The sequence below is a fragment of the Streptomyces sp. NBC_01497 genome (assembly GCF_036250695.1).
In the GTDB taxonomy this organism is placed as follows: domain Bacteria; phylum Actinomycetota; class Actinomycetes; order Streptomycetales; family Streptomycetaceae; genus Streptomyces.
Genome location: NZ_CP109427.1, coordinates 4,720,529 through 4,778,199 on the forward strand (window position 1 = coordinate 4,720,529; position 57,671 = coordinate 4,778,199).

43 protein-coding genes, 2 pseudogenes and 1 riboswitch (1 of these 46 cut by a window edge) are annotated in these 57,671 nt (G+C 73.3%); of the genes and pseudogenes, 21 read left to right on the top strand and 24 right to left on the bottom strand.

Features of this window, described 5'->3' with window-relative positions; genetic code table 11:
* Positions 1-474: the 3' portion of a trehalose-phosphatase gene (gene otsB, locus OG310_RS19970; protein WP_329457238.1), read on the top strand. Its footprint begins 381 nt before the window's first position; only the last 474 of its 855 coding nucleotides appear in the window; its start codon lies off the left edge, out of view; its stop codon occupies positions 472-474.
* A gap of 106 nt (positions 475-580) precedes the next feature.
* Here otsB and OG310_RS19975 read toward each other — a convergent pair whose 3' ends face one another.
* A complete protein-coding gene (locus OG310_RS19975) occupies positions 581-2,014 on the bottom strand; it encodes an alpha,alpha-trehalose-phosphate synthase (UDP-forming) (RefSeq protein ID WP_329457239.1) in 1,434 nt (477 codons plus the stop codon).
* A gap of 359 nt (positions 2,015-2,373) precedes the next feature.
* Positions 2,374-3,360 carry a glucosyl-3-phosphoglycerate synthase gene (locus tag OG310_RS19980; RefSeq protein ID WP_329457240.1) on the bottom strand — a complete coding sequence of 329 codons (987 nt, stop codon included), beginning with the start codon at positions 3,358-3,360 and terminating at the stop codon, positions 2,374-2,376.
* A gap of 167 nt (positions 3,361-3,527) precedes the next feature.
* Positions 3,528-3,655, top strand: a riboswitch (SAM riboswitch).
* Between the two features lie 15 nt (positions 3,656-3,670).
* On the opposite strand from OG310_RS19980, the gene thrC reads away from it, so the two are divergent.
* The 4 genes from thrC to groL all read left to right on the top strand — a co-directional run bounded on the left by thrC (position 3,671) and on the right by groL (position 8,122).
* Positions 3,671-4,969 carry a threonine synthase gene (gene thrC / locus OG310_RS19985; protein WP_329457241.1) on the top strand — a complete coding sequence of 433 codons (1,299 nt, stop codon included), beginning with the start codon at positions 3,671-3,673 and terminating at the stop codon, positions 4,967-4,969.
* 83 nt (positions 4,970-5,052) lie between these two features.
* Positions 5,053-5,331 (top strand): ubiquitin-like small modifier protein 1, encoded by a 279-nt coding sequence (locus OG310_RS19990; protein ID WP_329457242.1) that lies wholly within the window; start codon positions 5,053-5,055, stop codon positions 5,329-5,331.
* Positions 5,332-5,714: 383 nt separating this feature from the next.
* Entirely contained in the window at positions 5,715-5,918 is a 204-nt protein-coding gene (locus tag OG310_RS19995) for a cold-shock protein (RefSeq protein ID WP_005315736.1), read from the top strand.
* 578 nt (positions 5,919-6,496) lie between these two features.
* Positions 6,497-8,122: a chaperonin GroEL gene (gene groL / locus OG310_RS20000; protein WP_329457243.1), complete on the top strand. Its 1,626-nt coding sequence runs from the start codon at positions 6,497-6,499 to the stop codon at positions 8,120-8,122.
* Between the two features lie 48 nt (positions 8,123-8,170).
* On the opposite strand, the gene OG310_RS20005 is transcribed toward groL, so the two are convergent.
* Complete coding sequence (locus OG310_RS20005; protein WP_329457244.1) at positions 8,171-9,871, bottom strand: metallophosphoesterase family protein; 1,701 nt, start codon at positions 9,869-9,871, stop codon at positions 8,171-8,173.
* A gap of 635 nt (positions 9,872-10,506) precedes the next feature.
* On the opposite strand from OG310_RS20005, the gene OG310_RS20010 reads away from it, so the two are divergent.
* Positions 10,507-11,508 carry a lysylphosphatidylglycerol synthase transmembrane domain-containing protein gene (locus OG310_RS20010; RefSeq protein WP_443078871.1) on the top strand — a complete coding sequence of 334 codons (1,002 nt, stop codon included), beginning with the start codon at positions 10,507-10,509 and terminating at the stop codon, positions 11,506-11,508.
* A gap of 114 nt (positions 11,509-11,622) precedes the next feature.
* Here the strand turns inward: OG310_RS20010 and OG310_RS20015 are convergent, their stop codons facing one another.
* From OG310_RS20015 to OG310_RS20025, 3 genes are all read right to left on the bottom strand, one after another.
* Positions 11,623-13,200, bottom strand: a complete 1,578-nt coding sequence (locus tag OG310_RS20015; protein WP_329457245.1) for a PTS transporter subunit EIIC — start codon at positions 13,198-13,200, stop codon at positions 11,623-11,625.
* A gap of 43 nt (positions 13,201-13,243) precedes the next feature.
* Positions 13,244-14,197 carry an N-acetylmuramic acid 6-phosphate etherase gene (gene murQ / locus OG310_RS20020; RefSeq protein ID WP_329457246.1) on the bottom strand — a complete coding sequence of 318 codons (954 nt, stop codon included), beginning with the start codon at positions 14,195-14,197 and terminating at the stop codon, positions 13,244-13,246.
* 238 nt (positions 14,198-14,435) lie between these two features.
* Positions 14,436-15,356 carry a MurR/RpiR family transcriptional regulator gene (locus OG310_RS20025; RefSeq protein ID WP_329460269.1) on the bottom strand — a complete coding sequence of 307 codons (921 nt, stop codon included), beginning with the start codon at positions 15,354-15,356 and terminating at the stop codon, positions 14,436-14,438.
* Between the two features lie 104 nt (positions 15,357-15,460).
* Here OG310_RS20025 and OG310_RS20030 point away from each other — a divergent pair, with 104 nt between their 5' ends.
* Complete coding sequence (locus OG310_RS20030; RefSeq protein ID WP_329457247.1) at positions 15,461-15,826, top strand: hypothetical protein; 366 nt, start codon at positions 15,461-15,463, stop codon at positions 15,824-15,826.
* On the top strand, positions 15,823-16,092 hold the full coding sequence (locus tag OG310_RS20035; protein ID WP_329457248.1) for a DUF4031 domain-containing protein: 270 nt from the start codon (positions 15,823-15,825) through the stop codon (positions 16,090-16,092). The genes OG310_RS20030 and OG310_RS20035 overlap by 4 nt, the downstream gene beginning before the upstream one ends.
* 16 nt (positions 16,093-16,108) lie before the next feature.
* On the opposite strand, the gene OG310_RS20040 is transcribed toward OG310_RS20035, so the two are convergent.
* The 3 genes from OG310_RS20040 to OG310_RS20050 all read right to left on the bottom strand — a co-directional run bounded on the left by OG310_RS20040 (position 16,109) and on the right by OG310_RS20050 (position 20,502).
* Positions 16,109-17,338, bottom strand: coding sequence for a Cmx/CmrA family chloramphenicol efflux MFS transporter (locus OG310_RS20040; protein ID WP_329457249.1), 1,230 nt, complete (start codon positions 17,336-17,338; stop codon positions 16,109-16,111).
* Between the two features lie 83 nt (positions 17,339-17,421).
* Positions 17,422-18,114, bottom strand: coding sequence for an HD domain-containing protein (locus tag OG310_RS20045; protein WP_329457250.1), 693 nt, complete (start codon positions 18,112-18,114; stop codon positions 17,422-17,424).
* 90 nt (positions 18,115-18,204) lie between these two features.
* A complete protein-coding gene (locus OG310_RS20050; protein WP_329457251.1) occupies positions 18,205-20,502 on the bottom strand; it encodes a heavy metal translocating P-type ATPase in 2,298 nt (765 codons plus the stop codon).
* Positions 20,503-20,694: 192 nt separating this feature from the next.
* On the opposite strand from OG310_RS20050, the gene OG310_RS20055 reads away from it, so the two are divergent.
* Positions 20,695-21,399, top strand: a complete 705-nt coding sequence (locus tag OG310_RS20055; protein WP_329457252.1) for a copper homeostasis protein CutC — start codon at positions 20,695-20,697, stop codon at positions 21,397-21,399.
* A 201-nt stretch (positions 21,400-21,600) separates the two neighbouring features.
* On the opposite strand, the gene OG310_RS20060 is transcribed toward OG310_RS20055, so the two are convergent.
* Positions 21,601-23,691: a HelD family protein gene (locus OG310_RS20060; RefSeq protein ID WP_443078872.1), complete on the bottom strand. Its 2,091-nt coding sequence runs from the start codon at positions 23,689-23,691 to the stop codon at positions 21,601-21,603.
* A 678-nt stretch (positions 23,692-24,369) separates the two neighbouring features.
* Between OG310_RS20060 and OG310_RS20065 the strand changes: the two genes are divergently transcribed.
* Entirely contained in the window at positions 24,370-24,585 is a 216-nt protein-coding gene (locus tag OG310_RS20065; protein ID WP_329457253.1) for a hypothetical protein, read from the top strand.
* Between the two features lie 208 nt (positions 24,586-24,793).
* On the opposite strand, the gene OG310_RS20070 is transcribed toward OG310_RS20065, so the two are convergent.
* On the bottom strand, positions 24,794-26,440 hold the full coding sequence (locus tag OG310_RS20070) for a DNA repair helicase XPB (protein ID WP_329457254.1): 1,647 nt from the start codon (positions 26,438-26,440) through the stop codon (positions 24,794-24,796).
* 182 nt (positions 26,441-26,622) lie between these two features.
* Between OG310_RS20070 and OG310_RS38575 the strand changes: the two genes are divergently transcribed.
* The gene (locus OG310_RS38575) at positions 26,623-27,666 is read left to right on the top strand and encodes a VanZ family protein (protein ID WP_443078700.1); all 1,044 of its coding nucleotides are present in this window, start codon (positions 26,623-26,625) and stop codon (positions 27,664-27,666) included.
* Positions 27,667-27,802: 136 nt separating this feature from the next.
* Here OG310_RS38575 and OG310_RS20080 read toward each other — a convergent pair whose 3' ends face one another.
* Positions 27,803-30,382, bottom strand: a complete 2,580-nt coding sequence (locus tag OG310_RS20080) for a helicase C-terminal domain-containing protein (protein WP_329460271.1) — start codon at positions 30,380-30,382, stop codon at positions 27,803-27,805.
* Positions 30,383-30,925: 543 nt separating this feature from the next.
* Here OG310_RS20080 and OG310_RS20085 point away from each other — a divergent pair.
* The gene (locus OG310_RS20085; RefSeq protein ID WP_329457255.1) at positions 30,926-31,894 is read left to right on the top strand and encodes a hypothetical protein; all 969 of its coding nucleotides are present in this window, start codon (positions 30,926-30,928) and stop codon (positions 31,892-31,894) included.
* A gap of 151 nt (positions 31,895-32,045) precedes the next feature.
* Here OG310_RS20085 and OG310_RS20090 read toward each other — a convergent pair whose 3' ends face one another.
* From OG310_RS20090 to OG310_RS20100, 3 genes are read right to left on the bottom strand one after another with little or no spacing between them, the layout of a single operon-like run.
* Positions 32,046-33,116: an ABC transporter ATP-binding protein gene (locus tag OG310_RS20090; RefSeq protein WP_329457256.1), complete on the bottom strand. Its 1,071-nt coding sequence runs from the start codon at positions 33,114-33,116 to the stop codon at positions 32,046-32,048.
* Entirely contained in the window at positions 33,116-34,231 is a 1,116-nt protein-coding gene (locus OG310_RS20095; RefSeq protein WP_329457257.1) for a FecCD family ABC transporter permease, read from the bottom strand. The genes OG310_RS20090 and OG310_RS20095 overlap by 1 nt, the downstream gene beginning before the upstream one ends.
* A complete protein-coding gene (locus tag OG310_RS20100; protein WP_329457258.1) occupies positions 34,228-35,376 on the bottom strand; it encodes a FecCD family ABC transporter permease in 1,149 nt (382 codons plus the stop codon). Before OG310_RS20100 ends, OG310_RS20095 begins: the two co-directional genes overlap by 4 nt.
* A 171-nt stretch (positions 35,377-35,547) precedes the next feature.
* Here OG310_RS20100 and OG310_RS20105 point away from each other — a divergent pair.
* Positions 35,548-36,186, top strand: a pseudogene (locus OG310_RS20105) (HAD family hydrolase); the annotation flags it as partial.
* A 137-nt stretch (positions 36,187-36,323) separates the two neighbouring features.
* On the opposite strand, the pseudogene OG310_RS38580 reads toward OG310_RS20105, so the two are convergent.
* Positions 36,324-36,509, bottom strand: a pseudogene (locus OG310_RS38580) (hypothetical protein); the annotation flags it as partial.
* A 328-nt stretch (positions 36,510-36,837) separates the two neighbouring features.
* Here OG310_RS38580 and OG310_RS20110 point away from each other — a divergent pair.
* Complete coding sequence (locus OG310_RS20110) at positions 36,838-37,221, top strand: cold-shock protein (RefSeq protein WP_329457259.1); 384 nt, start codon at positions 36,838-36,840, stop codon at positions 37,219-37,221.
* A 121-nt stretch (positions 37,222-37,342) separates the two neighbouring features.
* Here the strand turns inward: OG310_RS20110 and OG310_RS20115 are convergent, their stop codons facing one another.
* The 4 genes from OG310_RS20115 to OG310_RS20130 form a co-directional block, all read right to left on the bottom strand.
* Positions 37,343-38,248 (bottom strand): 1,4-dihydroxy-6-naphthoate synthase, encoded by a 906-nt coding sequence (locus OG310_RS20115; protein ID WP_329457260.1) that lies wholly within the window; start codon positions 38,246-38,248, stop codon positions 37,343-37,345.
* On the bottom strand, positions 38,235-38,981 hold the full coding sequence (locus OG310_RS20120; RefSeq protein ID WP_329457261.1) for a futalosine hydrolase: 747 nt from the start codon (positions 38,979-38,981) through the stop codon (positions 38,235-38,237). The genes OG310_RS20115 and OG310_RS20120 overlap by 14 nt, the downstream gene beginning before the upstream one ends.
* Positions 38,982-39,129: 148 nt before the next feature.
* The gene (locus OG310_RS20125; protein WP_329457262.1) at positions 39,130-39,633 is read right to left on the bottom strand and encodes a DUF2771 domain-containing protein; all 504 of its coding nucleotides are present in this window, start codon (positions 39,631-39,633) and stop codon (positions 39,130-39,132) included.
* A 26-nt stretch (positions 39,634-39,659) separates the two neighbouring features.
* Positions 39,660-41,162, bottom strand: a complete 1,503-nt coding sequence (locus OG310_RS20130; RefSeq protein WP_329460272.1) for an MFS transporter — start codon at positions 41,160-41,162, stop codon at positions 39,660-39,662.
* Positions 41,163-41,613: 451 nt separating this feature from the next.
* On the opposite strand from OG310_RS20130, the gene OG310_RS20135 reads away from it, so the two are divergent.
* The 3 genes from OG310_RS20135 (at position 41,614) to OG310_RS20145 (ending at position 47,533) form a co-directional block, all read left to right on the top strand.
* Positions 41,614-42,648, top strand: coding sequence for a DUF3027 domain-containing protein (locus OG310_RS20135; RefSeq protein ID WP_329457263.1), 1,035 nt, complete (start codon positions 41,614-41,616; stop codon positions 42,646-42,648).
* A 724-nt stretch (positions 42,649-43,372) separates the two neighbouring features.
* Complete coding sequence (locus OG310_RS20140) at positions 43,373-46,600, top strand: sacsin N-terminal ATP-binding-like domain-containing protein (protein ID WP_329457264.1); 3,228 nt, start codon at positions 43,373-43,375, stop codon at positions 46,598-46,600.
* Positions 46,601-46,744: 144 nt separating this feature from the next.
* A complete protein-coding gene (locus tag OG310_RS20145; RefSeq protein ID WP_329457265.1) occupies positions 46,745-47,533 on the top strand; it encodes a DUF5707 domain-containing protein in 789 nt (262 codons plus the stop codon).
* A 192-nt stretch (positions 47,534-47,725) separates the two neighbouring features.
* On the opposite strand, the gene OG310_RS20150 is transcribed toward OG310_RS20145, so the two are convergent.
* Both OG310_RS20150 and OG310_RS20155 read right to left on the bottom strand, forming a co-directional pair.
* Positions 47,726-50,350 (bottom strand): HAD-IC family P-type ATPase, encoded by a 2,625-nt coding sequence (locus OG310_RS20150; RefSeq protein ID WP_329457266.1) that lies wholly within the window; start codon positions 50,348-50,350, stop codon positions 47,726-47,728.
* A gap of 173 nt (positions 50,351-50,523) precedes the next feature.
* Entirely contained in the window at positions 50,524-50,865 is a 342-nt protein-coding gene (locus OG310_RS20155; RefSeq protein WP_329457267.1) for a DUF2530 domain-containing protein, read from the bottom strand.
* A 317-nt stretch (positions 50,866-51,182) separates the two neighbouring features.
* Between OG310_RS20155 and OG310_RS20160 the strand changes: the two genes are divergently transcribed.
* On the top strand, positions 51,183-52,628 hold the full coding sequence (locus tag OG310_RS20160) for an NCS2 family permease (protein ID WP_329457268.1): 1,446 nt from the start codon (positions 51,183-51,185) through the stop codon (positions 52,626-52,628).
* Between the two features lie 271 nt (positions 52,629-52,899).
* On the opposite strand, the gene OG310_RS20165 is transcribed toward OG310_RS20160, so the two are convergent.
* Positions 52,900-53,088 carry a ribbon-helix-helix protein, CopG family gene (locus tag OG310_RS20165; RefSeq protein WP_329457269.1) on the bottom strand — a complete coding sequence of 63 codons (189 nt, stop codon included), beginning with the start codon at positions 53,086-53,088 and terminating at the stop codon, positions 52,900-52,902.
* Positions 53,089-53,234: 146 nt separating this feature from the next.
* On the opposite strand from OG310_RS20165, the gene OG310_RS20170 reads away from it, so the two are divergent.
* The 3 genes from OG310_RS20170 to thpR all read left to right on the top strand — a co-directional run bounded on the left by OG310_RS20170 (position 53,235) and on the right by thpR (position 56,187).
* Positions 53,235-53,675 carry a MarR family winged helix-turn-helix transcriptional regulator gene (locus tag OG310_RS20170; protein ID WP_329457270.1) on the top strand — a complete coding sequence of 147 codons (441 nt, stop codon included), beginning with the start codon at positions 53,235-53,237 and terminating at the stop codon, positions 53,673-53,675.
* Positions 53,676-54,149: 474 nt separating this feature from the next.
* Entirely contained in the window at positions 54,150-55,433 is a 1,284-nt protein-coding gene (locus OG310_RS20175; protein ID WP_443078873.1) for an MFS transporter, read from the top strand.
* 166 nt (positions 55,434-55,599) lie between these two features.
* A complete protein-coding gene (gene thpR / locus OG310_RS20180; RefSeq protein WP_329457271.1) occupies positions 55,600-56,187 on the top strand; it encodes an RNA 2',3'-cyclic phosphodiesterase in 588 nt (195 codons plus the stop codon).
* A gap of 236 nt (positions 56,188-56,423) precedes the next feature.
* On the opposite strand, the gene OG310_RS20185 is transcribed toward thpR, so the two are convergent.
* Positions 56,424-57,416 carry an aldo/keto reductase gene (locus OG310_RS20185; RefSeq protein ID WP_329457272.1) on the bottom strand — a complete coding sequence of 331 codons (993 nt, stop codon included), beginning with the start codon at positions 57,414-57,416 and terminating at the stop codon, positions 56,424-56,426.
* Positions 57,417-57,671 lie beyond the last annotated feature (255 nt).

A 57,671-nucleotide genomic window follows, 5' to 3' on the forward strand; every position in this document is an offset into this window, starting at 1 on the left:
GACGAACTCCCGGCTGTTCTCGACCGGTTCGCGCCCGGGCAGGACGTGTGGACCGAGGAGAAGGGCCAGGCGTTCGCCGTGCACACCCGCAGGGCCTCGGACCCCGAGGCCGCCTTCGCCGCCCTGCGCGCCCCGCTCAGGGACCTCGCGACCCGGCACGGGCTGCTGCTCGAACCGGGCCGCATGGTCCTCGAACTCCGCCCGCCCGGCATGGACAAGGGTGTCGCGCTGACCGCGTACGTACGGGAGACCGGCGCGCGCACGGTCCTCTACGCGGGCGACGACCTCGGCGACCTGCCCGCCTACGACGCGGTGGAGGCGCTGCGGGCCGAGGGCCGCGCGGGCCTGCTCGTCAGCAGCGGCACGTCGATCGGCGAGCTGACCGCCCGCGCGGACCTCCGGCTGGCGGACCCGGAGGCGGTCGCGGGCTTCCTCGCCGCCCTCGCGGACACGCTCGCCCACGACCGCGCCTGACGCCCGCGGGCCCCTGCCGGCGGGCGCCCGCGGCCCCCTGCCGACGGTGGTCAGCGGCTCTCGGAGCCTGTCAGCCGACGGGTCCCGCGTGCGTCACGCCCGCAGGTCAGGCCCGCAGTTCGGTCAGCTGGTCCAGGAACCAGCGGGCGGGCGGGAGAGCCGTCGCCGCCGCGCCGAGGCGCTTGGTGCGGCGGGTGCGTTCGTCGTCGGGCATGGTCAGCGCCTCGTGCAGCGCGTGCGCCGTCGCCGTGATGTCGTACGGGTTGACGACCAGGGCGTCCTCGCCCAGTTCCTCGTACGCCCCCGCCTCCCGGGACAGCACCAGCGCGCAGCCGTCGTCGGAGACGACCGGGACCTCCTTCGCGACCAGGTTCATGCCGTCCCTGATCGGATTGACCAGCGCGACGTCCGCGATGCGGTACGCCGCGAGGGAGCGCGCGAAGTCGTCCTCGACGTGCAGCACGACCGGGGTCCAGCCGTCCGTGCCGAACTCGGTGTTGATCTCGGCCGCGAGGACCCGTACCCGTTCCGTGTAGTCGCGGTACACCGCGAGGTCCTGCCTGGACGGGTACGCGAACGCCACGTGCACCACCCGCTCCCGCCAGTCCGGCCGCTCGGTGAGGAGCGCCCGGTAGGCGAGCAGGCCGCGCACGATGTTCTTCGACAGTTCGGTGCGGTCCACCCGGACGACCGTGCGGCGCGGCGCGCCCGACCGGTCGGTGCCGATCTGCTCGCGCAGCGCTGCCATCCGCTCGGCCACGTCGGGCCGGTGCGCGCGCTCGCGCAGGAAGTCCGCGTCGGCGCCGAGGCCGTGCACGCCGATGCGCGTCTTGCCGGTGCCGCCGAGGAGTTCGGCGCAGCAGGCGGTGAAGGCGTCCGCCCACCGGGTGGTGAGGAAGCACGCACGGTCCGCGCCGAGTATGCCGCGCAGCAACTGGCGTGCGATGTCGTCGGGCAGCAGCCGGAAGTAGTCCACCGGCGCCCACGGGGTGTGGGAGAAGTGCCCGATCCTGAGGTCGGGCCGCAGCGCGCGCAGCATGCCGGGCACGAGCGCCAGGTGGTAGTCCTGCACCAGCACCGCGGCGCCCTCGCCCGCCTCGTCGGCCAGGGCCTCGGCGAAGGCGCGGTTGTACGTCTCGTACGACGCCCACTGCGCCCGGAACTCGGCCCCGAAGGACGGTTCGAGCGGCGTCTGGAACAGCATGTGGTGCACGAACCACAGCGCGGAGTTGGCGACCCCGTTGTACGCGTCGCTGTACACCTCGGACGGGATGCCCAGCATGCGGACGCGCTGCCCGCCGGTGTCGTCGGGATCGAGCCGCCCGTCCGTGCGCCGTACGGCCTCCCGGTCGCCGTCCCCGAGCGCGGCGCACACCCAGACCGCGCCGGCGTCGGGCCCTATGGCGGACAGGCCCGACACGAGTCCTCCTCCGCCGCGCCGTGCCGTGAGTGTGCCGTCGTCGCCGAGGGCGTAAGAGACCGGGCCGCGGTTCGAGGCGACGAGGACGGGGGCGCCGTGGGCGTCGTGCTGGGAAGCCATATCGCGAACCTAGCCGGTCACGGAAACGCTCAAACGTACGGACGGGGCTGGTGTGGCGCATGGGGGCGGCGCAGTAACGGCGCATGACGGCACGGCCACGGCGCGCGCACGGATCACTCCGGCGGTGACCCTCCGAGCGCGCCGACGCGCGGATCGTGACGCCGAGGCGGGCGCGCACGGCGCACGGAGAGCCACGCTCCGCTCCGGTACGACGGGTGCTCCGGCGTGCGACGCCTGCGACCCGTGCGATGCCACTGCGACCCGTGCGATGCCACGATGCGGGCGATGCGGGCGATGCGGGCGGTCCGGGCGGTTCGGACGATGCGGGCGCCCCGGTCGACCCGGCCGGCCCGCGCAGGTCAGGCCGCGCGGCGCGACAGGTACTCGGCGATCTCCCGCATCGGCGGCCGTTCCTCGGTGTCCACCGCGTGCGTCCGCGGCTCGAAGCCCTGCTCCCCCCGCTCGAACTGCGTCAGCACCGGCCGCACGAGGTGGGCGCGGGACAGCCGCGACTGCGCCGTGCGGTAGATCGCCGCGGCCATCCGCCCGAGCGCGCGGTCGTCCTGGTGCCGGTGCAGCCGGACGCCGACGTCGACCTGTGCCAGCGCGTCGAGCCCCACCAGCCGCAGCGCGTCGACCAGCAGGCCCAGCTCGACCCCGTAGCCCACCGGGAAGGGCAGCCGCTCCAGCAGCGACCTGCGCACCGCGTACTCGCCGCCAAGCGGCTGCACGAAGCCCGCGAGCAGCGGCCAGTGCAGGTTCAGCAGGGGGCGTGCCACCAGCTCCGTGACCCGGCCGCCCTGCCCCGCCGTGACCCCGTCCCCGCCGCCGGCTCCGGCCCCGCCCCCGGTGCGCGCGCGCAGCGGGCGGTCGTACATCGCCTTGACGAACTGCAGGTCCGGGTCGGTCATCAGCGGGCCGACGATCCCCGAGACGAAGTCCGCCGAGAACTCCCGCAGATCCGCGTCGACGAAACACACCACGTCGCCCGTCGTCACCAGCAGCGAGCGCCACAGCACGTCGCCCTTGCCGCGCAGCGCGGGCAGGCGGGGCAGGATCGCGTCACGGTGCACCACTCGGGCACCGGCCAGGCCCGCCACCTCCGACGTACGGTCCGTGGACCCGGAGTCGACGACCACCAGCTCGTCCACGAGCGGCACCTTCGTCATCAGTTCGCGCCGGATCACGGACACGATCTCGCCGACCGTCTCCTGCTCGTCGAGCGCGGGCAGCACCACGCTCACCGTGGTCCCGCGTGTGGCCTTGGCCACCATCAGCCGGTCGAGCGGCCGGTCGTCGACGGACCAGGAACGGCTGGTCAGCCAGCGTTCCACCTCTTCCAGCACGATCGGTTCTCCCTTGCTGGGCCACTGCGTGATCCATCTCGCGTGACGGACGACCGTCTCAACCGTCCGGTGCTTCGGTTACAGTCTTGAACAACGCGAAAGGCGCCCGCATGCCGGGTCGCCGTCCGCGGGACAAACGCGCCGGAGCCTGGTTCCGGTCGCCATAGCGCTCATCCAGAGGGGCAGAGGGAACGGCCCGTTGAAGCCCCGGCAACCCTCCCGCCGACCGCGAGGTCATGGTGGGGAAGGTGCCAATTCCGTCTTGCGGCGAGACGCGTCGCGAGGAAGATGAGGAAAGGGCCTCGCCTCCATGGCTGTGCAGACCGTCCCGAGCAGTAACGAATCCGCCACCGGAACCGTCGATCTCGGACCCGCCGCCGCGCTCTCCTGTCGCGAATGCGGCGAGCGCTTCCCCCTCGGCCCGATCTTCGCCTGCGAGAGCTGTTTCGGCCCTCTCGAAGTGGCCTACGACCTGCCGACGGACTCCCCCGACGAGCTGAAGAAGCGCATCGCCGAGGGCCCCGACAACATCTGGCGCTACGCGCCGCTGCTGCCCGTCCCCGCCGACGTGGCCGCGCACCCGAACATCAACCCCGGCTTCACCAAGCTCGTCAAGGCCGACAACCTCGCCCGTGAGCTCGGCATCACCGGGGAACTGCACGTCAAGGACGACTCCGGCAACCCGACGCACTCCTTCAAGGACCGCGTCGTGGCGATCGCCGTCGAGGCCGCGCGTGCCTTCGGTTTCACCACGCTCTCCTGCTCGTCCACGGGCAACCTCGCGGGCGCCGTCGGCGCGGCCGCCGCCCGGGCCGGGTTCCGCTCGTGCGTGTTCATCCCGCACGACCTGGAGCAGGGCAAGGTCGTCATGGCCGCCGTCTACGGCGGTGAACTCGTCGCCATCGAGGGCAACTACGACGACGTGAACCGTTTCTGCTCCGAGCTCATCGGCGACCCGCTGGGCGAGGGCTGGGGGTTCGTGAACGTCAACCTGCGGCCGTACTACGGCGAGGGCTCGAAGACGCTCGCGTACGAGATCTGCGAGCAGCTCGGCTGGCGGCTGCCCGACCAGATCGTCATCCCGATCGCGTCCGGCTCGCAGCTGACGAAGATCGACAAGGGGCTGCGTGAGCTGATCAAGCTCGGGCTCGTCGAGGACAAGCCGTACAAGATCTTCGGTGCGCAGGCCGAGGGCTGCTCGCCGGTGTCCACCGCCTTCAAGGCCGGCCACGACGTCGTACGCCCGCAGAAGCCGAACACCATCGCGAAGTCCCTGGCGATCGGCAACCCGGCGGACGGCCCCTACGTGCTGGACATCGCGCGGCGCACCGGCGGCGCGGTGGAGGACGTCAACGACGAGCAGGTCGTCGACGCCATCAAGCTGCTGGCCCGCACCGAGGGCATCTTCGCGGAGACCGCCGGAGGTGTGACCGTCGGCGTGACCAAGAAGCTGATCGACGCGGGGCTGCTTGACCCGACCCTGACGACCGTCGTGCTGAACACCGGCGACGGCCTCAAGACGCTGGACGCGGTGGCGCCGACGACCGGCCCGACCACGACGATCCGGCCCAGCCTGGACGCGTTCCGCGCGGCGGGTCTGGCGAGCTGATCCCGGCCGCCGCGCGCACCACGTCACCGCGCGCGCCCCACGTCACCGAGCTTCGAGACATCCGAGAGGTAGGCACCCCGCCGATGAGCGTCAAGGTCCGAATCCCCACCATCCTCCGCACCTACACGGGCGGCCAGGCCGAGGTCGCGGCCGAGGGCTCCACCCTGTCCGAGGTCATCTCCTCGTTGGAGAACAACCACCCGGGCATCGCCGGGCGCGTCCTGGACGACCAGGGCAAGCTCCGCCGGTTCGTCAACGTCTACGTCAACGACGACGACGTCCGCTTCGAGCAGGGTCTTCAGACCGCCACGCCCGAGGGCGCGGGCGTCTCGATCATCCCCGCCGTCGCCGGCGGCTGCTGAACCACGGGGCCCCGCGCCCCTGTTGGACGTGTGCCCCCTCCACCACCGGCGGAGGGGGCATTTCCATGTGGTTGAGCACGGTACAATTCGACCGAGCACGGAACCGCGGAGCCGCGACGTGCGGAGCCCCTACTGAACGCGCACAAGAACGCGACAACATCGGGTCAAAGTTTTGGTACTGATAGCGCAATAAGTGCGCTTTGTGTGGCCCGACTTGCCCAAGAACGCGAACATACATCCGGTTCGCGTCTTCAGCCATGCCCAGAATTCTCGTCTGATTGACCTGTTGCAGAGGGCAGTTGGGCAGATACATTCAGCCGCGGTCGACGCGTTCCGACGCGAAGTGCGGTCCCGAGCAGGGGCCTGTAATAGGGGAGTTGGGCATGGCTCAGGGCACCGTCAAGTGGTTCAACGCGGAGAAGGGCTACGGCTTCATCGCGGTCGACGGTGGTGCGGATGTTTTCGTCCACTACAGCGCCATCCAGATGGACGGGTACCGCACCCTTGAAGAAGGTCAGCGAGTGGAGTTCGAGATCTCGCAGGGCCAGAAGGGTCCGCAGGCGGACATGGTCAAACTCGCCGTCTGATCCCGGCGCGATCGGCCAGGGCAATCCTAGTCGAGAGGCCCGTACCCGCTCCACGGGGGTACGGGCCTCTCGCGCGCGCCTACGCGGCGGGCATGCACACGCGGGCGTGCCGCCCGCGTGTGCGAGACCTACGGGGAGCGGCTTCGGGGCGCCCGAGCGGTGACGGGACGCCCCCGGAACGTCGCCGGTCGCCCGGGCGCCGGCAGGCGCGGGGCGGCCCGTGCGAGGCTCGGGGCGGGCGTTCAGGGCGGATGTCCGGAGCTCCGGGTGGGGTGCCCGGGGCGGGGCGTTCCGCGTGGCGCGGACGGGCGTCAGGGGGTGGAACACGTTCGGATGTGCGTACGTACGCGGGGCGAACGATCACCGGCGCGATGCGCCGCACTCCTGGAGCGGCTTGCACTCGGGTGGGTCGAGTGCTAATCATTGCGTTAGCACTCTCCCAGTGAGAGTGACAACTTGGACCGGGTCAGTGAGGCCCGTAGCGCTGGTCCGGAAGGAACGGACAGTGCGCAGGCCGTCCGTCGCGGGCACGGGCGCGGTCCGGAGCAATCCACCCCAGTCCGGGAGGACCACTTCACATGGCCAAGATCATCGCGTTCGACGAGGAGGCACGGCGCGGCCTGGAGCGCGGGATGAACCAGCTCGCCGACGCCGTCAAGGTCACCCTTGGCCCCAAGGGTCGCAACGTCGTCCTTGAGAAGAAGTGGGGCGCGCCCACGATCACCAACGATGGTGTCTCCATCGCCAAGGAGATCGAGCTCGAGGACCCGTACGAGAAGATCGGCGCAGAGCTGGTCAAGGAAGTCGCCAAGAAGACGGACGACGTCGCCGGCGACGGTACGACCACCGCGACCGTTCTCGCCCAGGCGCTGGTCCGCGAGGGCCTGCGCAACGTGGCGGCCGGCGCCAACCCGATGGCCCTCAAGCGCGGCATCGAGAAGGCCGTCGAGGCCGTCTCGGGCGCCCTGCTGGAGCAGGCCAAGGACGTGGAGACGAAGGAGCAGATCGCCTCCACCGCCTCCATCTCCGCCGCCGACACCCAGATCGGCGAGCTCATCGCCGAGGCGATGGACAAGGTCGGCAAGGAAGGCGTCATCACCGTCGAGGAGTCGCAGACCTTCGGTCTGGAGCTTGAGCTCACCGAGGGCATGCGCTTCGACAAGGGCTACATCTCGGCGTACTTCGCCACGGACATGGAGCGTATGGAGTCGTCCCTGGACGACCCGTACATCCTGATCGTCAACTCCAAGATCGGCAACGTGAAGGACCTCCTTCCGCTGCTGGAGAAGGTCATGCAGTCGGGCAAGGCCCTGCTGATCATCGCCGAGGACGTTGAGGGCGAAGCGCTGTCGACCCTGGTCGTCAACAAGATCCGTGGCACCTTCAAGTCCGTTGCCGTCAAGGCCCCGGGCTTCGGCGACCGCCGCAAGGCCATGCTCGGTGACATCGCCATCCTCACCGGTGGCACGGTCATCTCCGAGGAGGTCGGCCTCAAGCTGGAGAACGCGGGTCTCGACCTGCTGGGCCGCGCCCGCAAGGTCGTCATCACCAAGGACGAGACCACGATCGTGGACGGGGCCGGTGACAGCGACCAGGTCCAGGGCCGCGTGAACCAGATCCGTGCCGAGATCGAGAACAGCGACTCGGACTACGACCGCGAGAAGCTCCAGGAGCGTCTGGCGAAGCTGGCCGGCGGCGTGGCCGTCATCAAGGCCGGTGCCGCCACCGAGGTCGAGCTCAAGGAGCGCAAGCACCGCATCGAGGACGCGGTGCGCAACGCCAAGGCCGCCGTCGAGGAGGGCATCGTCGCCGGTGGTGGCGTGGCCCTGCTGCAGGCGTCCTCGGTCTTCGAGAAGCTGGACCTCACGGGTGACGAGGCGACCGGCGCGCAGGCCGTCAAGCTCGCCCTGGAGGCCCCGCTGAAGCAGATCGCCGTCAACGGTGGTCTCGAAGGCGGCGTCGTCGTGGAGAAGGTGCGCAACCTGGCCGTCGGCCACGGTCTGAACGCCGCCACCGGCGAGTACGTCGACATGATCGCCGAGGGCATCATCGACCCCGCGAAGGTGACGCGTTCCGCTCTGCAGAACGCGGCCTCCATCGCGGCGCTGTTCCTCACCACCGAGGCCGTCATCGCGGACAAGCCCGAGAAGGCCGCCGCCGGTGGCGCGCCGGGCGGCATGCCGGGCGGTGACATGGACTTCTGATCCTCTTACCGAGGTTCGGAATCCGGTTCGGATCCGAGGGCGGCACCCCTACTCCCAGGGGGTGCCGCCCTCGGCGCGTTGTCCGGGCGCACGGTCCACGCCCGCCGGGCCGTAGACGGACGGACGGGACGCGCCCGCCGGGCCGTTGACGGACGGACCGGACAGGTCCACCGGGCCGTTCACGGACGGACCGGACACCTGGGGCGGCGGCACGGACGACGCCCGGCGCGCCCCGGCGTACGGGGCCTCGTGCGCCACCCCGGTGAAGGGGCCCTCCTGCGGGGCGGACGCCCGGTGCGCCGGGCGGTGCACGCCCGACAGGTCCCGTGCCGTCACGCTGTTGCGGTCCCTGACCGAGCGGCCCAGCGCGAACTGCGGCCACAGGCCCGCCGCCTGGGAGCGGCTGCGCTCGCTCCACTCGCGCGCGGCGGCCTCGCCCGCCTTGTAGTAGTTGAGCGCGAAGCCGCCGGTGTGCACCCGCAGCAGGCAGAAGCCGCCGGGGTACTCCTTGACGGCGCTGACCTCCTGGAGCGTCACCCGGGGTGCCCTGAGCGAGATGGACCGCTTGTTGCGGTGGGTGTGCCCCGCGTGGTGCAGGAAGACGCCCGGCGCGGCGTCGTAGGCGGCGAGGATCGCCCGGGCCTGGCGGCGGCCGAGGTGCTGGCCGCGTGTCGCGGGGAACGGTGAGTGCGGCACCGACAGCGGATGGTGCCCGAACACGACGGTGGGCTGGTCCCGGTGCTCCCTCAGGCCGCGCAGGAACCAGGACAGCTGCTCCGGCGAAAGGCCCCCGCTGTCCCCGCCGTTGCCCGGCTTGTCGTACGTGTCGAGGCCGACGACCCGCAGACCGCCGAGGTCGCGGGCGAAGTACGTGGGTCCGCCGCCGGGCGAGAACGCGTCCCGGAAGCCGTCCCGCGCCCGGGGCCGGTCGTGGTTTCCGCGCGTGATGAAGTACCGCTCGCCGTGCGGCCCGAACGTGTCCAGGATCTCCTTCGCCTTGCGCAGGTCCGCCTGCCCTGCCTCGGCGGAGATGTCGCCCGCCGCGAGGAGGTAGTCGGCGCCGCGCCGTACGGCCTCCGCCACGAGGGCGCGCCCCATCAGCTCCGGGTACGGGGCGAAGCCCTCGGGTTGCGAGACGCCCTGGAGCAGCGGGAAGCCCGGCAGCTTCGGCACGCCCGCGATGCGGCCGGCGGTGGTCTCGCCCAGGTGCAGGTCGTTGCAGAGCGCGACGGCGAACAGGTAGCGGCCCGGCGGCGGTTGCGGCGTCGTGAACGCGTACGGCCCGCCCGCCGTGCCGAGCCCGTACGGCGAGGTGCCCGCGGCGTTTCCCGCGACCAGGCACAGCGGCGTGGGCAGCGCGGCACGCCCGTACGAGAGCGCCTGGTAGTAGTAGGTGCGGCCCGGTTCGAGGCCGGTGATCTCCACCTGGTGGTAGGCCGTGCGGTGCTCCTCGCCGACGCGGCGCGTCAGCCGGCCCGGGTGGGTGCCGAAGACGATCTCGCCGTCCGTGGCAGCGGGCAGCATCCGGCCGCAGCCGTCGTCGGTGCCAGGGACCCCGGTGTACCAGGTGAAGATCGCCCGGTCCTCGGTGAGCGTGACGAGTTCGAGCCCGACCGGGCTGACGGCGGCGGCGAGGCCGCGTGGTCCGGCTCGCAGCGGCGGGGCCACGGCGGCGGCCCAGACGGCGGCGCGGTGCAGCAACTCCTGGCGGGCCGAGGGACAACAGCGCATGTTCGGTGTCTTACCCACCTCAGGTGAACGCGCGAGCCACCGGTCGGATGCCCAAATGTCCGCCAACCGTATGACGCGGGACAGCACAGGACCCCGTGCGCCGGGGGAGACTGCGGGGCGGGGAGCGCCCCGCCGCCGTCGCGCCGGGGCTCCTCGCCGTCCCCCGTACGGGCATGCGCACGACGACTAGGACGACTGTGACCAGGGTCAGCCCCGCACGCTCCGCCGATGCCGACACCCTCGACACCCTCCCGGCAACGCCGGCTCGCCACCGCCTTCGCGCGGCCGCGGTGCTGACGCGCTGGGCCACGCCGAGGAGATCGGGTCCGAACCGGCCGGGGCCGCTCCCGGATCAGCCGGAGCCGGCCGGGGATCGGCCGGTGTCGGGTCCGGACCTGTCCAGGTCCGGTCCGGACCTGCCGAGGTCTGCTCCCGGCCTGCCGGTGTCGGGTCCGGGCCGGCCGAGGTCTGCTCCCGGCCTGCCGGTGTCGGGTCCGGACCTGTCCAGGTCCGGTCCGGACCTGCCGGTGTCTGCTTCCGGCCTGCCGATGTTGGTTCCGGACCTGCCGGTGTCTGCTCCCGACTTGCCGGTGTCGGGTCCGGACCTGTCCAGGTCCGGTCCGGACCTGCCGGTGTCTGCTTCCGGCCTGCCGATGTTGGTTCCCGACCTGCCGGTGTCGGCCTTCCGCCGTCTGCGGGAGCGGGCTCCTCGGTGGTTGTCGCCGCGTCAGGTCCTGTGCTGCGTCCCGATCGTGGTGATCGGCTACTGGATGTTCGCGCACTGGCCGCTGATCGCCGGTGGTGCCCGGCAACTGCTGACCGCCAACGTCTACTGGCTGCTCGCCGCGGTCGGCGCCACCGCGCTCGGCTGGGTCGCGGTGTCGCTCGCGCGGCAGGGCACCGTGCTGGAACCCCTCCCGGCCGGACGGCTGTTCGCCACGCAGTTCGCGGCGGGAGCGGCGAACCACCTGCTTCCCGCCGGTCTCGGCGCGGGCGCGGTCAACCTGCGCTTCCTGCGCAAGTGCGGCCTGCCGCTCGGCCGTTCATCCGCCGCGCTCGCGCTCTATCTCCTCTGCGAGTCGGTCGGGCGCTGCCTCCTGCTGCTGGTGCTGCTCGCCGCCTTCCCCGACGCGCTGGACCTGGGCGCTCTGCACCTCGGGCAGCGGCTGCCCGCCGGGCTCCTGCTGCCCGTCGTGCTCGGGGCGGCCGGCCTCGTCGGAGTGCTCTGCCTCGTGCTGGTGCTGCTGCCTTCGCTGCGGCGCGTCATCCGTACGTTCCTCGCGACGGCGTTCACCGACATCCGCTCCCTGCACGCGCGGCCGTCGCGTGCGCTCGCCCTGTGGTGCGGCTCGCTCGGCTTCCCCGCCCTCCAGGCGGCGGGGCTCGTGACGGTGGCGCTCGCGCTGCGGGTGCCCGTACCGGTGCTGCATGTGGCGATCGCCTACCTGGCGGCGAGTGTCGCCGCGGCGCTGGTCCCGATGCCGGGCGGCCTCGGTTCCGTCGACGCGGCGCTCGTCGTGGCGCTCGTGACGACCGGCGCGTCCGTCCCGGTGGCGACCTCCGCCGTGCTGGGCTTCCGCATCATCACCGTCTGGCTGCCCCTCGTCCCGGCCGCACTGACACTGGGCGCCCTGGTCCGCCGGCGTGTCGTGTGACCGCTCCGGCACCGGCACCGCGCCCCGCCGTCGACCCTCGACGATCAGCCGCGGGCGGCGCGGTCCGGTGTCCCCCGTTCGGGCGCCCGCCGGTTCAGGCGCCCAAGGGGATGCTCAACCGCTGCGCAGCGCTGTCTCGGGCGTGGCGGCGGCGGGCCCTGTCGCGGGTTGCGCTTCCGGCTCGGCGGAAGCCGCCTCCTGATCGGCGTTGAGGTCGCGCAGCATCGACTTCGTGAAGCCGAAGTAGTACGTGGCGACGAAGCCCACCAGATAGCCCACGACCAGCCCCGCCGCGTACACGGAGATCATCACGCCCAGGCCGTGGTTGCCGCGGAGAAGCGGGAACAGCGCCCAGCCCGAGGGCCCGATCGCCGTCGAACCGACCGCGTCGCCCAACTGGTTGAACAGCCCGACGACCCCGCCGCCGAACGCCCCGCCCACGCACGCCGTGATGAACGGGCGGCCGAGTGGCAGCGAGACACCGTAGATCAGCGGTTCGCCGACGCCCAGGAACCCGGCGGGCAGCGCCGACCTGATGGTCCGGCGGATCGACGCGTTGCGCGGCAGCCTGAGGTAGACCGCCATGGCCGCGCCGACCTGGCCCGCGCCGGCCATCGCGAGGATCGGCAGCAGGACCGTGTAGCCCTGCTGCTGGATCAGCGTGGTGTGGATCGGGATCAGGGCCTGGTGCAGGCCCAGCATCACCAGTGGCAGGAACAGCCCGCCGAGCACGAATCCGGCCGCGGCGCCGCCGTTGGCGAGCAGCCAGGTGGCGAAGTCCCCGATGCCGGTGGCCACCTCGCCCGCCGCGTACATGAGGCCGTAGAGGGTGACGAGCCCGGCCACCAGGACCGTCAGCGTCGGTGTGAGCAGCACGTCCAGCGCCTCGGGCACCCACCTGCGGCACCATTTCTCGACGGCGACGGCCAGCAGCGCCGCCCCGAGCGCTCCGAGGACGCCGCCCTGGCCCGGTGCCAGCTTCTGGCCGAACGCGTCGACGTTGGTGACCCCGGGGAAGACCGTGATGGCCGCGACCGCGCCGCCGAGCACCGCGGTGCCGCCGAATTCCTTCGCCGTGTTGTAGCCGACGAAGACGGCGATCAGCGACATGAAGCCGGACGCCAGCGCCGCCAGCGCGGGTACCACCGACGGCAGCCAGTGCAGGTTGGTCAGCAGGCCGTTGAGTCCGGAGATGATGCCGCAGCCGATCAGTGCCGGGATCAGCGGGACGAAGATGTTCGCGACCCGGCGCAGGAACAGTTTGAACGGCGTCGCGTTCTTCGCCTTCCTGGCCGCGCGCATCTGCGCTCCCTGTGCCGCCAGCTGGTCCGCGCTGGGCGCGGCCCCGCCGGGGACGTCCGCCGCCCCCGGGGCGGCCGCGCCCGGCTCCGCGGACGGCGCCGCCGTGGTCGCGGCGGGCGTCGCCGCCTCGGTGTCCCCGGCGATCAGCGACTCGAACTCGGGGGTGACCCGGGCGACCGCGCCGGGGCCGAGGACGATCTGGTACGTGTCGTCCTCGACCACGCCGAGCACGGCGGGCAGGGCCTTCAGCGCCTCGTCCTGGACGAGGGAGCGGTCGCGCAGGCCGAGTCTGAGCCGGGTCATGCAGTGGGCGACGGAGGTGACGTTCGCTGCGCCGCCGATCAGCGGAAGGATGGCCTCCGCCGTCGCGCGGTTCTTGTCAGTTGCCATGGTGCCTGGTGCCTTGCTGTGCGAAGTGGTTCGGACGTACAGGTCACCCCGTCAGGGGCCTGGATGCCTGGAGCGCCGCGCGCAGATGGCCGCGGGACTCCGTCAGGAGCGAGGCGGCCGTGCGGCCGTCGACGCCACCGAGGATGGTGAGGATCGCGTTCTTCACCTCCCCGTCGGTGGCGGCGAGCGCGGCCTCGATCTCGGCGTCGGACGCCCCGGTGGCCAGCGCGACGATGCGGCGGGAGCGGGCGCGCAGCTTCTCGTTGGACGCCCGGACGTCGACCATGAGGTTCCCGTAGGTCTTGCCGAGCCGGATCATCGTGATCGTCGAGATCATGTTGAGCACGAGCTTCTGCGCCGTGCCCGCCTTGAGCCGGGTGGAGCCGGTGATCAGCTCGGCGCCCACGACCACCTCGATGCCGTGGTCGGCCGCCGCGGCGAGGGCGCTGTCCGCGTTGCAGGACAGACCCACGGTCAGGGCGCCGAGCGAGCGCGCGTGCTCCACCGCACCGATCGCGTACGGCGTCCTGCCGGAGGCGGAGACGCCGACCACCGCGTCGTCGGGGCCGACCCGCAGAGCGCCGAGGTCCGCCGCCGCCAGCTCCTTGGAGTCCTCCGCGCCCTCGACCGAGGTCACCATGGCGCCCGGTCCGCCCGCGATCAGGCCGACCACCTCGCCCGGGTCGGTGTTGAACGTCGGCGGGCACTCGCTCGCGTCCAGCACGCCGAGCCGCCCCGCCGTGCCCGCGCCCGCGTAGATCAGCCGGCCGCCGCGCCCGGCACGCTCCGCGATCGCGTCGATGGCCTGCGCGATCACCGGCAGCGCTCCCGCGATCGCGGTGGGAACCGTGGCGTCCTCGCCGTTCATGAGACGGGCGATCTCCGCCGTGGGCAGCCGGTCGATCTCGGCGAGGTCGGCGCGGAACGCCTCTGTGGTCAGGGTCTCCAGCTGCGCGCGGAGGTCTCCGTACGGCGCGGGCGCGGGCGTTGAGGTCATCTGGTGCGGCTCTTTCTCGGGGCGCGGAGGGTCGGGGTGTGGGGGCGGGGCGCACGGCGTGCCGTCGGCCAACGGGTACGCCGCAGGCGTCGTCGGACCGCTGGGCGGCCGGACGGCGCTCCGGTGGGTCGGTGCGAGGGGTGCGAGCGGTGCGGGGAGTGGTGAGGGGGCAGTGGGGCTCGGGCCGGCCCGGCTCAGGGGTGCCGGCGGAGGGGGTCCGGGTCCCGGCGCGCTGGGTTCAGCGGGTGCCGCGCGGGCTGTGCCGGTGGGCCAGCGCCTCGTACGAAGCGGACAGCGCGGGTGCCGCCGTCTCGTACGTCCGCTGGGCGACGCCTATGAACAGGCAGTCCACGACGAGCAGCTGACTCGTACGGCTGGACATGGCCGCCGGGCGCAGTTCGCTCTCCCGTGCCGTTGACGTCGTCAGCACATGGTCGGCGTACTGCGTCACCGGGCTGTCCGGCCTGCCGGTGATCGCGACCGTCGTCGCGCCCCGGTCGAAGGCGACCCGCAGTGGCTCTATGACATCGCCCGTCGAGCCCGAATGGGTGATCGCTATCGCCACGTCGCCTGAGCGGAGCTGCACCGCGTTGGTCACGGCGAGGTGCGGGTCGGTGTGCGCGTGGGCGATGAGGCCGATGCGCAGCAGCTTCTGGGCCAGGTCCATCCCCACCAGCGAGGAGGCGCCCACGCCGTAGATGTCGATTCTGCGGGCGGTCACCGCGGCGGAGATCACGGCCCCCAGCTGCGTCGTGTCCAGGGAGGCGGCCGTGTCGGCGAGCGTCTGCTGCTCGTCGTACGCGAGCTTGGCGACGACGTCGGCGATCGAGTCGTCGACCGCTATGTCGGCGGTGACCGCGGGGGAGCGGCCGGACTGCTGCTGGGCCGCGAGGCCGGCGAGGGCGAGGCGCAGATCCCGGTATCCGGGATATCCGAGGAGGCGCGACGTGCGCACGACCGTGGCCTCGCTCGTCCCGGTGAGTTCGGCGAGTCCGGTGACCGTCAGGGCGGCGCAGCCCGCGGGGTCGCCCGCGACAGCCTCCGCGACCAGCTGCATGGAGCGGGTCATGGACGGCGCGAGCGTGCGCACCTTGGCGGCGAGGGCCGCCGGTGCGGGCGGGGTGTTACCGCTGAAAATTTCCTTCAGGTCATTGGCCACCATTGAAAGATATTTTCGGTCCGTGCGGGCAGTCAACCCCCCTTTCCCTCCCTGTGGACAACCGTCGTGCCCAGTGTGTCCGCCGTTCGGGTCACAATGGCGGGATGGACGAGGTGAACCCGTTGGAGCAGGCGCTGCACGCGGCCCGCGCGCTGGTCATGGCCGATCTGGCCGCGAGCGACGTCAGGGGCGCCGAGACCGTCTCGCTCGTCGAGGAGGCGGTGGCCCACCGCAGATGGTGGGTCGAACAGTGGCCGGACGGTGCGTCGTACCTGGCCGGCCTCGTCGCGCAGGACGTGCAGGACGCCCTGCTGGAGGCGTACGGGCGCTGGCCGCTGTGTCCGCTCTGCGGGCCCGACGACCCGCACGCGCTGGAGGTCGAGCCCGAGCTGGGCCCCGACCCGCACTGGGTGTGCGCGAAGGCGGTCGTCGTCATCGCACGGGTCGGTGAGCTGGGGGCGCACCCGTGACCGTCTACATCGACCCGCCGACCTGGCCGGGCCACGGACGCATGTGGTCGCACCTGGTGAGCGATGCCACGTTCGAGGAACTGCACGTCTTCGCGGCCGCGCTCGGCTGCCCGCCGCGTGCCTTCGAGCGCGACCACTACGACCTGCCGTCGCACCGCTACGCCGACGCGGTACGCGCCGGGGCCGTGGAGATCGGCTCGAAGGAACTGGTCCGCAGGATCACGCAGGCGGGCCTGCGCAGGCCGAAGGGCCGCCCGGCCGCCTGATCCGCGCGGAGCGCGGTCACCGCTCCTGCTGTTCCCGCTGCTTCGGCCGCTCCCGCGTCGGGAGCGGCGAGGACGCGACGAGGGTGCTGCCACGGCGTTGGGCGGCACCGTGCAGCCGCATCGCGGGCACGCACAGCCCGATCGCGACGGCCGCCATGGCCGCGCCCGCCCAGGCCGTCGAGGCGAAGCCGAAGCCCGCGTCGATGACCCGGCCGCCGAGCCAGGGGCCCGCGGCGTTGCCCGCGTTGAAGGCCGCCGTGGCGGTCGCCCCGGCGAGCGTCGGAGCGGCGGAGGCGACGTTGAACATACGGGCGTTGAGGGCCGGGGCCGTGTAGAAGGCGGAGAAGCCGAGCAGGAACGTCAGCACGATGGCGGTCACCGCGGAGGACGCCGTCAGCGCCAGCGCGGCCAGCAGCAGCGTCGAGGCGATGACGCCGCTCAACTGCACGCCGAAGAGGTGTGCGTCCGCGTACCGGCCGCCGACTGTGGTGCCGACGAGGGCGCCGAGGCCGAACAGCGCGAGCACGCCAGGCACCCACCCGTTCGCCACTCCCGACACGTCCGTCAGCAGGGGCGCCATGTAGGAGAAGGTGCAGAAGACGGCACCGCCCGCGAGCGCGGTGATCGCGACGGCGAGCCACACCTGGCGGTCCCGGTAGACGGTCAGTTCGCGCCTCAGGTCCGGCTTGCGTTCGGGCGCCGGGATCCGGCGGATCAGCGTGACGACCCCGACGAGGGCGATCGCGGAGGCGACCCCCACGGCCCAGAAGGCGGCGCGCCAGCCGAGGCTGTCCCCGAGGAACGCGCCGGCGGGTACACCCAGCACGTTCGCGATGGAGAGCCCGCCGATCATCACGGCCATGGCGCGGGCACGTGCGTTGAGAGGGACCATCGCTATCGCGACGCCCGCGCCGACCGCCCAGAAGCCGGCGCAGGCGAGGGCGCTGAGGACACGCGAGGCGAACAGCACCCCATAAGTGGGGGCCAGCGCACCGGCGATCTGCCCCAGACCGAACACCGAGATCAGGGCGATGAGGGTGGCGCGGCGCGGCAGCCGCAGCGTGGCCACGGCCAGCAGGGGGGCGCCGACCACCATGCCGATCGCGAAGGCGGAGATCAGCAGCCCGGCGGTCGGGATGGAGACGTCCATGTCGCGGGCGATCGGCGGCAGGAGCCCGGACAGCATGAACTCGCTGGTTCCGAGCGCGAAGACGGACAGTCCCAATATGTAGACGGCGAGCGGCATGCGGTCACGTCGACCCGTTGTCTGAGGCATGTCACGGTCAACGACGGCCGGACTTCGGGGCATTCCCGCCGCATCCTCCCCCTTCATCCGGCGTCGAGGAGGCGCAGTTCCGCGGTGAGGTTGCGGCGCGCCGTCGCCTCCCACTCCCGCTCGCCGTGCGGGGTGCGGAACAGGCGGGGCAGGGAGAGCAGTTGGCGCAGCACGTCGGAGCGGCCCGCGCGGAACAGGTCGTCGGGCACGAACCCGTACTCCTCGCGGACCTGGGCCGCGTAGGCGGCGTACGCCGTGGGGGTGGAGGCGAGGATCGCGAGATCCGCGTCGCACAGGACGGCACCGTTCGTGTCGCCGGGCTCCGGCGCGTGGGTGGTGGTGAGCCGGACCAGGCGGGCGACCTCGGCGGCGGCGCCGGCGGGGACACCGGCCTGCGACAGGGCGCGTTCGGCCAGGGCGGCGGAGCGCTCCTCGTTCTCGCTGCGGTCCGGCCGGTAGACGGCGTCGTGGAACCAGGCGGCGAGCCGCACGGCATCGGGGTCGGCGGCGAGTTCGCGCAGGGTGTCGATGTGGTCGAGCACGGCGGCGAGGTGCCGGGTCGTGTGGTAGCGGCGCTGCGGCTCGGACCACCGTGTCAGCAGTTCCTCGGCGTACGGGGCCGGGTCGGTGTCCGGCGCGCCCGCGGCGCGCAGGGCGGCGGCGAAACGGGCCCGCAGCGCGACCGGGTCCGGCGCGGAGGCCGCCCGTGATCCGCCGGGCTCGGGTTCATCCACAGGGTGGGCCATGGGTACGACAATACGGTCGGGGTTGTGGACAACGCGCGGCGCGGCGGTGGCCGCCGCGCCTACGGTTTTCCGCATGACGAACCAGCCTGGTCACAGCCCCTTGAAGCCCCGCAGCCGCAGGGAGTTCCCCACGACGAAAACGGAGGAGAAGGCCATCGCCGCGCCCGCGATCATCGGGTTGAGCAGCCCGGCCGCCGCGAGCGGCAGCGCGGCCACGTTGTATCCGAAAGCCCACACGAGGTTGCCCCGGATGGTGGCGAGGGTGCGGCGCGCCAGCCTGATGGCGTCGGCGGCGGCCCGCAGGTCCCCGCGCACGAGGGTCAGATCCCCCGCCTCGATCGCCGCGTCCGTGCCCGTGCCCATCGCGAGACCGAGATCGGCCTGCGCGAGTGCCGCCGCGTCGTTGACCCCGTCCCCGACCATGGCGACGGAGCGGCCCTCGGCCTGGAGCCGTTTGACCACGTCGAGCTTGTCCTCGGGCAGCACCTCGGAGATCACCTCGTCCACGCCGATCTCCGCTGCCACGCTCTCGGCGACGGCCCGGTTGTCCCCGGTGAGGAGCACGGGCCGCAGACCCAGGGCGCGCAGTCGGCGCACGGCCTCCGTACTCGTGTCCCTGATGCCGTCCGCGACGGTGAGGACGGCCCGCGCCTCGCCGTCCCAGGCGACCGCCACGGTCGTCCGGCCGGCGGCCTCCGCCTCCTGCCGGGCACGCTCCAGGTCCTCGGGGAGGTGGATCTCCCACTGGGCGAGCAGCTTCGGCCGCCCGGCGAGTACCGCGTGCCCCTCGACGACGCCCTGGACGCCGAGTCCTGGCACATTGACGAAGTCCTGCGGCGCCGGCAGCGCTCCCGCGCGCCTGGCGGCTTCCGCGACGGCCCGAGCGACGGGATGTTCCGACGCGTGCTCCAGCGCGCCCGCCAGCCGCAGGACGTCGGCCTCCGGGACACCGGCGGCGAGGTGCACGTCCCGCAGCTCCATCCGCCCGGTGGTGACGGTTCCCGTCTTGTCGAGCACGATCGTGTCGACCCGCCGGGTCGTCTCCAGCACCTCGGGCCCCTTGATCAGGATGCCGAGCTGCGCGCCCCGGCCGGTACCCACCAGCAGGGCGGTCGGGGTGGCGAGGCCCAGGGCGCACGGGCAGGCGATGATCAGCACGGCCACGGCGGCGGTGAACGCGGCCGCCGCTCCGCCGCCGACGGCCAGCCAGACACCGAGGGTGGCCAGCGCGAGGACGATGACGACCGGCACGAAGACGGCGGAGATCCGGTCCGCGAGACGCTGCGCGGCGGCCTTGCCGTTCTGCGCGTCCTCGACCATCCGCGCCATCCGGGCGAGCTGGGTGTCCGCGCCGATCCGGGTGGCCTCGACCACGAGACGGCCGCCGGCGTTGAGCGTCGCGCCTGTCACGGCGTCACCGGTGGCGACCTCGACGGGCACGGACTCGCCGGTGAGCATCGAGGCGTCCACGGCTGAGGAACCCTCGACGACCCGGCCGTCGGTGGCGATCTTCTCGCCCGGCCGGACGAGGAAGCGGTCGCCGACGCGCAGTCCGGAGGTGGGCACCCGCACCTCGCGGCCCGCGCGCACGAGCGTGACCTCCTTGGCCCCCAGTTCGAGCAGGGCGCGCAGCGCGGAGCCCGCCTTGCGCTTGGCGCGTGCCTCGAAGTAGCGCCCGGCCAGGATGAAGGCGGTGACGCCCGCGGCGGCTTCGAGATAGAGGTTCCCGGAGCCGGAGGAGTGGGTGACCGTCAGCTCGAAGGAGTCGCGCATGCCGGTCATTCCGGCCGTGCCGAAGAACAGCGCCCACAGCGACCAGAGGAAGGCGGCGAGCGTACCGACGGAGATGAGCGTGTCCATCGTGGCCGCGCCGTGCCGCAGATTCGTCCAGGCGGCGCGGTGGAAGGGCCAGCCCGCGTAGACGACGACGGGGGAGGCGAGTGCCAGGGAGAGCCACTGCCAGTTGTCGAACTGCAGAGGGGGGATCATCGCCATCGCGATCACCGGGACGGCGAGGACGACGGCCGTCGTCAGCCGCTGCCGCAGGGAGCGCTGCTCGGCGTTCTCCCCCCGGCGCTCGTTGCCGGCCGGGCCGCTGTCGTGCGCCGCGGTGGGAGCGGGAGCGGGAGCGGGGGCCACCGGCTCCCGCGCCGTGTAGCCCGTGGCCTCGACCGTGGCGATCAGGTCGCGTACGGACAGCTCGCCTCCGTAGCTGACCTTCGCCTTCTCGGTGGCGTAGTTGACCGTCGCCGCCACGCCTTCCATGCGGTTGAGCTTCTTCTCGATGCGCGCCGCACAGGAGGCACAGGTCATCCCGCCGATGGAGAGTTCGACCTCGGCGGGGGCGAGGCCTGGCCCAGGGTCGGCCTGCGTGGTCCTGGTGCTCATGAGGTCGCTCCTCGACGTCGATTACGCATCTGATCCTACCCCCTAGGGGTATGGGTCCTCCCTTCGGTATACCCCCGAGGGGTATGAAACGCAAGGGGGTACGGGAGACGGGCGGGGCGGTGATGCGGGGGGATGTGACGGGACCGTAAGGTGGGGGAAACAATTGGACTAGACCTGTCGAAATGGGATGGCATGAGCGAGCGCGCAGTTCTGGAGGTGATCGCCCTCGACGCCGACGACGCGGTCGCCGCGCGCGACGGAGGGGCGGACCGCCTGGAGGTCGTCACCGACATGGCGGCCGACGGTCTGAGTCCGTCGCGGGAGACGGTCGGCCGCATCCGCGCGGCCGTCGACCTCCCCCTGCGGGTGATGCTCAGGCTCACGGACGGATTCCTGGCAGGGACGCCCGCCGACGTGGACCGGCTGGTGGAGGTGGCGGCGGAGCTGCGCGCCGAGGGGGCGGAGGAGTTCGTGCTCGGCTTCCTCGACGCGCGGGGCCGCCCCGACCTGGTGACGGTGGAGCGGCTGGTCGCGGAGCTCGACGGCTGCCGGTGGACGTTCCACCGTGCCATCGACCGCGCGGGCGACCGCGACGCCCTGCGCAAGCGCCTCGCCGACCTGCCGGGCCTGGACACCTACCTCACGGCGGGCTCCCCGGCCGGTGTCGACGAGGGGCTCCCGACGCTGCTGGCGGAAGCGGCGGCCACGGTCGGCGAAGAACCGGGCTACGAACCGCAGCTGCTGGTGGGCGGCGGGCTGCGCCTCGACCATCTGCCCCGGCTGCGGGCGGCGGGCGTGCGCGCGTTCCACATCGGCAGCGCGGCCCGACCGGACGGCTGGCAGGCGCCCGTCTCCCCGGACGCGGTCACCGTCTGGCGCCGGACGCTGGACGCGTAACCCCGGCAGCCGGCAGCCCGCCGCCGCTCCGCGCGAGCGCGGCCCTGGGCGTACTCGCGCCGGGGCGGGACCGTGGCCCGCTGTCCTCTCGACGCGGCTTCCGTCCCGGCGCGGTGAACCGGGCGCCGGCGCCCGGGGCGGGGCGCCCGGGGCCTTGAGTCAGCTGCCTCGGGCAGCCCCGGGGCGGGGCGGCCTGGAGCCTCAGGCCGTCGGGGCTCCGGCCAGGGCCGCCGGCAGGGGTGTGGTGTGCAGGACGGCGAGGCCGGAGACCGCACGGGTCAGCGCCACGTAGAGGCGCCGCAGGCCGGTGCGTTCGTCCGGCTCGCCCGCCACGATCGCCGACGGCTCGTCCAGCACCACGTAGTCGTACTCCAGGCCCTTCGCCAGGGAGGCGGGCACCAGCGTCAGGCGGGACTCCGCCGTCGTTTCCTCGCCCGGCGAGAGATACGGCATCCCGGCCGCCCCCAGCGCCGCGGCGAGAGCAGGTACGCGGGCGTCGGCAGCGATCAGGCCGGTCGAGCCCTCGTGCTTCAGGGCCTGACGGCAGGCGTCCAGCACCGCGGCGTCCCCGGCCGCGGCGGCAGCGGCGTCCGCTGTCGTCCCGCCGTGGGCGCCCGTGCCGCCATCGGCGGCCCCGACCGGACCCGCGAGGGTGCCCGTGTCCGTCGTGACCTCCCGCACGGACAGGGAGCCCGGGGACTCACGTACCGAGCGGACCTCCGCGAGGCCCGGCGCGATCGACGGCAGCAGCCGCGACGCGTACGCGATCACCTCGCGCGGGACGCGGAAGCCCGCCGTCAACTCCTCCACCAGTGCCTCCGGCTTGCCGAGGTGCAGCAGCGCCTGCTCCCAACTCGTCGTGGCCCAGGGGGTCGTGCCCTGTGCCAGGTCGCCGAGGACGGTCGCGGAGCCGGTCGAGCAGCGGCGGCCGACCGCGCGGTACTGCATCGGGGACAGGTCCTGTGCCTCGTCCAGCACGACATGCCCGAGCGAGTGGGTACGCGAGACGAGGTCGTTCGCCTCGTCGATGAGCACGGCGTCGGCCGCTGACCAGGCGGCCGACTTCACGCTGCGCGGCGGTTTCGCCCACAGCACGGCCTGCTGCTCGTCCGCCGTGAGCAGGCCCTCCGCGTGCTCGGCGAGGAACCGCGCGTCCGACAGCAGCCTGAGGACCAGCTTCGCCGGGTCGACGGGCGGCCACACCGCCTTGACGGCGGCCTTCACCGCGGGGTTCCGGGCCACGGCGTCCTGGACCCGGTCGTCGGGAGCCTCACCGGCCTGTTCCATCCGTACGAGCACGGCGTGCGCGATCCGCTGGGGGAGTGCGTCGCGCGCCGCTCCGTAGCGGATGTCGCGGTCGAGCAGTTCGCGGACCATCTCCTCCAGCTCGTACGCGGGCACCCGCCAGCGACGGGAGCCGCGTACCACCATCAGCGGCTCGGCCGGCGGCGAGACGTGCGAGCGCAGCGCGCGGCGCAGCACCTCGGCCATCCGGGCGTCGCCCTTGACGACGGCCGTCGGTGCCGGGTCGGTACCGCGTACCGGGACCGCGTCGGAGGTGACGAGGGATTCGACCGTCGCCTGCTTGACCTCCAGCTCGCCGAGGGCAGGGAGCACCTGTTCGATGTAGTGCAGGAACGACGCGTTCGGGCCGATGACGAGGGTGCCCGTACGGGCGAGCCGCTCGCGGTGCGCGTACAGCAGGTAGGCGACGCGGTGCAGGCCCACGGCCGTCTTTCCGGTGCCGGGGCCGCCCTGCACACAGACCGTGCCACCGAGCTCGGATCGCACGATCTCGTCCTGCTCGGGCTGGATCGTCGCGACGATGTCACGCATCGGACCGACGCGCGGGCGCTCGATCTCCGCCTGCAGGAGCCTGCTCGTGTGCTCGCCGTCGGCTGCCTCCGCCGGGTCGGACAGGCGCTCGTCCTCGTATGCGGTCAGTTCGCCGCTCGTGTAGCCGAAGCGCCGCCGCAGCCGTACGTCCAGGGGGTTCTTCCTGGACGCCTGGTAGAACGGCTGCGATACGGGGGCCCGCCAGTCGATCACCATCGGGTCGCCCTGCGCGTCGTGCACGTGGCGGCGTCCGATGTAGAACGACTCGCCCTCCGCGCCCTCCGCCTGCTCGGCGCCGACGTCGTGCAGGTAGTCGAGGCGGCCGAAGAACAGCGGTGTGTGCGCGAGGTCCGCCAGTGACTTGATGCGTTCCTTGATCTGCGCGTCGAGGACGGCCGCGTTGACCCAGTTCGCGGTGACGTCGCGGATGTCCAGCGACTCCGCGTCCTCACGCATGGCGCGCAGCGCGGCGCGTGAGGAGGTCAGGTGGCCGCGTTCCCGCCCCAGCGGATCGAGCGGATCGAGCGGATCGAGCGGATCGAGCGGATCGAGTGAGTCGAGCGGGTCGCGTGGACCGGCCGGGTCGAGCGGCGCGGATGCCGCGGGCGGCGCGTCGGCGCTGGGCGGCGCGGCCGGCGCGGGGTCGGTGTCGGGTTCAGGGGCGTGCGAGGGCACGGGTGCGGCCTCCGGTGACTGGTACACGGCTACGGATACGCGGCTGGAGCAGCGGTGCGTGCGCACGCCGACGGCCCGGGGCGCCGTCCCGAAGGGCGGTGCGGCGGTCTCCGTACGGAGCGGATCACGTCACGGCGGCCATCCGGTTTCCGTCCGGACGGCGGCACTCCACGAAGGAGGCGGGCAAGACGCGAGATTCTAGCCATCGTGCCGACGCGGGGCGAACTCTTTTCCCACGGCGGTCCTGTCCGGCCCGATCGGCGTGCGATGGGCCGCGCTCCGGATCAGTTGCGGGACGGACAGTGATCCCGGAGAACCAGCGTCCGCCCCGTAGGGGATCCGGGGGCCGCGGTATGGGCCTCAGGGCGTACGGCGGCTGCCCTCAAGGGTGAGGGGTCCGGGCCGAGGTTCAGTCCACGGACCGATGTGCCGAGAATGTCCGGAATCCATCATGGAGGTATGAGCGCACACACTCTCACCCCCACGCACGGCGCGACCGCCACCGGCATCGGCGCCCTTTCCCACCCGGGCCACGGCGTCGGCGAGACGTTGCGCGCGGTCAAGGTCTTCGTGGCCACCGCGTTCAACGTGGCCGTACTCGGCGAATACGCCGAGGAGGCCGGCATCCAGCGCCGCCACGCCGTCCCCGCTCCACGTGCTCCACACGGCGACTGACTGACCGGGCCGCGGCCCAGGCGGCGCCGTACCCCCGCAGCCCGCCGCACGCAGCCCGCCGCACGCCGCTCGCCCGACGTCCGCAGCCCGCTGAACGCCTGCGGTGCCCCCGCGTTCGCCGCGCGCGGGACGCTTGTCGTGCCCCGCGCCCGGATCAGCCGGTTTCCGTAACCCCGTGCCCGTCTCCGCTATGCCGTGCCCGGAGGGATCACACCTCGCCGGCGAGCAGATCGTCCGCGTCCATGATCCGGTACGCGTAGCCCTGCTCGGCCAGGAAGCGCTGCCGGTGCGCCGCGAAGTCCTGGTCGATCGTGTCGCGCGCGACGACCGAGTAGAACCGCGCCTCGTGCCCGTCCGCCTTCGGCCGCAGCACCCGGCCGAGCCGCTGCGCCTCCTCCTGGCGTGAGCCGAACGTTCCCGACACCTGGATGGCGACGGTCGCCTCGGGCAGGTCCACGGAGAAGTTCGCGACCTTAGAGACCACCAGCACGGACAGCTCGCCCTGCCGGAACGCCTCGAACAGCTTTTCGCGCTGCGCGTTGCTGGTCTCGCCCTTGATCACCGGTGCGCCGAGGTGTTCGCCCAGTTCGTCGAGCTGGTCGATGTACTGCCCGATCACGAGGGTCTGCTCGCCCTTGTGCTTGCGCACGAGCGCCTCGGTCACCTTCTGCTTGGTGTCCGTCGTGGCGCAGAACCGGTACTTCTCCTCGGTCTCGGCGGTCGCGTAGGCCAGGCGTTCGCTGTCGGTCAGGTTGACCCGTACCTCCACGCAGTCCGCCGGCGCGATGTAGCCCTGCGCCTCGATCTCCTTCCACGGCGCGTCGAACCGCTTCGGCCCGATCAGCGAGAAGACGTCCGACTCGCGGCCGTCCTCCCGTACGAGCGTCGCGGTCAGTCCGAGCCGCCGCCGGGCCTGGAGGTCGGCGGTGAACTTGAAGACCGGAGCGGGCAGCAGGTGCACCTCGTCGTAGAGGATCAGGCCCCAGTCCCGGGAGTCGAACAGCTCCAGGTGCGGGTAGACGCCCTTCCGGCGGGTCGTGAGCACCTGGTATGTGGCGATCGTGACCGGCCGGATCTCCTTCCTGGTGCCGCTGTACTCGCCGATCTCGTCCTCGGTCAGCGAGGTCCGCTTGATCAGCTCGTGCTTCCACTGCCGGGCCGAGACCGTGTTCGTGACGAGGATCAGCGTCGTCGCCTTCGCCTCGGCCATCGCGCCCGCGCCGACCAGGGTCTTGCCCGCGCCGCACGGCAGGACGACGACGCCGGAGCCGCCGTGCCAGAAGTTCTCCACGGCCTGCTTCTGGTAGGGGCGCAGCGACCAGCCCTCCTCGTCGAGTTCGATCGGGTGGGCCTCGCCGTCGACGTATCCCGCGAGGTCCTCGGCGGGCCAGCCGAGCTTCAGCAGGGTCTGCTTGATCTGCCCGCGCTCGGACGGGTGCACGGCGACGCTGTCCGCGTCGATGCGCGGGCCGACCAGCGGCTGCACCTTCTTGGAGCGGAGGATCTCCTCCAGCACGGGCCGGTCCGTGGAGGTGAGCACCAGGCCGTGCGTGGGGTGCTTGGCGAGGGTGAGGCGCCCGTAGCGGGCCATCGTCTCGGCCACGTCCACCAGCAGCGCGTGCGGCACCGGGTAGCGGGAGAACTCCACGAGCGCGTCGACGACCTGTTCCGCGTCGTGTCCGGCCGCGCGCGCGTTCCACAGACCGAGAGGCGTGAGCCGGTACGTGTGGATGTGCTCCGGCGCACGCTCCAGCTCGGCGAACGGCGCGATCGCGCGGCGGCACGCGTCCGCCTGTTCGTGGTCGATTTCCAGCAGCAACGTCTTGTCGCTCTGGACGATGAGAGGTCCGTTCACAGCCGCGCCCTTCCCGTGCTCCGTGCCGATGGCCACCTGTGCGGTACGCCAAACGTCCAGTGTCTCCCATCGCGCGCGGATCCGGGGTGGGTCTCGTGTCGGGACGGTAAGAGACCGTAGACGTACGACGTGTGGTTCCGCGCGCACGGAATGAGCGGGGGCGGCCGGGGCATCCGCAACGCATGACGGCAGAAACGGAATCCACCGTGTCGCAGGATGTCGACGGCGACGAGGTCGCCATGAGGCGAGGGTGGGGCCGTACGGCCTTAAGAGTGCTGATCCTGGTGGTCGCCTTCGCGGCGCTGGTGGCCTTCTCGGTGCTGCTCGCCGAGCTGACCCTGACGCCGTCGCCCGCGTCCCGGGGGATCGCCGGATCCAATCTCCAGCCGGGCCATTCGCTGCGGCAGTACGCCGACGACTACACGTTCCTCGGGGCGTGCAAGCAGGTCGGCGGCAACCTGCTGATCGGGGCGCCGTTCGGGATCATCCTGCCGGTGCTCGTACCGCGCAGGCTGCGCATGGTGCGCGTGGTGCTGCTGACGATGCTCGTGATGGTCCTGGTGGAGCTGGCGCAGGGCGCACTGGTCGAGGGGCGCGCCTTCGACGTGGACGATGTGATCCTGAACACGTCGGGCGCGATCATCGCGTACGCGCTGATCGGCCGGATCATCGGCCACAAGTACCACGCCCTGGCCGAGCCGCGGCCGGTACGGGTGCGGCGCGGGCGGACGTCCCGTCGGACGCCGGAAGCGGAGCCCGCGTCGAAGAGGTCGCTGCCGTGGCGGAAGCCGGACCCGGAGAGCAAGCCCGCCCTGGCGGCGGCGCCCGCCCGGGGCAGGAGGACGGGCCCGGGGAGGACAGCGCCCGCGGCCACCGAGGAATCGGGCTCCACGTGGGGCGTGGTGAAGCGGCGGCTGTCGACGCGGGGTGCGAGGGACGCGGCTCCGCCGGCGGCGAAGCCGAGGGCGCGGAAACCGGCGGCGGCCTCGTCGGGTACCGCGAAGGCGCGGACGACGAAGACGGTCCCGGACAAGGCGCGCACGGCCAAGGCGGGTACCGGGAAGCCGGCAGCGGCGAAGCCGAGGACGCCGAGGCGGAAGTCCGAGCCGGGGCCCGAGGCGGGGACGAAGCCGAAGCCCGGGGCGAAGTCGGAGCTGAAGCCGGCAGCCACCGGCACCGGCACCCAGCGCACGGGCGGGCTGGCCGGGCTGCTCCGACGGCGTTGACCCCGCGTGGGGCGCCAGTGGGGCGCCCAGGGGGATCGGCCGGGCCGGTCGCGGGACGCGGCGGTCAGCGGGCCGCCGGGATCGCGGGCCGGGCCGGTCTTCGTCCCGTACGGCCGCGGGCGGGTGGCCGCGAGGGTCAGGCGGGGTCGTCGGCGAGTTCGGCGACCCCGGTGATCCGGTGCAGCGGATAGGTACGGACCTCGTCGGCCGTGTGGTCGTACGCGGTGACGAAGCCGCCCTCCACCCGGACCGGCGCGATCACCCGCTGGCTGGCCGCGCCCTCGGCGTTGACGTACCCGATCCACAGGGCGGACGCGGTCAGGACCGCCGCCTGGACGGTCGCCAGGGTCTCGGCGGCCGTCGTGCGCGGCGGCTCGCCGGCTGTCGCGGCGGGATCGGGGCCCGGGGCCTGTCCCAGCGGTTTGCGTTCGACGGTGGCGGCCAGGTCACCGGCGCGGATGGCGCGCACGGCCGCCGCGAGCAGCGGCGGTTCGGGGAGCGGCGGCCCGTCCGGTACGGGCGCGGGCGCGGTGCGCGCGGGCGTGCGGTGGGCGTGTGCGCGGGTGACGAGGACATCGCCCTCCGCCGACTCGGCGGCCGGGGCGAACCCCATGGCGCGCAGCCCGTCGAGCAGTGTCGCCGGATCGGCCTGGGCGGCGAGGACGGTCGGCGCGAGGCGCCGCAGCCGCAGGTTCGCCGAGCGCTTGTCGGCGAGGATCTCGCCGAGCACCGCGCCGTCGTCGGACCGTACGTACGCGGACGCCACGCCCACCCGCAGGTGGCCGTGCTTGCGCGCCACGTCGTCGATCAGGTAGCTCAGCGGCTGCGGCACGGGCGTACGGCTGTGGTTGTTGAGGAAGGCGTGCAGATCGGACGCCGACTGCCCGGCGTCCAGCGCGCGCCGTACGGAACCGGGCGTGAAGCGGTAGACCGTGGCGCCGCCCCTCGACTCGATCTCGGCGGCCACGGACAGCAGGTCGGCGAGCGGGCGCAGCAGCGGTCCCGGCGCGACGGCGGTCAGGTCGGCCTGGAGCAGGACGTGGTCGAGCGGTTCTGGCAGCAGCGGGGCGAGGGCGCGGGCGGCGCGTGCGGCCCGCGCGCCGGGCGCGTCGGCACCGGTGTCCGCCGCGGCGACCGTCTCCCTCGCCTGCGCCGCCGCACCACCTGCCGCGTGGGCCGGCGCCGCCGCACCCTCCGTGTCCCGCCCCTGCGTCGCCTCCGCGCCGGTCTCCCGGGACACCGCCGCCTCGTGCGGCGCGTCCGGCTCCCGGGCCGCCTCGGGCAGCAACGCCCTCCCCATCGCGGACAGGGCGCCCCGGCCCGTGATGCCGAGCAGTTCCGACTCGTCCAGCGTCCAGTTCGCGAGCCGGCTGCGCAGATCCTCCGTACGGCCCGTCACCCCGGCGCCCCGCAGCGGGCGTTCCCAGTTCAGCCGGTCCAGCAGCGACGCGCGCGTCGGTGACGTGCCCTCGGGCGGCAGCGCGAGCAGCGCGAGCACCCGGCCGCGCACTTCGGGAGCGGCGCCCCGGTCCAGGTCGGGGCCGAGCGCGGACAGTGTGCGGCCCCTGCTGTCCTGACTGCCCACCAGGCCCGGCGTCCGGGTCGCGGCCAGCCACGCGGTCGCGAGCACCGCCCAGCGCTCGGGGGCGGTCAGCTCCTGCCAGTCGTCGTACGCGGGGGTCGGCGCGTACCGCTCGTCGGCCTCGCCGTCGGCGGCGATCAGCCCGGCGGCGTAAGCGAGTTCGACCCAGAACGCGGCGAGCGGCTCGGTCGTGTCGAGCGCGGCGGCCGTGCGCTTGAGGTCCCGTACGGACAGTCCGCCCGCGCGCAGGACGCCGGGGCCGCCCTCGTTCCAGTCCTTGCCGAGTTCCTCGACGATGTCGAGCGCGGTGAACGCCTGCGCGGCGGCCGCGCTGTCCACGACGGGCGGGGCGTAGACGCCGCGCGGTTCCAGCACGGGCGGCAGCGGTTCCGGCTGCCGGTGCGCCCGTCCGCCGCGCAGATGCAGGGCGACCTCGCGCGGCAGGACGACGGTGCGGGGCGACGCGGGCAGCAGCAGACCCCGGTGGCGGAGCCACTGCACGGGCGGCGTCGAACTCGCGGTGACCTCCCCGTAGGGCGGCCCCCACACGAGCCGGTCCAGTACGGCCAGCGCCTCGCCGGGGGCGGTGTCGAGAAGCTCGGCCATCCGGCGCCGGTCCGTGAACAGGGCGGTCAGGGAGGCGACCGCGGACACCCCGTCGTGGGTGCTCGGCAGCCCCACGGCGGTCAGGATCTCCTGGACACGGCCGGGGGACATGCCGTTGGTGGCCTCGGCGACGGTCGGGCCGAGACCGGTGGGGGAGGGCTGCGAGGCGGACGGGGCGAGGAGTTCGCGGGCCGTACGGACGAGCCGCAGACGGTCCTCGTCGCCCCAGACGAGGGCCTGGTCGCGCAGCGTGTCGAGGGCGACCGGCAGCGCCGCCTCGACGGCCGGGTCGCGGTCGTCGCCCGCGAGGAGGGCGCGCAGCGTCGCCAGCGGGGAGGGCTCGGGCGCCACGGCGAGGGCCTGGGCGGTCTGGAGGGTGAACCGGTCGAGCCGTTCCAGCGCGCGGACCACGGAGGCACGGGTGCCGGCGCGCCCGGCGAGCTGGGAGAGGTCGCTGGGGACGGGCGAGAGCAGGTCGGGGCGGGCCTGCAGCAGCGCGATCAGCGAGGCGTCGCCCCGCGAGCGCAGCGATTCGGCGAGCGTACGGGGCGGTCCGGCGGCACCGCTGCCACGCGCGGCCCGGGCGCCCGCGGGGCCGGAGGAACCGCCGGCGTCCGTGCCGCCGCCGGGCGCGCGGCCGCCCGCCTCGCGGCCTGCCCCGTGCCCTGCTCCGCCGGGTCCTTCCGACACGTGCGCCTCCTCGGTACGGCCCGTTGTCCCATCCGACCCAAGGTAGCCCTTGACGGCGCGGGCGCGGGCCCGCCGTACGGGTCCGCCCTGGTCCGTCGGGGGTGAGCCGGCCCCCGGGCCCGGCCGGCGGTGCGGCGGAGGCGGTGGTGCGCGGGAGGCGGCGGAGCGGTCGTCCGTCGCTCCGGGCGGAGGGTGCGGCGGAGGCGGCGGTGCGGGCCCGCGCTCCGCCGGGCGGAGGTGCGGCGCGGGCGGCGGTCCGACGGCCTGCCCCGGTCGGGGACGGCCCTCGGCCGGGGCAAAGACAAGGGTCCGCGGGACGGACAGCCCGACGCGAGCCGGAGAGCACTGGACGTGCGCTGAGGACTCCGACACCATCACGTGGTGGGGATCGAGAGCGACCAGCTGGTCTTTGACTACCTCAGCCGCGTCGGTGACGTGGCTCATCAGCGACAGATGACCTCCGGCGACCGGATGAGACTCGTGTCGTCGCTGCGCAGCGAGATCGACCGCAGGCGCGGTGACCCGGGCGGGGACACGACCGCGGTGGTCAAACGGATCCTGGGACAGCTGGGGACACCGGAGACGGTCGTCGGTTCCGCGTCAACCGGGGCGGGCGGCCCGTCCGCACCGGTGGGCTCCGGGGGCTCGGGGTACGTGCCCCCGCAGCCCACGTCGGCGCGGCCCGCGCCGACGGGACCGCACCTGGCGGGTATGGACGAGCGGGGCGCGGGCCCGGACACGGCGAACGGCGGCACCACCGACTGGTGGCGGGTGCAGCCGGGGCCCGCGCAGGACGCGATGGGACCGGGACAGATGCGTGTCGGCGGGTTCGTGGGCGGCGTCGAGATCCCGGAGATACTGCGTCCTCCGGGACGTGACGGGGCGTCGGCGGTGCCGCTGACGAAGGCCGTGCCGGGCGTCGCCGGTGGCGGGACGATCGAGGAAGTCGTCGTCGAGGACGAGCCGGCCCGCGGGTGGTGGCGGCGCGGTGGGGTGCGGGGCTCCGGCACGTTCGGCCTGACCAGCCCGTTCCTGCTGCTGACCGCGGTGCTGCTGGTGGTCGGCGCGGTCCTGGGGAACATCTGGGCGCTGCTCGCGGGCTGGGTGTTCGCCTACTTCTCGCGGACGCTGACGAGGAGCGAGGCGAAAGTCGCGGTCTTCTGGCTGCCGGGCGTGTCGGTGGCGGGCGGCATCGTCTGGCTGTGGGGCCGCTTCAACGACCGCTGGGGCACGCCCATCCCGGACGGCACGATGGGGCACGCGCTGTCGGACACCTGGCCGGTGGTGGTGCGGGTCGCCGCGGTGGTGTCGGCGCTGTTCCTGGTGTGGCGGTCACGGCGCGTGCGCTGAGCCGGGCGGTGGCCCGGTGGTCGGGGCGGGGCCGGGGGTCACGGCGGGTTCGCCCGGCCCACGGGGGCCGGCGGCCGGCCGGTGGCACTTGAGGCCCGTACTCCCCGGTGCACCGCCGGATGCCCCGGGGCCCCGGACGGGTCGCCGGATCTCAGCGCGTCGCCGTCCCGGAGCCGGTCCCGGTGCCTGAGCCGGTCCCTGAGCCGGTCCCTGAGCCGGTCCCGGCCGTCGGCCCGGCGGGGCCCGGCAGCCTCGCGCCGGCCGGTGGGGCGTAGGGGGTGCCGGGGATGACCAGGGGGCTGCCGGTGACCGGATCGGGGATGACGACCGCGGTCAGGCCGAACACCTCGCGGACGAGGTCCGCGGTCACCACGTCCGCCGGCCTGCCCTCGGCGACGATGCTGCCTTCCTTCATCGCCACCAGGTGGTCCGCGTAGCGCGCCGCCTGGTTGAGGTCGTGCAGGACGATCACCACGGTCCTGCCGCGCTCGTGGTTGAGACGCCGGACCAGGTCCAGCACCTCCACCTGGTGCGCGATGTCGAGGAAGGTGGTCGGTTCGTCGAGCAGCAGCAGGTCCGTATCCTGGGCCAGCGCCATCGCGATCCACACGCGCTGGCGCTGGCCGCCGGAGAGTTCGTCGACCGCACGGTCCGCGAGATCGGTGACGTTGGTGCGTTCCATCGCGGCCGTGACGGCACGCTCGTCGTCCTCGGACCACTGCTGCCACCAGCGCTGGTGGGGCTGCCGGCCGCGGGAGACCAGGTCGGCGACCGTGATGGCCTCGGGCGCCGTCGGCGACTGCGGCAGCAGACCGATCGACTGGGCGATGCGCCGGGTCGGGACGGATGCCAGTTCCTCGCCGTCCAGCAGTACCGTGCCGGCCCGGGGCTTGAGCAGCCGCCCGAGCGCCCGCAGGGTGGTGGACTTGCCGCACGCGTTGGGGCCGACGATCACCGTGACCCGGCCGTCGGGGATCGACAGGTGCAGATCGCGTACGACCGTCCGGTCGTCGTAGGCGAGGGTCAGCTCCCTCGCCGCGAGCCGGGACGCGGCCTCGGCGGGACGGGCGGCCGTCCCCAGGGGGCCGGACGCGGCCTGAGTGGTGCCGGACGCCGCCGAAGCGGCCTCCGTGGGCCGGGACGCGGCCTCCTGGGACACGACGGCACCGTCCGTGCCGTCGGTCTGATCCGTACCGGCCGTGCCGGTCCCGTGGTCCTTCATCACTTGCCTCCCGTCGCCCGCGCGCCCGTGCCCGCGCCGCTCCGCCGTATCAGCAGCCAGATCAGGTACGGCGCGCCGACGGCCGCCGTCAGTACGCCCACCGGCAGTTCCGTCGGCAAGAACAGCGTCTTCGCCAGCAGGTCGCCGAGCACCACGACGACGGCGCCGGTCAGCGCCGACGTCAGCAGCGGGATCTGGGCCGTGCCGGTGATCCGCCGCGCGATCTGCGGCGCCATCAGTGCCACGAAGTCCACGGGGCCCGCGGCCCCCGTCGCCACCGACGCGAGGACCACGCCGATCACGACCAGGCCGAGCCGTACGCGGTTCAGCCGTACGCCGAGCGCCGTGGCCGTGTCGTCGTCCATCGCGACGGTGCGCTGCGCGTACGCCGCCCACAGGACGGCGGGTGTCAGCACGATCAGCGCGATCAGCATCGGCGTGGCCTCGTCGTACCCGCGCCCGTTCAGCGAGCCGGTCATCCACACCTGGGCCTGCTGGGCGACCAGGACGTCGCCCTTCGTCATGAACAGGGTGATGACGGACTTCAGCGCGATCGAGAACCCGATGCCGATCAGCACGAACCGGGTCGCGTGCAGCCCCCCGCGCCACGCGAAGAGGTAGACGAGGGCCGCCGCCGCGAGTCCGCCGAGGATCGAGAGGTACGGCAGCAGGGTGTACGAGGTGACGCCGAAGGTCAGCGCGCCCACCGTCACGACGCCCGCGCCCTGGCTGATGCCGATGATGTCGGGGCTGGCGAGCGGGTTGCGGGCGACGGTCTGGATCAGCGCGCCGGAGACGCCGAACGCCAGGCCCACCAGCAGCCCCAGCACCAGCCGCGGCTCCCGCAGTGTGCCCACGATCAGCTGGTCGGAGGACTGCCCGCCGCCGAGGACGACCGCGACCACGCGGTCCGGCGAGATGAAGCTGTCGCCGACGCACAGGTACGCCACGCAGATCAGCGCCAGCAGGACCAGCAGGGCGGCCACCGCGAGTGCCGCACGCCGGTGCAGCAGGAACGAGCCCCGGCCCCGGCGGATCACCCCGTAGCCGGCCGGGCGCGCGCCCGGTGGACGTCCCGCCCGGGTCCCGGGTGTGCGGTTCGTGGTGGCGCTCATGCCGGCACCGCCTTCCTGCGCACCAGCGCCACCAGGAACGGCACACCGATCAGCGCCGTCATCACGCCCGCCGGCACTTCGCTCGGCGGGAAGACGATCCGTCCGATCACGTCCGACACCAGCAGCATCACGGGTCCGATCAGCGCGGCCATGGGCAGCACCCACCGGTGGTCCGTGCCGACGAGGGCCCGTGCGATGTGCGGTACGGCGAGTCCGACGAACGCGATCGGTCCGGCCGCGGCGACCCCGCCGCCGACGAGCAGCGTCGCGCCGACGCCGCCGACGATCCGGACGACGGCCACGTTCTGGCCGAGCCCGACCGCCACGTCGTCGCCGAGCGCCAGTGCGTCGAGGCCGCGTGCCACGTACACCACCAGCACCGCGCCCACCAGCAGGAACGGCCACACCTCGCCGGCCACCGAGCCCTGGCGGCCGGTCAGCGAGCCCACCTGCCAGAAGCGGAACTCCTCCAGCGTGGCCGCGTTCGTCGTGAGGATGCCCTGGGTGACGGCGACCAGCAGCGCGTTGATCGCCGCCCCGCCGAGCGCGAGCTTGACCGGGGTCGCGCCGCCGCGTCCCCGTGACGCGATCGCGTAGGCGGCGACGGACGCGGCGCCCGCGCCCGCGAAGGCGAACCACACGTACCCGTCGAGGGTGTGCACCCCGGCGAAGGTGATCGCGAGCACCACGCCGACCGACGAGCCCTGGCTGATGCCGAGGATGCCCGGGTCCGCGATCGGGTTGCGCGTGATGCCCTGGAGGGTCGTACCGGCGAGGGCCAGCGCCGCGCCGACCATGAGGCCGATGAGCGTGCGCGGTACGCGCAACTGCCGTACGACCTCGGCGTCGTCGCTGTGCCCACCGTGCAGCAGCGCGTCGACGGCGGTCATGGGCGGCACGGCGCGCGCGCCGACGGCCAGGCTGAGGACGACCGCGACCGCGAGGGCCGCCACGGCGGCCACCGTCCAGGCCACCCGCCGGGTCAGCAGCGTCCGCTTGCCGCCACCGGTGGACGGGGACGGCGCCGACGGCGCGGGACCCGCGAGGGTGTCCGTGGCCCGGGAGCCGGCCCGGGGCGGGGGCGTGGACGTGCCGGGAGCCTCGTTCTCCGACCCGCCGGGGGTCGGTGGGGCAGCGGCAGACATCGGAACCAATCGGGAGCGGGCCGGAGCCGGCGAAGCGTCAGAGGGGGGAGCGGAGCGGCACAGCGGGGACGAGCGGCGTCACCAGAACCGGAAGGGGCTGGTTAGGCGTGCCTAAGTCTAGCCAGCCGGCTCAAGGGCCCCGCGGCGGCCCGCCCCTGCACAATGGGGGCCATGTCCTCCCGTATCCCGGCCCCGTCACAGGCCGCCCCGCTGACCGTCGGGTTCGATCTCGACATGACCCTGATCGACTCACGGCCCGGAATCCACGCCACCTACCTGGCGCTTTCCGCCGAGACCGGGGTGTACGTCGATGCCGACCTCGCCGTCTCCCGGCTCGGGCCGCCGCTCGATCAGGAGCTGGCCGTGTGGTTCCCCGCCGAACAGATCGCGTCGGTCGGTGACCGCTACCGGGAGATGTATCCCACATTCGCGATCCGGCCGACGCCCGCGACGGCGGGCGCCCGGGAGGCCGTCGCGGCGGTCCAGGCGCTGGGCGGCCGGGCGCTCGTGGTGACCGCGAAGCACCAGCCGAACGCGGAACTCCACCTCGCCCACCTGGACATCAGGCCGGACGCCGTCGTCGGGGGGCTGTGGGCCGAGGCCAAGGCGGAGGCGCTGCGCGCGTACGGCGCCCGGGTGTACGTCGGCGACCACACCGGGGACGTACGCGGTGCCCGGGCGGCCGGTTGCCTGTCGGTGGCCGTGCCGACCGGTCCCTGCGGCGAGGAGGAACTGCGCGAGGCGGGCGCGGACGTCATCCTGAGGGACCTGACCGCGTTCCCCGCCTGGCTCGACGCCTACGCGCGCGGCGCGCTGCCCGGTGCGACGGGAGCACCGGCCGCGGACTCGCCGTCCTCCGTCCCGTCCGGCGAAGCGGCGTCGGCGGCGGGCTCATCCGCGGGCTCGCCGGTCGCGGACGGGGCATCCGACGCGTCGCGCGCGGTCGCGGACGAGAACGATGTCGCCTGACGGCGCTGCGCGCCGATCGACCGCAGGACCCCGGATGCCGCGAGCACGAAGCCGACGGCCATCAGCATGCACACCAGATAGGCGGCCGTCGGAAAGGGCTTGGTGTGCAGGAACAGGGGTGCGATCGTGACCAGCGTGGCCACGGCACCGATGATGAAGAGGATTCCGCCGGCGCGGACGAGTCCGTCGCCGGGGCCCGATCCTTGGTCGCCGGGGCCTGAGGCGTCGGCCGCACCGGCGGCGCCGGTCGTGCCGGATGCAGGAGTAGCAGTCACGGCACCAGGGTAGTTCCCACGCGACGGGGGGTTTCGGCGGTACCGCGGGGCGGCTTCTCCGCAGCGCGACCGTCCGGCGACGTCTTGTCACCGGCCACCGGGCCACTAGCCTTGACGCATGCGGGTCGAAGGGCCCGCCGTGGTGCCCTCTTGCAGTGGTTTTCTCTTGTCACGTGTGCGCGCCAGCGCCCCAACGAGTTCGAGGACGAGGACAGACGTGCCTACCGGCCAGGTCAAGTGGTTCAACAGCGAGAAGGGCTTCGGCTTCCTCTCCCGCGACGACGGCGGCGACGTCTTCGTGCACTCGTCGGTCCTGCCCGCCGGGGTCGACGCCCTCAAGCCGGGGCAGCGGGTGGAGTTCGGTGTCGTCGCCGGTCAGCGCGGTGACCAGGCCCTGTCGGTGACAGTGCTCGACCCGGCGCCCTCCGTCGCGGCGGCCCAGCGCCGCAAGCCCGACGAACTCGCCTCAATCGTCCAGGACCTGACGACGCTGCTGGAGAGCATCTCGCCGACGCTGGAGGGCGGGCGCTACCCGGAGAAGGCACACGGCAAGAAGATCGCCGGCCTGCTGCGCGCGGTCGCGGACCAGTTGGACGTCTGACCGGGGGCCCGCTGAAGCGCCCGCGCTGTGCCGGCCGGAAGGCGCCGGCCGGCCGCGGGCGCCCTCGGTCCGTGATCGTACGAAGCCGCCGCCCTCGGTCGTCATCGGACGACGCCCGCGATCACACGAAGCGCAGGGCGTCCTCGGCGATCGGCGGGACGAGGCCCGCTGCCGCGGCCCGCTCCAGCAGGCCCCTGATCGCCGCGTACCCCTCGTCGCCGAGTTCCGCCGTGAACTCGTTGACGTACAGGGCGATGTGCTGGTCGGCGACGGACGGTTCCAGTTCCTGCGAGTGTTCGAGGACGTACGGGCGGGAGACCTCCGGGGCGTCCCAGGCCATCCGTACGGACGTGGTGGCCGCCGACGCGAGCGCCCGCAGTGTCTCCTCGCCGAGCGAGCGCTTCGCGATGATCGCGCCCAGCGGGATCGGCAGCCCGGTCGTCGACTCCCAGTGCTCGCCCATGTCGGCGAGCGAGTGGAGCCCGTAGTTCTGGTACGTGAAGCGCGCCTCGTGGATGACGAGGCCCGCGTCGACCTTGCCGTCCCGCACGGCCGGCATGATCTCGTGGAACGGCATGACGACGATGCTGCCGACGCCGCCCGGGACGGTCGCGGCGGCCCACAGCCTGAACAGCAGGTAGGCCGTGGAGCGCTCACTGGGCACCGCGACGGTCCTGCCCGTCAGGTCGGTGCCCGCCTCCTTGGTCAGGACGAGCGGTCCGCAGCCCCGGCCGAGCGCGCCGCCGCACGGCAGCAGCGCGTACTCGTCGAGGACCCAGGGCAGTACCGCGTAGGAGACCTTCAGGACGTCGCCCTCACCGCGCTCCGCCATCCCGTTGGTGATGTCGATGTCCGCGAACGTCACGTCGATGTCCGGCGCTCCGGGCACCCGGCCGTGCGCCCACGCCTCGAAGGTGAAGGTGTCGTTGGGGCAGGGTGAGTAGACGAGCCCCAGCGGCTTCGCACCGCCGCCGGCGGGGGTCGCGGTCACTGCGGGCGCGGGGCCGGCGGCACTATCGGCACTCATGGGACGACTCCTCGAATACGGGGTTGAGCAGCGAGAACGCGCGTTGCAACGACTCCAGGGCCGCGCCGATGCGCCAGGCGGCGCGATCGCGTGGGCCCACGACGTTGGAGATCGCGCGGATCTCAGCGCAGGGCAGGAGGTGCGCGGCGGCCGCTTCCGCGACGCCGAATCCCTCCATGCCCTCGGCGGCCGCGCGCGGGTGGCGCGCGGTCAGTTCGACGGTACGCCGTGCGGTGCCGGTCACCGTCGAGACGGTCAGGACGGGCGCGAGCACCGTCGGGAAGTCCGGTGAGGCCGAGAGCCGTTCGGCCATCCGGGCGATCAGCGCGGGGGGCGGGAGGTGCGTGCCCCGGCCGAAGCCCAGTTCCTCGACGGGCAGGAAGCCGTCGGGCGTGTCGGCGCCGAGGTCGGCGGCGAGGATCGCGTCCGCCACGACGACGGCCCCGAGCGGCGCGTGGGGCGCGAAGCCGCCGCCGATGCCCGCGGAGACGACCAGGTCGTAGGGGGTGCCGGCGGCCCGGGCGGTCGTCAGGGCGATCGCCGTGGAGGCGGCGACGGCGGCCGGTCCGACCCCGCCGGCCAGCACGTCGAGCCCGGGTGCGCCCGCCGTGACGGCTTCGGCCTCGGCCGGGACGGCCGTCACCACCAGGACCCTTGGTGCCCGCTCCCGCCCCGTCGCTCCGGGTGCCGAGGGGACGGACGGGGCCTGGGGGACGGGCGAATCACTCGGCATGGGGCACATCACTCGGCAGGGGAACGGAAGGCGGGCGGGCGAGAAGCGGCGGGCGGGCGAGAAGCGGCGGGCGCCGGCCGGTGAGGGAGGCGCCGTCCCGAGCGGCGGGGCCCGGCAGGGTGCGGGGGCCCCGGCTCAGGGACGTGGTCTAGTCGCTGGTCTTCATCTTGAGTTCGAAGTGCCAGATCCCGCGGATGGAGGGGGTCTTCTTGTTGCTCTCCACGATGGCGACCTGCACGCTCTTGGGCGCCTGACCCGTCGTCTGGTCCGGCTGGAAGAACGACGCGGCCGGGATCGGACGGTAGGTGGACGTCGACGGCTGCGCCTCGGCCTGCTGGCCGTTGAGGAACAGTGCCCAGCCGTTGTCGTTGTCCGTGAGCGCGGGGTCGACGCCGAAGCCGACCGTGTCGTCGGGGCCGACGGTGATCGTGTGGTCGGCCTTCTTGGCGAGGCAGGCCTGCGCCTCGGCGGTCTGGAGGGCCTTGCCGTCGTTGTAGCAGCTGGCCTCCGTGTGGACGGAGCCCGAACCGACCGTCACGGTGGCGAGGGGCGTCGGCTTGTCGCAGGCGGAGAGCACCAGAAGCCCGGCGGACACCGCACCGAGGACGACGCCGGCCCTGCGGGCCTTGGCAGGAATGATCGCAACGGTCATGGGCGAAGATTATCGGTCCGCCGCGCTCACGCGGCGCGGGGGTGCGCCGCGCCGCGCCGGGCCGCGCGGAGCAGCCCTCGTACGGACGTGAGAGCGCCGGTCGCCATCAGGGCGGCGGCCACCGACATGCCCAGCGAGGCGTTCAGTGGCAGGGCCATCGACAGGCCGCCGCCGAGGACCCAGGCCACCTGCAGGACGGTCTCGGAACGCGCGAAGGCGGAGGTGCGGACCTGCTCCGGCACGTCGCGCTGGATGGTCGCGTCCAGCGACAGCTTCGACAGGGCCTGCGAGAACCCCGCGCCGCCGCCCACCAGGGCGACCGTGATGGGTCCGAAGAACAGTGCGGCGAGGATCGTCGCGGCCAGGGCGAGGCCCAGCATGGTGATGATGATCAGCTCGGGCCCGCGCGAGCGGAGCCAGGCGCCGACGGCCGTGCCGATCGCGTTGCCCGCGCCGGCGGAGACGCCGACGATGCCCAGCGACACGGCGGCGTTCGTCCCCGACAGCGGGTGGTCGCGGAGCAGGAAGGCGAGGAAGAACGTCAGGAAGCCGGAGAGGGCGCGGTGCGACGCGTTGGCCTGGAGGCCGTGCAGGACGGACGGGCCGACCGTGCGCAGCGACGGACGCGGCCGTTTGGCGTTCTTGTCTGACTTGTCCGCTCCGGGCCTCTTGTCGGATCGCGTGGAGGGGCTCGGCGGGGGCTCGGACCGCTCCTCCCGTTCGGCCTCTTCCGCCCGCTCGGCGCGCTCCAGCGCGGTGTGGTGCTCGACCGAGCGCTCCAGCGCGTTGTGGTGCTCCACGAGCTGGGCCCGCCGCTCACCCTTCGAGGAGTCCACTTTCGGCGGCATCGAGAACGCCAGCCACGTACCGCCCAGGAAGATCACGCAGGCCCCGTACAGCGGCCACTGGACACCCACCTGGTGCAGCCCCGCACCCAGCGGTGCCGCGACCCCGGTGGCGAGCAGCCCGGCGAGCGTCACCCGCGAGTTCGCCTTCACCAGCGGGAACTGGGGCGGCAGCAGCCGGGGCACGACGGCGCTGCGCACCACCCCGTACGCCTTCGACGCGACGAGGCAGCCGAGCGCCGCCGGGTACAGCTCGATGCCGCCGGTCGCCACGGCCCCGGACATGGCGATCGAGAGGATGGCGCGGGCCAGCATGGCGATGGCCATCGCGGCGCGGCGGCCGTGTGGGAGCCGGTCGAGAATGGGTCCGATGACGGGGGCCAGGAGGGTGAAAGGCGCCATGGTGATGGCGAGGTAGAGGGCGACCCGGCCGCGTGCCTCGTCGGTGGGCACGGAGAAGAAGACGGTGGACGCGAGCGCCACGGTGATCATCACGTCGCCCGCGCCGTTCACGGCGTGCAGCTCGATCAGCTTGCCGAGGCCCGACTCTCCGGCGCCGTGGGCGTGCGTGAACTTCCTGACACCCTTGGCCGGGCCGGTGACCGGCGCGTGCAGGGCACGACCGATCGCCCGCGCCGTCCTGCGGAGCGGACCGGACGAATCGGACGACCTGGCGGCTGCCACTCCGTCATAGTGCCCCACGGGCCCGGTGAGCGAACCGATCTCGTACGTGACAGCGCGGCGAACGATGCCGGCCGATCGGTTCGCATACGTGTTCACGTGCGCGTCTTCCTTCGGCCATGGGCGCTGGAGGGGGCCGCGCGGCGGCGCCGGTGGGTCCGTTCGTTGGGTCACGGCTCGGTTGCGACAGGGCCCGAAGTATGGGAATGGCGGCGTGCAGGTGGGCCGGGGGCTACGGACGAGGTAGCGTGCGTAGCGCGCCACCGGCGGTTGCTCGCGACCGCGCGCCTCTTCGTCATCCCGCAGAATGGTTGTGGACAACGTTGAGGTGCGCCCGGGAAGCCGGTCGGGCGACGACGTCGATGCGGCCCCATGGTCCGCTCCGCCTTCGGCCCGTAGACCGCTCACGGTCGGCGCACCCGTGCTGCTACGGCGTAGGAGAGAAGCGAGACCTGTGAGTGCTGCGACGACGCGAAGCCGTACCCCCGACCGCCTGTGCGCAGAGGCGGTAGACCTCGCGCGCTCCGCCGCCGAGGAGGTGGCCGCGCCCGGGATCGTGGGCGCGCACGTCTCGGTGGTGGCCGACGGCGACCGGGTGGTGACGCACCTCTTCGAGTGCAAGGACTTCGGCTACCGGGGCTGGCGCTGGGCCGTGACCGTGGCCCGTGCCTCCCGCGCGAAGGCCGTCTTCCTCGACGAAACGGTGCTGCTGCCCGGCCCCGACGCGCTTCTCGCCCCGGAGTGGGTGCCGTGGAGCGAGCGGCTGCGGCCCGGCGACATGGGCCCCGGCGACCTGCTGCCGACCGAGGCGGACGACCTGCGTCTCGAACCCGGTTACACGGGCGAGGACGAGGAGCCGCCGAACGCGCCGGACGAGGTCGCGGTCCGTGAGGCGGTCGAGGAGGCGCTGGGCGCTCCGACAGCGCCAGAACCCGCCCCCGCCGTCGAGCCGCCCGCCGTGGAGGGCCTGCCCGCCGGGCTGGCGTCGGGCGCGGTCGCCGACCTGGTCGAGGCCGAGGACGCCGAGCTGAACACCCCGGACCTGCCGTCGGCGGTGCCTGCGCGGGCCCGGATCGCCTCGGTGGCCGAGGAACTCGGCATGGGCAGGCCGCGTGTGCTGTCCCGGTACGGGCTGCATGCCGCGGCCGACCGGTGGGACGAGGAGTTCGGCCCGAAGACGCCGATGGCGCAGGCCGCCCCGGCTCCCTGCGTGTCGTGCGGGTTCCTGGTGCCGCTCTGCGGATCGCTGCGGCAGGCGTTCGGCATCTGCGCCAACGAGTTCTCCCCGGCCGACGGCCACGTGGTGTCCCTCGCGTACGGCTGCGGCGGTCACTCCGAGGCCGCGGTCATGCCGAAGCCGCCGGTACCGCCGCCGCCGGTGCTGGACACGGTCGGCTCGGACACGTTCCCGCTGCACCCCTCCCACGAGGAGGGCTCGGTGGCGGTGCCCGCCGAGCCGGACGACTCGGAGGACCTGGGCCACAGCTGATCGGCCGGCCGGGGCCCGGCCCCGGCTCCGGCTCGGGCCGCCCGCCTGCGGACCGCCACGGCCGAAGCCCCGGGCGACGGCGTCCCTCGCGGACCGTACGCGTCGCGCCGGCGGCCGACCGGGGTCCGTGGGGCGGCCCGGCGGTCCGTACCCGGCAGCCGTCCCGCGCGGAAGCCGCGAGTGGCGTGCGGCCGTACGCCACTCGCCCCGCACGTCCCACGAAGCGATCCCGCCCCGCTCCGCGAAGGTGACGCGCGGCCACCCCGCCGTCCCGGAGTTCCCGCTGATCAGAGGCGGGCCTGCGCGCTCTGCCCGACCGTCCCGCACGCTGGTGCGGTCCCCGGCCGGCCTCCGAGTCCTCGGGTTCCGAGCGGCCCGGCGAGCTGTCGGGACACGCGGCGGCGTCCCCGGCTCCGCGCCCGCCCGCAGCCCCCGGCGGCCCTCGCCGACCAGGTACGCACGCGGCCCGGGCCCCGGCTCCCCGCCCGGGTGACCGGCCACTCCGCGACCCCGGGTCCACCCCCGCCCCTGAGCCGGGCTCTGCCTCCGCGCCCAGGTGAGGGTGGTACGCGACGAGGGTGCCGACGGGCGGCGCCCGGCCGCGCCGGACCCCGCGGGCGGGGAGTGCGACGTGTGGTGGCGGGGTAGGGGGCGGTACCTTCGGGCCGCACGGCGCGGGTCCCTGCCCAGGGGCCGGCGGACAGAACAGAGCGGAGTCACAAACGTGAGCGTCAGGACAGGCGAAGGGGCCGACCCGTTCGGGACCGCGCGGCTGCGGCGCGGGGTGCTCGACGCCTGGGCGGCGAGCCCCGCGAGGTTCCGTGAGGACGCCAACGCCGAGGAGGACCTGGCTCTCGGCGGCTACCGGGACCGCCTCGTGGTCGAACTGGCGCAGAACGCCGCCGACGCGGCGTCCCGGGCCGGGGTGCCCGGCCGGCTGCGGCTGACCCTGCGCGGCCGGGGCGGAGACGGCGCGGGCGACGGGCCCGTCCTGGTCGCGGCCAACACCGGTGCGCCGCTGGACGCCGCAGGCGTCGAGTCGCTGTCGACCCTGCGGGCCTCGGCGAAGCGCGAGGAGGCCGACACCGAAGGCGCCGTGGGCCGCTTCGGGGTCGGCTTCGCCGCCGTGCTCGCCGTCAGCGACGAGCCGGCCGTCGTCAGCCGCACCGGCGGGGTCCGCTGGTCGCTGACCGACGCGCAGGCCCTGGCCCGGGAGGCCGCGGGCGACCCCACGCAGGACGCCGGTACCCCGCTCGCCGAGGAGATCAGGCGCCGCGACGGGCACGTGCCGCTGCTGCGGCTCCCGCTGCCCGCCGAGGGCGCCGCGCCCGTCGGCTACGACACCGCCGTGATCCTGCCGCTGCGCGACGGCACCGCTCTCGACCTCGTACGGCGGCTGCTCGCCGGCATCGACGACTCGCTGCTCCTCACCCTCACCGGGCTGGAGGAGATCGTCGTCGAGGGCGACGTGGAGCGGGAGGGCAGCCCCGAGAGCCCGGCGGGCGCGGGCGAGCGGGTGCTGCGCCGCGTCGAGGATGGCCCGTTCGTCCGGGTCGAGGACGGCGCCGAGACCCGCACCTGGCGGGTCGCGCGGCGGCACGGCGCGATCGAGCCGCGGCTCCTCGCCGACCGGCCCACCGAGGAACGGCTACGCCCGCACTGGTCGGTGACGTGGGCCGTCCCGGTGGATGCCGCGGGCGACGGCGGGCACGAGGGCGGTCCGGGCCGCCCGCGCACCGCGCCGGTCGTGCACGCGCCGACGCCCACCGACGAGCCGCTCGGCGTACCCGCGCTGCTCATCGCGTCGTTCCCGCTGGACCCGACCCGCCGCCATCCCGCGCCCGGCCCGCTCACCGACTTCCTGATCGAGGAGGCGGCGGGCGCGTACGCGGAACTCCTCGGCTCGTGGGAGCCCGTCACCCCCGGGACCATCGATCTTGTGCCCGGTCCGCTCGGCAAGGGCGAGCTGGACGGGCTGCTGCGCGCGGCGATCCTGCAGCGGCTGCCGCGCGTGGCGTTCCTCGCGCCGGCCCTCCCGACGGAGGAACTGCGCGCGCTGCGGCCGTTCGAAGCCGAGGTGGTGGAGGGCGCGAGCGCCGAGACCGTGGAGGTCCTGGCGGACGTGCTGCCGACGCTGCTGCCCGGCGGGTACGAGCGCCGCGCCGAACTGCGCACCCTGGGCGTGGGCCGGCTGCCGCTCGGCGACGCGATCGAGCGGATCGCCGGCGCCGGGCGCCCCCCGCAGTGGTGGCACCGACTGTACGAGTCCCTCGCGGGCGTCGACCCGGACCGGCTGTCCGGCCTGCCGGTGCCGCTCGCGTCGGGCCGCACCACCATCGGCCCCCGCCAGGTGCTGCTGCCGCTGCCGGGCACCGAGCCGCCCGCGGACCTCGGCAGGCTCGGTCTGAAGGTCGCGCATCCCGACGCCGTCCACCCGCTGCTGGAGAAGCTGGGCGCGCTGCCCGCCACCCCGCGGGCCGTCCTGACGACGCCCCAGGTGCGGGCGGCCGTCGCCGCGTCCCTGGACGCCGACGAGGTGTGGCACGAGGACGACGCCGCCGGTGGGGCGCCGGGACCCGAGGAGCTGGCGGAGACCGTGCTGCGCCTCGTGCGCGACGCGGCCCTCGAACCCGGTGACGAACCGTGGCTCGGCGCGCTCGCCCTGCCCGACGAGGACGGCGAACTGGCGCCCGCCGGGGAACTGGTGGTGCCGGGCAGTACGTTCGCGGAGGTCCTGCGGGAGGACGAACTCGCCTTCGTGGACGGTGAGCTGGCGGGCCGCTGGGGCGCGCGGCCGCTGGCCGCGTGCGGGGTGCTGGCGGACTTCGCGCTCGTACGGGCCACCGACGTCGTCCTGGATCCCGACGAACTGGAGCCGCGCAGCGGTGACTTCGCGGAGCCCGACGACGCGGGCCTGCTCGACGCGGTCGACGTGTGGTGCGAGGACGTCCTCGACGGGCTGCCCGAGACGCCGGTCCCGCCGGTCGCCACGGAGATCGTCGCCGTGCGTGATCTGGAACTCGTGGACGACGACGCCTGGCCCCGCGTCCTCGCGCTGCTGGCCCGGCCGCCGCTGCGCGACGCGCTGACCGAGCGCGTACGGGTCCTGCTGCCCGACGGCACCGTCGAAACGGTCCGCTCGTACACGGCCTGGTGGCTGCGCGACCACCCCGTGCTCGACGGCCGCAGGCCCGCGGGGCTGCGCGCGGCGGGCGCCGACCCGCTCCTCGACGGCCTGTACGACGAGGTCGACGCGAGCGGCTTCGAGGACGCGGAGGTGCTGCGCGCCCTCGGCGTCCGGACCACCGCCGCCGCCCTGCTGGACGAACCGGGCGGCGCCGCCGAGCTGCTGAGCCGCCTCGCCGACCCGGACCGTCCGGTGCGCCCCGCCCAACTGCGCGCCCTCTACACGGCCCTCGCGGACCTCGATCCGGAACAGGTCACGCTGCCGGACGAGTTGCGGGCCGTCGTGGACGGCGAGGTGCGGGTCGTCGACGCGGTGGACGCGGTCGTCGCCGACGCCCCCGACCTGCTGCCGCTCAGCGGGGGCATCCCGCTGCTGCCGGTCTCGCCGGCACGCGCCGCCGACCTGGCGGAACTCCTGCAGGTGCGCGGCCTCGTCGAGTCGCTCGCCGGGGCGGGACTCGCGGGGGTGAGTACGGAGGGCGAGGAGCACGACGTGCCGGAGCCGGTCCGTGTCCTGCTGGGCCCGGCCACCCCGCGCACGTACGTCGAACACGGGGAACTCGTCGTACGGGGCCCGGACGGTGACGTCGAACTCGACTGGCGCCACACGCCGGACGGGACCCTGCACGCGTCGACGCTGGAGGGCGTGGCGGCGGGTCTGGCCTGGGCGGCGGGTCAGTGGCCGCGCCGCTTCGAGGTGGCCGCGCTGCTGGAGGACCCGACGCGCACGGCGGAACTGGAGCGCGACCGCTGGTTCGACGCGTGAGGTGATCCCGGGCCAAGCCTTTGCCGGGCCCGGCAAAGGCTTGGCCAAGGGGTACAACCAAAACCACTCCCGGCATATCTGGCCCGTCGGGTCTCCTGACGCACAGGATTCCCACAGGCACTTCACAGATCATCTGGGGAACACATGCGCATACGTGTCACTGCCGCAGCCGTCGCCACCGTCGGCGGTGTGCTGGCTCTGACCGCCTTTGCCGGACCGGCCGAGGCCGCCACCGCGACGACGGCGAACACCGCACCCGTCATCAGCAAGGTGGTCGTCAACGGCGGGAAGCCCGTCGTCCTCGGCACCACCGGCGCCAAGAAGCTGTCCGTCTCCGTCACCGCGTCCGACGACTCCGGCATCCAGGACGCGGCCGGATTGCTCTACGACGGCGCCACCCCCGACGCCGCGAATGACGTGACGTACGTGATGAACGAGAAGAAGGCCACCTGCAAGGCGAGCGGCACGACCGCGGCCGTGTGCACGTTCACCATCACGGCCGATCCGGGGGAGCTGTGGAACACCGACGCCAGGACGTGGCACGTCGGCGCGGCGGCCCTTGGCAAGGACAAGGGCGTCACGGAGAAGGACACCTTCTCCACCATCGCGTTCCAGCGCGCCTCGAAGCTGACCACCGACGCCGCACCGGAGCCGGTGAAGAAGGGCGGGACGCTCACCGTCACGGGCAGACTCTCCCGCGCCAACTGGGACACCGGCACGTACGCCGGGTACACGACGCAGCCTGTGAGGCTCCAGTTCCGCAAGGCGGGCAGCTCGGCGTACACGACGGTCACCACCCTCAAGACGTCCTCCACGGGCACGCTGAAGACCACCGTGAAGGCCTCGGTGGACGGCTACTGGCACTACAGCTTCGTCGGGACGTCCACCACCCCGGCGGTCAGCGCCGCGGGCGACTACGTCGACGTCCGCTGACGCCACGGACCCGGCGGTCCGGCGGCCCCGTAACCCCGTGATCGGGGAAGCCCGCAGGCCCGCAACCCTGGGACAGGTGCGGGCGGTTGGTCCGGTCGCGCCCCTCGCGCGGCCGGACCGGCGACGGCCGGGGGCAGCGACGGCCGGACCGGCGGCGGAGCCGGGGCGGTGCGCCCCGGCTCCGCCGGGCGGTCACGTCCCGCTCTCCACCGTCCGGCGGGCGATCCACCACCACGCCGCCTCCAGCAGCACCCCGCCCACGGCGGCGATGCCCACGGCCGTCCAGGGCATGGTCTCCCCGACCAGCTTCAGCGCGAAGAAGCGCTGGAACGACGGCACCGCGAGGACCAGCAGGAACGCCGCGGCCATCGCCGCCACCAGCACCAGACGCCACCAGGTGTAAGGACGCGCGATGATGGCCAGCACCCAGAGCGACACGAGGAACAGGGTCACAGTGGCCGCGCTGGTCTCGGCGCCCAGGGTGTCGGGACCCGTCGAGTAGTGACGGGCCAGCAGGTACGTCGTGAACGTCGTGACGGCCGCGATCACCCCGCTCGGCACGGAGTAGCGCAGCACCCGCCTCACGAAGTGGGGCCGCGCGCGCTCGTGGTTGGGGGCCAGCGCCAGGAAGAACGCCGGAACGCCGATCGTGAGGGTGGACAGCAGCGTCAAGTGCCGTGGCAGGAAGGGGTACGGCACCTGGAAGCAGACGACGAACACGGCGAGCAGCACTGAGTAGACCGTCTTCGTCAGGAACAGGGTCGCGACCCGGGTGATGTTCCCGATCACCCGCCGCCCCTCCGCCACCACCGAGGGCAGGGTGGCGAAGCTGTTGTCGAGCAGCACGATCTGCGCCACCGCGCGTGTCGCCTCCGCGCCGGAGCCCATCGCCACGCCGATGTCCGCGTCCTTCAGGGCCAGTACGTCGTTGACCCCGTCGCCGGTCATCGCGACCGTGTGGCCCTTCGACTGGAGCGCCGCGACCATGTCGCGCTTCTGCCGCGGGGTGACCCGGCCGAAGACCGCGCCCGCCTCCAGGGCGTCGGCCGTCCGGGCGGGGTCGTTGGCCGGCAGCCGCCGCGCGTCGACCGTACGGTCCGCGCCGGGGAGCCCGAGCTGTGCCGCGACCGCGCCGACCGACACGGCGTTGTCACCGGAGATGACCTTCGCCGCGACGTTCTGCTCCGCGAAGTACGCGAGCGTCGCGGCCGCGTCGGACCGCAGCCGCTGCCGCAGCACCACGAGTGCCACCGGGCGCACGGCCCCGCCCGGCCCTGACGCCCCACCGTCTCCTGCCCCGATCGAGGGCCCCTCGTCCGGCCCGATCGAGGGGCCCTCGTCCGACCCGTTCCCGTCCGGTCCTGTGCGCTCCCGGGGGACGGTGTCGTCCCGCCGTGCCAGCAGCAGGACGCGCAGGCCGCGGGCGGCCCGTTCGTCCGCCTCCGGCAGCGCCGGGTCGTCGCGGCGCAGCAGGACGTCGGGCGCGCCCAGCAGCCATCCGGTCGGCACCCCGCTCTCGTCGGTGAGCACCGCTCCGCTGTACTTGCGCGCCGAGGAGAAGGGCAGGACGTCCGTGCTCCGCCATCCCTGCGGCGCCGGATACGCGGCGACGACCGCGCGCAGGCTGGCGTTCGGCCGGGGGTCGGCGGCCCCCAGCGCGCCCAGCACCCGCCGTACGTACGCCTCGTCGCGGTCCCGGTCGTCCGGGCCGTTCCGGTCCTGCCGGTCCTCTCCGTCGTCCGGGTCGTTCCGGTCCTCGGGGGCGCCGGCGGCCGTTGCCCGTCCCGCGCCGCCGAGCAGGTGCAGCTCGCTGACGTCCATGCCGCCCTCGGTCAGCGTCCCCGTCTTGTCCAGACAGACCGTGTCCACCCGGGCCAGCCCCTCGATCGCGGGCAGCTCCTGCACCAGGCACTGCCTGCGGCCGAGCCGGACAACCCCGATGGCGAACGCCACCGACGTCAGCAGCACCAGGCCTTCCGGGATCATGGGGACGATCCCGCCGACCGTCCGCGCGATGGCGTCCTTCAGCGCGTGCCGCTCCGTGACCAGCTGACTGATGATCAGGGCGACCGCCGTCGGGACCATCAGCCAGGTCACGTACTTGAGGATCAGGCTGATGCCGCCGCGCAGTTCGGAGTCGACGAGGGTGAAGCGGGAGGCCTCCTCGGCGAGCTGGGCCGCGTAGGCCTCGCGGCCGACGCGTTCCGCGCGGAACGCCCCGCTGCCCGCGACGACGAAACTGCCCGACATCACCGGTTCGCCCGCTCGTTTCAGCACGGGGTCCGCCTCGCCCGTCAGCAGCGACTCGTCGACCTCCAGGCCGTCCGCCTCCACGGTCGAACCGTCGACCACGATCTTGTCCCCAGGCCCCAGTTCGATGATGTCCCCGAGCACGATTCCGGCGACGGGGACCTCGGTCGGCGTCCCGTCCCTGCGGACGGTCGGCCGGGATTCCCCGAGCACCGCGAGGCTGTCGAGCGTCTTCTTCGCCCGCCACTCCTGCACCATCCCGATGGCGGTGTTCGCCACGATCACGTAGCCGAACAGACTGTCCTGGAACGGCGCGACGAACAGCACGAGCAGCCACAGCACGCCGATGATCGCGTTGAAGCGGGTGAGGACGTTGGCACGGACGATCTCGGTGAAGGACCGGCTGCTGCGGACCGGCACGTCGTTGACCTCGCCGCGCGCGACGCGCCGCGCCACCTCCGCGCCGGTCAGCCCGCGCCGCGCCGACGCCGGCACCCCGGCGTCGGGCGGGGGCGGGAGGGGGACGGGGTGGACGGGATCGAGCTCGGCGCCGCCGTCGTGCGTCATGGTGGTGACGGTACGGGCGCACGTGCCGCCTCACCCGTCGGACAGCGCCGTGGGCGAGGGAGTGTCGCGGTGCGGCGGGCGCCGGGCGCGCCGGCTCGTACGCGGGAGGCCCCTACGCGGGGGGAGTGGGTCCCGGAACCGGGGTCCCGGAGCCCGGGGCGGAGGGCCCTGGGTCAGTCGGTCCCGTTGCTGCGGTCGGCGGAGGAGGGCGGCTCCTGGTCGCGGGATCCGGCCGGAGATCCGCTCCCGGGCTCCGCGGCGTCGGCTGCCGCCGCATGCCTGATCGCCGCTTCCCGTGCCCGGACGTACCAGATGCCGAAGCACCCGAGGCCCGCGCCGGCCAGGCAGGTCCAGATCCACCAGGCGTGCCCGTGGTCGCTGAACCAGCCGTAGAACGGCAGCTGGCCGAGGAACATCACGAGCCAGATGATCGTGCCGCCCGTGACGGTGGCGACGATCGGCCCTTCGAGGGGTGCGGGGGCCTCGCGCTGCGGCGTCGCCGTGGGACCGGTCATGGGCCTCAGTCTATGTGGGGGGTGTCACCGGACCCTGTGGGGTCCTCGCGGGTGCTGGGCACGGGGCCGTTTCGTAGAGAGGTCCAAGTACCCGGGCGTGCTCGTGGCCGGCGAGCCGGCCGGGGGAATGTACAGGTGTGCCCCGATATATCGGGCATCTACGCGCGGAGATGGTGATCTTCACCTACTTTTATTCATACTGAAACGGTTTCCGGTTGATCGTTGACCTAATCTGCTCGTTCGAACATCCAAATGAGCAGCGCGTCCGACCGATTACGCCCCCGTCCCGCCATCGATGACGACTGAGGTCTCCACGCATGCCCTCCGCTCCGGTCGACCCCGCCGGTCTGCCTCCCGCTCCCGCGGATCCGCACAACGGGTTCGACCGCTACTTCAAGATCACGGAGCGCGGCTCCTCGATCGCCCGCGAGATCCGCGGCGGCTTCGCCACCTTCTTCGCGATGGCCTACATCATCGTGCTCAACCCGATCATCCTGGGCAGCGCGAAGGACATGTTCGGGCACCACCTCAACGGCGGGCAGCTCGTCACCGCGACCGTCATCACGGCCGCCTTCACGACGCTCCTGATGGGTGTCTTCGGCAACGTGCCGATCGCGCTCGCCGCCGGTCTCGGCGTCAACACGGTCGTGGCCCTCCAGCTCGCGCCCCGGATGAGCTGGCCGGACGCGATGGGCATGGTCGTGCTCGCCGGTCTCGTCGTGATGCTGCTGGTGGCGACAGGGCTGCGGGAGCGCGTGATGAACGCCGTGCCCGGCGGTCTCCGCAAGGGCATCGCGATCGGTATCGGCCTGTTCATCATGCTGATCGGTCTGGTCGACTCGGGCTTCGTCTCCCGTATCCCCGACGTCGCCGAGACCACCGTCCCGCTCCAGCTCGGTGGCGACGGCCACCTCAACGGCTGGCCGGTGCTGATCTTCGCGCTGGGCGCGATGCTCACCCTGGTGCTGCTGGTACGGAAGGTCCCCGGCGCGATCCTGATCTCGATCGTCTCGATGACGGTCCTCGCGATCGTCGTCAACCTGGTCGCGAAGGTGTCGGACTGGGGCCTCACGGTGCCGAAGTGGCCCGGCAACCCCGTCTCGTCGCCCGACTTCGGGCTGCTCGGGCACATCAGCCTGTTCGGCGGCTTCCACCGGGTGGGCATCCTCACCGGCGTCCTCTTCGTCTTCACCGTGCTGCTGTCGTCCTTCTTCGACGCCATGGGCACGGTCCTCGGCGTCGGCGACAAGGCCGGCCTGACGGACGAGCGGGGCCGGATCCCCGGTATCAACAAGATCCTCTTCATCGATGGCATCGGTGTCGCCGCGGGTGGCGCGAGCTCCTCGTCGGCCGGTACCTGCTTCGTCGAGTCGACGGCGGGCGTCGGCGAGGGCGCCCGGACGGGCCTGGCGTCCGTCACGACCGGCCTGCTGTTCGTGGTGTCGCTGTTCCTCACACCGCTCGCCACGATGGTGCCGTCGCAGGCGGCCACCCCCGCGCTGGTCGCGGTCGGTTTCATGATCCTCGCCGGTTCGATCAGGGACATCGACTGGAGCGACTACTCCATCGCCATTCCGGCGTTCCTCGCGATGGTGATAATGCCGTTCACCTACTCGATCACGAACGGCATCGGCATCGGCTTCATCTCCTTCACCGTGCTGCGCCTGGCGCTGGGGCGCGGCAGGGAGGTGCCGGCCCCGATGTACGTGGTGTCGGCGGTCTTCCTCTTCTACTACCTGATGCCGGCGCTCGGACTCGCGTGAGCGTGAGCGGGCCCGGCGCAGGGCCCGGTGGTGCGGTACCCGTACACGAGTAGCGCGTCCGCGGCCGTGAGTACGGCCGGCGGTGCGGGTGTGGGCCCGCGGGATGTCCGGGCCCCCGGGGCGGACGTGCGGTCCGCCGGAGATTCGTTTCTCCGGCGGACCGCACGTTTTTCGGCCATCGGGGGCGGCAAGGGAGGCGGCCACGGCCCCGGTCCGGCGCCGTGGCCCCGGAGCGCTCACCGCACGCCGGTCACCACGCGCGCCTCACGGCTCACCCGGTGGAGCTCCGGTAGAACTTCTCCGTCTCGTCGACGGCCGTCTTGAAGCGCTCGTCGAAGTCGTCCCGTACGAGCGTTCTGACCACGTAGTCCTGCACGCTCATCCCCCGTCTGGCCGCGTGGCGCCTGATCCGGTCGAGCAGCTCACCGTCGATCCGCAGGCTGAGCACTGTCGATCCCATGTCGGCAAGCGTCCGGCCCCGGTACGGACCTTCGGGAGGGTTTCCGGAGGAGTCTCACTCGTACGAGTGAACTGTGTGGGCGATGCCACCCCGAGATGGATGCATGCGGGTGGTACTTAGATTGAGTAATGAGTTACTCTAAATACATGCCTGACCTGTCCCACGGCGCCGAGGACGACGCCGCTGTGAACTCCCTGCGCTCCGCCGTCATGCGGCTGGGGCGGCGGCTCAAGCACCAGCGTGTGGACGAGTCGCTCAGCCCCACCGAGATGTCGGTGCTGGGCACGCTGCGCCGGTGCGGCTCCGCCACACCCGGCGAACTGGCCCGCAAGGAACACGTCCAGCCGCCGTCGATGACCAGAATCGTGGCATTGCTGGAAGCCAAGGGGCTTGTCAGGCTGGAACCGCACCCCGACGACCGTCGGCAGAAAGTGGTCAGCCAGACCGAGCAGGCCGAGGCGATGCTCGAAGAGAGCCGCCGCAAGCGGAACGTCTGGCTGGCTTCTCTCACCGAGGGCCTGGACGAGGACGAGTGGGCGAAGCTGCGCGCGGCCGCCCCGGTCCTGGAGAAGCTCGCCGACCTGTGAGGTCTCACGGGTCGCGAGCGGCGGACACCGGAGCCGCGCCGCGACAAGCACGTGTGCCATCGCGTGCTGCCCGAACACGCCGCCGGTGACGGCGGCGCCGCACCATCGCGTAACCGCTGAGGAGGCGAACGCACTTTGAGTACGGGATCCGGAGCAGACTCCGCCCCCGCACCGCACTCCGCCCACGACACAGAAGACAGTTCTCCCAGTACTCCCAGCTCCCCCGGCACTCCCGGGGCCCGCCCCGGGACCGCCATATCCGGCGACGGTACGGACGCCGACTCCGTATCCACCGCCGCTCGGACGGCGCAAGCGGCCGGCGAGGGCCTCGCGGCGGCCGACGCCGTCACCGATCCCCCCGCCCCGGACGCACCCGCCACGGACACCGCGCCCGCCTCCGGCTCCCCTTCCGCCCCCGACGCCGGCAGCGGCGACACGGGTGCGGCGGCCCTGCCGGACACCGCGCCCGGCGGCATGTTCTCCTCTCTCAAGATCCGCAACTACCGGCTGTTCGCGACCGGTGCCGTCGTGTCCAACATCGGTACGTGGATGTCCCGCGTCACGCAGGACTGGCTGGTCCTCAGCCTCACCCACTCCTCGGCCGCCGTCGGCATCACGACGGCCCTCCAGTTCCTGCCGATGCTCCTCTTCGGCCTCTACGGCGGCGTCCTCGTGGACCGCTATCCGAAGCGCAGGCTGCTGCTCGGGACGCAGGGGGCCATGGGCCTGTGCGGTCTCGTCCTGGCGACACTCACGCTGTCCGGACACGTCCAGGTCTGGCACGTGTACCTGATCGCGTTCCTCGTCGGTGTCGTGACGGTGGTGGACAACCCGACACGGCAGTCGTTCGTCTCCGAGATGGTCGGCCCGAACCAGCTGCGGAACGCCGTCAGCCTGAATTCGGCCAACTTCCAGACCGCGCGCCTGGTCGGTCCCGCCGTCGCCGGTGTCCTGATCACCTCGGTCGGCAGCGGCTACTCGTTCCTCTTCAACGGCCTGTCCTTCCTCGCACCCCTCACCGGACTGCTCCTCATGCGCTCCGGCGAACTGCACAAGGGCCGGCTCGTGAAGCGGGGGAAGGGGCAGCTCAGGGAGGGCCTGCGGTATGTGAAGGGGCGGCCTGAGCTGATCGCCCCGATCGTCCTCGTGGGTTTCGTGGGGACGTTCGGCTTCAACTTCCCGATCTGGCTGACGGCGTTCGCGAACAACGTCTTCCACGGGGGCGCGGGGCTGTACTCGTTCTTCAACATCCTGATGGCGGCGGGCTCACTGATCGGCGCGCTCCTCGCGGCGCGCAGGCGCTCGACGCGGCTGCGGCTGCTGGTCTTCGCGGCGGCCGCGTTCGGGCTGCTGGAGGTCCTCGTGTCCTTCTCGCCGTACGTCTGGCTGTTCTGCCTGGTCCTCGTGCCGATCGGCATGATGGGCATGACGACCAACATCAGCGCGAACACGACGGTGCAGATGGCCGCCGAGCCCGCGATGCGGGGGCGCGTGCTGAGCCTCTACATGATGGTGTTCGTCGGCGGCACCCCCATCGGCGGACCGCTGCTGGGCTGGGTGACCGACAGGTTCGGCGCCCGCGTCGGCTTCCTGGCGGGCGGCGGTGTCACGCTGATCGCCGCGCTCGTCGTCGGGTTCGTCCTGGTCAAGGTCGTCGGCGTACGGCCGCGGATGGGCGTGCGCAGGGGACTGCCGTACGTGGAACTCGTTCCGCGCGAGGGCAGCCGCAGGGAGGCGGAGCTGGCCTCTGTCGGGTGATCCCGGCTCCCGGTGCGAAAGGGCGGGCGGCGCGTTCGGCGCGGCCCGCCCTTTCGCACGTCCGGGGGCGGGCACCGGGCGGCCCCGGGGCGCGCCGGCGCACGGCGGGGCGCGGGCCGGGCGCCGGGACCGGTGCCGGAGCGGGCGCCGTGCTTGGGTGGTGGGCGTGAGACTGTTCGCGGCCGTGCTGCCGCCCGACGACGTGAGGGCTGCCCTGGAGGCGGCCGTGGCGCCGCTGCGCGATCTGCCCGGCGCGGGCCGTCTGCGCTGGACCGGCCGCGAGGCGTGGCACTTCACGCTCGTCTTCCTGGGCGAGGTGGACGAGGACCTGCTGCCCGGCCTCGGCGAACGGCTGGCCCGGGCGGCGCGCCGCTGTGAGCCGTTCCCGCTGCGCGTCACGGGCGGCGGGCACTTCGGCGGGCGGGCGCTGTGGGCCGGGGCCGACGGTGACATCCCCGCGCTGCGGCGCCTGGCCGAACGGGCACGTGCGGCGTCCCGGCGCGCCGGGATCGGGACGGACGAGCACCGCGCGTACCGGCCGCACCTGACCCTCGCCCGCGCCTCGGCACCCGCCGCGGGGGAGAGCCCGGTGGACCTGCGGCCCCACGTCGAACGGCTCGCGGCGGTGGAGGGCGAGGTCTGGCAGGTGGACGGCCTGTGCCTCGTCCGCAGCCGGCTGCCCGACGGCCGGACGCCCGGCGCGCGGCCCCGCTACGAGACCCTCGCGCGGTGGCCGCTCGGACGGGGTCGTTAACCTCGGAGGGTGGACCCGAAAACCCGGAACCGGATCATGGCCGTTGTGCTGTTGCTGCTGTTCGCCATCGTCGCGGTGACCGCCGCGACGCACTGAGCGCACGCCCGGCCGTCGCGGCGGCGCGGCCGTTGGGCGGATTCCGGCGCGGATTCCGGCGCGGGCGGGACGGCCCCGGGGCGGGCGGTACGGCTTCACCCGCCCCACCCGCCCCGATGCCTGGGCGATCCCGTTACCGCCTACCAGGCGAAGGCCTCCGGCGACGGGCCCGGGCCCGGGAAGATCTCGTCGAGACCCGTCAGGACCTCGTCCGACAGCTCCAGGTCCACCGCGCGGAGCCCCGACTCCAGCTGCTCCAGCGTGCGCGGGCCGACGATCGGGCCGGTTACGCCCGGCCGCGTCATCAGCCACGCCAGCGCCGCCTCGCCCGGCTGGATGCCGTGCTTGTCGAGCAGGTCCTCGTACGCCTGCACCTGATCGCGCAGCGCCGGCGAGTCCTTGAGGCGGCCCACGGAGCGGCCACCGGCGTCGCCGCCGCGCTCCCGCTCCTTGCGGATCACGCCGCCCAGCAGGCCGCTGTGCAGCGGCGACCAGGGGATGACGCCGAGGCCGTACTCCTGCGCGGCCGGAATGACCTCCATCTCGGCGCGCCGCTCGGCCAGGTTGTACAGGCACTGCTCGCTGACCAGGCCGACCCGCCCGCGCCGCAGGGCGGCCTCGTTGGCCTGGGCGATCTTGTAGCCGGGGAAGTTGGAGGAACCGGCGTAGAGGATCTTGCCCTGCTGGATCAGGACCTCGATCGCCTGCCAGATCTCCTCGATCGGCGTGTTCCGGTCGACGTGGTGGAACTGGTAGATGTCGATGTGGTCGGTCTGCAGCCGCTTCAGGCTCGCGTCGACCGCCCGGCGGATGTTGACCGCCGACAGCTTGTGGTGGTTCGGCCAGGGCGGTCCGTCGCCCGCCATGTTGCCGTTGAGCTTGGTGGCGAGGACGACCTTGTCCCTGCGGTCGCCGCCCTCCGCGAACCAGGTGCCGATGATCTCCTCGGTGCGGCCCTTGTTCTCGCCCCACCCGTAGACATTGGCCGTGTCGAAGTAGTTGACGCCCGCGTCGAGAGCGGCGTCCATGATCGTGTGGCTGTCGGCCTCGTTGGTGAGAGGTCCGAAGTTCATGGTGCCGAGAACGATGCGGCTGACTTCGAGTCCCGTGCGTCCGAGTTGCGTGTACTTCATGGGTCATACCCAACGCGTTCGAGCGGACTCGAAGCAAGGGTGCGTGGTGTGCGCACGCGTCCGGCGGGAGGATGGTGCCGGGAGCGGCGGGGCCTCGCGCGGTGCGGGCCCGCCGGGCGGGCATGCGGCATCGTGACGGCGGGAGGCGGGGAGTACGTGGCGACGGAGCGGAACGGGACGACGGGCGGCGACGGGCCGGGAGAGCCGGGAGAGCCGGGAGAGCCGGTGGGCCGGGAAGGGCAGCGGGCCCCGGTG

What these genes read in the sequence shown, in the direction of transcription:
- thrC (WP_329457241.1), top strand. Translation starts at nt 3,671, where the DNA reads ATGGCTGTGCAGACCGTCCCGAGCAGTAACGAATCCGCCACCGGAACC.
- OG310_RS38575 (WP_443078700.1), top strand. Translation starts at nt 26,623, where the DNA reads ATGACGGCAGAAACGGAATCCACCGTGTCGCAGGATGTCGACGGCGAC.
- OG310_RS20175 (WP_443078873.1), top strand. Translation starts at nt 54,150, where the DNA reads ATGTTCTCCTCTCTCAAGATCCGCAACTACCGGCTGTTCGCGACCGGT.
- OG310_RS19990 (WP_329457242.1), top strand. Translation starts at nt 5,053, where the DNA reads ATGAGCGTCAAGGTCCGAATCCCCACCATCCTCCGCACCTACACGGGC.
- OG310_RS20090 (WP_329457256.1), bottom strand. Translation starts at nt 33,116, where the DNA reads ATGAAGGACCACGGGACCGGCACGGCCGGTACGGATCAGACCGACGGC.
- OG310_RS20165 (WP_329457269.1), bottom strand. Translation starts at nt 53,088, where the DNA reads ATGGGATCGACAGTGCTCAGCCTGCGGATCGACGGTGAGCTGCTCGAC.
- OG310_RS20010 (WP_443078871.1), top strand. Translation starts at nt 10,507, where the DNA reads ATGTTGGTTCCCGACCTGCCGGTGTCGGCCTTCCGCCGTCTGCGGGAG.
- OG310_RS20040 (WP_329457249.1), bottom strand. Translation starts at nt 17,338, where the DNA reads ATGCCGCTCGCCGTCTACATATTGGGACTGTCCGTCTTCGCGCTCGGA.
- OG310_RS19975 (WP_329457239.1), bottom strand. Translation starts at nt 2,014, where the DNA reads ATGGCTTCCCAGCACGACGCCCACGGCGCCCCCGTCCTCGTCGCCTCG.
- OG310_RS20160 (WP_329457268.1), top strand. Translation starts at nt 51,183, where the DNA reads ATGCCCTCCGCTCCGGTCGACCCCGCCGGTCTGCCTCCCGCTCCCGCG.
- OG310_RS20150 (WP_329457266.1), bottom strand. Translation starts at nt 50,350, where the DNA reads ATGACGCACGACGGCGGCGCCGAGCTCGATCCCGTCCACCCCGTCCCC.
- groL (WP_329457243.1), top strand. Translation starts at nt 6,497, where the DNA reads ATGGCCAAGATCATCGCGTTCGACGAGGAGGCACGGCGCGGCCTGGAG.
- OG310_RS20065 (WP_329457253.1), top strand. Translation starts at nt 24,370, where the DNA reads ATGAGCGCACACACTCTCACCCCCACGCACGGCGCGACCGCCACCGGC.
- murQ (WP_329457246.1), bottom strand. Translation starts at nt 14,197, where the DNA reads ATGACCTCAACGCCCGCGCCCGCGCCGTACGGAGACCTCCGCGCGCAG.
- OG310_RS20170 (WP_329457270.1), top strand. Translation starts at nt 53,235, where the DNA reads ATGCCTGACCTGTCCCACGGCGCCGAGGACGACGCCGCTGTGAACTCC.
- OG310_RS20120 (WP_329457261.1), bottom strand. Translation starts at nt 38,981, where the DNA reads ATGCCGAGTGATTCGCCCGTCCCCCAGGCCCCGTCCGTCCCCTCGGCA.
- OG310_RS20125 (WP_329457262.1), bottom strand. Translation starts at nt 39,633, where the DNA reads ATGACCGTTGCGATCATTCCTGCCAAGGCCCGCAGGGCCGGCGTCGTC.
- OG310_RS20060 (WP_443078872.1), bottom strand. Translation starts at nt 23,691, where the DNA reads ATGCGTGAGGACGCGGAGTCGCTGGACATCCGCGACGTCACCGCGAAC.
- OG310_RS20095 (WP_329457257.1), bottom strand. Translation starts at nt 34,231, where the DNA reads ATGAGCGCCACCACGAACCGCACACCCGGGACCCGGGCGGGACGTCCA.
- OG310_RS20050 (WP_329457251.1), bottom strand. Translation starts at nt 20,502, where the DNA reads ATGAGCACCAGGACCACGCAGGCCGACCCTGGGCCAGGCCTCGCCCCC.
- OG310_RS20030 (WP_329457247.1), top strand. Translation starts at nt 15,461, where the DNA reads ATGGACGAGGTGAACCCGTTGGAGCAGGCGCTGCACGCGGCCCGCGCG.
- OG310_RS20055 (WP_329457252.1), top strand. Translation starts at nt 20,695, where the DNA reads ATGAGCGAGCGCGCAGTTCTGGAGGTGATCGCCCTCGACGCCGACGAC.
- OG310_RS20145 (WP_329457265.1), top strand. Translation starts at nt 46,745, where the DNA reads ATGCGCATACGTGTCACTGCCGCAGCCGTCGCCACCGTCGGCGGTGTG.
- OG310_RS20115 (WP_329457260.1), bottom strand. Translation starts at nt 38,248, where the DNA reads ATGAGTGCCGATAGTGCCGCCGGCCCCGCGCCCGCAGTGACCGCGACC.
- OG310_RS20155 (WP_329457267.1), bottom strand. Translation starts at nt 50,865, where the DNA reads ATGACCGGTCCCACGGCGACGCCGCAGCGCGAGGCCCCCGCACCCCTC.
- OG310_RS20100 (WP_329457258.1), bottom strand. Translation starts at nt 35,376, where the DNA reads ATGTCTGCCGCTGCCCCACCGACCCCCGGCGGGTCGGAGAACGAGGCT.
- OG310_RS19995 (WP_005315736.1), top strand. Translation starts at nt 5,715, where the DNA reads ATGGCTCAGGGCACCGTCAAGTGGTTCAACGCGGAGAAGGGCTACGGC.
- OG310_RS20045 (WP_329457250.1), bottom strand. Translation starts at nt 18,114, where the DNA reads ATGGCCCACCCTGTGGATGAACCCGAGCCCGGCGGATCACGGGCGGCC.
- OG310_RS20185 (WP_329457272.1), bottom strand. Translation starts at nt 57,416, where the DNA reads ATGAAGTACACGCAACTCGGACGCACGGGACTCGAAGTCAGCCGCATC.
- OG310_RS20015 (WP_329457245.1), bottom strand. Translation starts at nt 13,200, where the DNA reads ATGGCAACTGACAAGAACCGCGCGACGGCGGAGGCCATCCTTCCGCTG.